Below are 56,765 nucleotides of genomic sequence, written 5' to 3'. Positions count from 1 at the left end.
CCCCCTGTGCCTCAAAGCTTAGTAAGCGACCCTGATCGCTCCTGCCTTGTGCTCTGCCCTCTGCAATATTCTCCACCAAGACCTCATAGACTCTCCCTAATTCGTTTTTAGCCTTTTGAACCAAAAGCTCTTGATGGGTGCGCTGTAAAACATTTAAACGCTCCTTGGCCACTGCGCTGGGTACTTGGTCGGCTAAGTGTGCGGCTGGAGTTAAGGGGCGAGGGGAATAGATAAAGCTATAGAGGGTATCAAATTGCACTTGTCGCACCATGTCTAAGGTGTCTTGAAAATCTGCCTCACTCTCTCCAGGAAAGCCTACAATAATGTCTGTACCAATGCCCACTTCAGGCACAAGCGCGCGCAATTTCTCTATGCGGTTTAAATACCACTCTCTGGTATATCCCCGCTTCATCGCTCTTAAGATTACATTTGAACCACTCTGTAAGGGGATATGAATACCCTTACACACCTTAGAGTGGTGTGCAAAGCACTCTAAAAAGGCATCGTCCATGTGCAGGGGGTGTGGGGAGGTGAAGCGGATTCGCGCTAAACCATCAATTTCACACAGAGCGCGCAATAACGCACTAAAATCTACCTTAGGGTGCGTGTGCGAAAAACGCGCACCATAGTTATTGACATTTTGCCCTAAGAGAATAATCTCTTTCACACCCCGCTCCACACAACGGCGTGCTTCTTGTAAGATGAGGTCCAAGGGAATGGAAATCTCTTTACCCCGTGTATGGGGCACGATACAATAGGTGCAATGCTTATCGCACCCAATGGACACATTGATAAAGGCCTTAAGCGCACTCTGCGTGCTCTCAAAAAGGTAGTGGCTATCATCGTGATCGAGGGCTACCTCGACGGCTTTGGGTTGATGGATGATCTGGGTGATCTTGGAGATATTGCGTGCCCCTAACACAAAATCCACACTGGGGGCTTTTTGTAAAATACTAGCTCCCATGTGGCTCGCGCTACATCCACACACACCGATCTTAGCCCCCGCCTTTTTGATCTTAGCAAAATGCCCAATCTCAGAAAATAACTTCCTCTCGGGCTTCTCACGCACACTGCATGTATTGAGCAAAATCAAGTCAGCTTGCCTAGGATCATCAATCTCTTCATAGCCCACCTTCGCTAATTCACTAGAGAGATGCTCGCTGTCGCGACTATTCATCGCGCAACCCATTGTTTCAATGTAGAGTGTTCTTTGGGGGGTCATTGTGCTCCTTAGATAATGTGCAGGGAGTAGATAAAATCTTTGTCGTCTGCGCTGATCCTCACTTCAGATAAATACGCCCTGTAACCTTGTTTTTCCAATGATGCCACTGCTGCGAGCATATCCTTGTGTGCATTGCTGGGCGCAAAATAGAACATGCGTTCGCCATGACTATACTTGTGCAATAGATCCTCCAAACGCACCTTTACACTTTTGCTACTGTGTTTTTTGCTCTGTTTGGCTAAATGTAATTCCATCAAATCCCTCGTATTAGTGTTATCATGAACCTATAAACCCAATCAACACAGAACCGACATCCCTGCTCAACCATGCGGAATCGTCACGCTCAAGAAGCGCTAAACCCGCCACCACTTGACCTACTGGTCCGGCATTATAACACAAAATGCGTATTTTAGTTTGACGATCACTATTCTCTAAACGCATTGGTTATTGCAGCTTCGACTCTGTGTCAGAGCGTAGATACGGCTTGGAGTTCTAAGCAGAATAATTTGCGATCGATATGGTCGTAAGTGCCCACCACGCGCACCAAATCTCCTTCTTGCAAGCGTGGAAGTTTGTGAAACCACCATAGAACCTTGAGAACCCCGCTATCATCTTCGAGAATGAAACGCGCATGTTCCAGGGCGCGCCCCATGTAAGCACAATCCTTCAGACGCGCACACACGGCAAACCGCGGGATTTCATTGCCCACACCATAGGGCTCTCCCTTTTTAAGCAATTCCAAAAATTCTTGGGAATGCAAAGTAGCGATGCGATCGACTTCAAAGAGCATGGTATCTTCCCAAGTGAAACAGGGCGTTTTGAAAATCGCTTTGGGTGTTAAACACCACGCCACAAGCGCACTTGTGCCCGCCTCCTACCACACTCACCCCACAGCTTTGCCAATACCCCAAAAGAGCGATCAAATCTAGGTCTTTAGCGCGCAAGGAAGCCTCAATGCTTTCCCCTTCATAGCGCCAACATAAGCTCATACCAGTGGCATGTTGTTCTAATAATTGGTTAGCGATTAAGCCCATCAATCCACGCGCGATGACTCCGCCTACATGCACAAGTGTGCCCTGTTGCACGGGTTTTAAACTCTCTTTGATTGCCTGGATATATTCCTTACGCTGTTGGTTGGCTTGCACTAAGAGCGCAGCATAAAGGGGGTTAGCCTCTTTAGTAGCGAGCAAGTCCACGACCAAATTGCAATGGCAAAAGCCCTCAATGCCATCGAGTCGCCCCACGGCGTTGATGAGCGGGATAATATCCCATGCCAGTGTGCTGAGTTTATAGGGAGTGGGGTATTTTTTGGCAAGGTAAAGGGCTTTTAGGGAGTGGGGCATTTGGGTCTTTAGGGTGCAATCCATGCGCTGGACAAGTTGGCGGTTATAGGGTTGGCTTAAATCCATCATGTCCCCAATCGTGCTAAGACCGGCTAACACCTGCATGTAATGCAATTGATCTAGGCGCATTTTCACCCCATAGTGTTTGGCATAAGCTAGCAGAAGCAAATAGCCCACACATGCCCCGCTAATGCCCTTAAAAGGGTGAGAGTCGCTCAAAAGGGGGTGCACACAAGCATCGCAGGCAGGGATACGCCCCTCTAAAAATTCGTGGTGATCGCTTAAGATCAAGGGCGTATTATGGGCGTGCAAAAAAGCACACACATCATCGGGGATGGTTGCGCCATTGTCAATAGTGATAAATAGGCTATCTTTAAACTCTAGGGCGTGCCCGCCCATTTCTTGTCCCTGTGCGTTGTAATGCGTGCCTACAAGGCGTTTTTGGGTGGCGTAGCTCTCCAAGAGTTCCACACTCATCCCGTAGCTGTCGGTGTTGCGACGAGGGATGATAGAGTGAATGTGTGGGTAATCTAGCACTTCTTTGAAGAAGTAAAGGACAAGCGCGCTCCCGCACATTCCATCACAATCATAGTCCCCTCCGATGATGATCTGCCTTTGTGCTGTAATGGCTTGGTGCAACAGCTCTAAAGCGCGCACCCCATCGCCCATCTCTAGCACACTATCTAGGCTAAATTGATGTTTACCATCCTCTTTACTGATCGCCTCAATGTGCGCCCTAAATACCTCTAACATCAACGCCCTGCCTCATTACCCCAAAGTTGGATGTGTAGCCTCTGCCCCAAAGAGTAACCATGCTCCAAACACACACTCGCCAAGTTCTCTAAACCCTCTTGGAGAGTTTGCATGTCTGTGGCTAAAGGCATGAGATAGACCAAGGGAGGGGTTTTAAAGCACAAATTCTTTAATAAGGCTTGCACCTCATCTATATCTGTGGGGCAATGCAGCACAAATTTAAACACCACTTCTAAGGCGTGATCGATGATGTTCTGTAAGGGTTTTAGGGGGGTTGTTTCACCACTAAAGGAGAGTTTAGGACTTAGGGTAAAGTGCAACGAATCTAAGGGTGGGTTAAAGTCAAAAAACATGCTTCCATTGCTCTCTACCCAAATTTCATGCCCACGCTCGCCTAACACCTCCAAGGCTTCAAGTAAAATAGGGTTTTTAAAATGTAAACTGGGCTCACCCCCTGTAAGCACAATTAAGGGCAAGCGATCGGGGTTGAAGGGGGGGAGTTTGGCTAATAATTCTTGGGGGTTGTTTAAATACTGCCATTGAGCATTAGGGCGCACGGCATACGCGCTATCACAGCCTAGGACTTCCTTACCCTCAATGCGACTCTGCACTCCAAAGCCTACGCATTTAAAATTACACCCTCCCAAGCGGATAAACACGCTGGGTTGTCCTACACAAGAGCCTTCCCCCTGGAGACTATAAAAGACCTCTACAAGCGGGAGTGTTTTCATCAGTGTATTTGGGAGAGGGGTGGGGGAGCTAAAAAAGGTTTTTTGGGAGGGATCAACGCGCAAGCGCGCAGATTATAATAGAGTTTGAGTTTATCTAAGAGGGTCGGATCGCGCATCTCTTCTAGGATGCCCGCAGAGAAATGCACGCTCTCCAAAGAGATATGGCGCATTAAATGCGGATTTTGTAAGTCTGCTTTGAAACTCTGGGCGTAGCCGTAATTGGTTTCATGCACGCGCACAGAACTCACACTCAAGGGAGCTTCGCCATTATGAAACTCCGTGGCGCATACAATGGCGTCCAAGAACAAATGGAACATCAGGGCATACCCTTCTGCGCTGGGGTTGAAACCTAGCTTGACATAGCGCGTACATGTAGAGGTGATACACTTTTGAAATTCTGCAGACTCGCGATCCCAGAAATGATGGGCGTGGTCAAAAGCATCAATAAAACCTGCAATCTCGTTTTTGAATAAGCCAAAATCTAGGACCATCCCGGCATGATCTAGGCGATGCGCCTCTATAAAAACCTCGACTTGGTAGTTGTGGCCGTGGATGCTAGTTGCGCACCGCCTAGAGGTGCAGTTGCGCACAATGTGGCTGGCACAAAAGTGGAAAGTTCTTCTAATTTGCATGGGTTAGCGCTTATAACATGGCATGTAGATGGGGAGGCGATCGTAGTAGCGGTAATGTTCCGAGCGCGTGAAGTCAATGCGTCGGATAGTGTTGCCAATGAGGTCTTCATAAAGTCGATTGTAGCCGCAAGTTTTACCACTCACACTGCCATCGATGTAGAGCACGCGTTTGTTCAAGGTATTGTCCCACCAGTCCAAAATAAAATGCGAGCCCGCTAACATTGCACTAGAGGCAGAAAACCCAGTGATAGCATAGTAATTGGTAGGTACCCTAGCGCAATAAAACTGCCCCTCATGCCAGTAACAGCGATGCCGTTTGGCGCGCTCAATTAATGTGTAGTCATAATTATAAACCGGCTGGGCCATGATATTGCGCACAACCTGAATATAAATGGTATTTTTAGCCTGAGAGATGGGGTAATCTTGCGGTTTAAAAACATTATAAAAACCCAGTTGTTGTAACTCATAGATAATGAATTGTAGGTAGTAAGAGCTGACCATATCTTCTTTATCATGCACCACCACAATGGGCGCATTGTAGTTGAAGGCATAGTCTCCGCGCACTTCAGAGAAATAGCCCATATTCAAGCGATGACACCCTGTGAGCACAAAGATCAAGGGAACCAATAAAACCAAAAAAGCCCGACGCATCCACACGATCATTTTCATCTCCCCATTCTACTACAAAGTTTGGGCATTACATCCACTCTTGGAGAATTTGCAAATCTGTGTAACTAGTCATGTTGAGGGTGATGGGGGTGATGGAAACATAGCCATGGGCGATGGCTTCAAAATCACTTAAAACCCCCTCCCGCTCTTCCCACTTGAGAGGATTTAAACCCAACCAGCAATATTGTCTGCCTTTGGGATCTGTTTTAAGATGGACATTGTTGCTATAAAGGCGCACGCCTTTTTGGGTAATCTTGATCCCCTTAGGCACGCTTTGAGGAATATTGACATTGAGAAATTTACGCGCATGCGGGGCAAAGGGAAAACCATGTTTGAGATATTGCTGCACTAAACGCAAGGCAATCTGAGTCGCTGCACTAAAATCATGTTGGGCGAACTTTGCGCGATCTTGAATGCTTTGGGAAATGGCAATAGAGGGAATTTTATGCAAAGTACCTTCAATCGCGCCTGCTACTGTGCCCGAATAGAGCACATCTTCACCCATGTTAGAACCATGATTAATGCCCGAGATCATCAAATCAAAGGGGCGTTGATTCATCGAAACGGCTAAACAGACACAATCACTGGGCGTGCCATCATCTACACGGAAATAGCCTTTGTCGATTTCTTCAATGCGCAGAGGCACGCTGATAGTAATCCCATGTCCACAGGCTGATTTTTCATTCTTGGGGGCAACCACCATTACATCAGCAATGCTGCTGAGCGCATCTCTGAGAGCGAGTAGTCCTCTAGCTTCGTAGCCATCATCATTGGTGAGCAAGATATGAGGTTTCATGCGAGTTCCTTGAGCAGAGTCTGCAGATAAAGTGGTAGATGATGTGGAAAACCTGCAAGCATTTGCAATAAATTTGCCTGAAGTTCTTGCAAATATTCTTGGGCTTTGGACAAGCCAAGTAGGTTGACATAATTATTCTTAAAAGTGTCCAAATGAGTGCTCTTACCTGATTCTTGAGGGCTTTGTGTGGCATCGATAATGTCATCACGCACTTGAAAAAATAACCCCAAGGTGAGTCCAAAATCAAAGAGTTGTTGTGGTAAATGGGAGTCCGTGCGATCGCACACCACCAACGCGCCCATTTTCAGACTAGCGGCAATCAACTTACCCGTTTTTAGTGTGTGTAGCGTTTCTAATTGAGCGCGATCAAGTTGTTGGTGCTCAAAATGGCAGTCCAGGGCTTGACCCAGGACCATACCCGCTATGCCGCCACATTGTGCCAAAGTGGCGATGAGGGAGATTTTTAGGCAATCTGAGAGGGGTGCACTAGCCAAAAGCTCGAAAGCATAAGTGTTGAGGCCATCGCCCACTAAAGTTGCCATAGCTTCGCCATAGGTTTTGTGTAAAGTGGGGTGATGACGACGCTCATCGGCATTATCCATACAGGGCAGATCATCGTGGATGAGAGAATAAGTATGCAGCACTTCTAAGGCCAGAGCGATGGGGAAACACGCGTGCACCGCTTTTATGTCTGTTTCAAAGGCGCAGATCACTGCTAGAAAGAGTTTGGGCCTAAAGCGCTTGCCCCCGTTTAAAAGCATTTCCCAAAAAGCTTTTTCGAAAAAGGGATGAAAAGTTTTTATAGGAGGGTTAGCACGGGACACATATAGCTTAAAATCTGCACAGACCTGTGCATAAAAGTCTAGGGCACTCTCAGAGGCGCACATAGAATTCAAAACCATTCCTTAAGATCAACATTTCAATCCGCCCCTGCATGAACGCTGCACTCAATGCTCTTTGCAAGGCAACACGCGGGGATTGCCCCCCACTCACAATGGGCCTTTTATTGATCCAGAGCAAGCGATCGCCCACTTGGAGTGTGTCTAAAGGGGGGGTAAGACGCGTAGCCTTGGTGATCACCAGATTATGATCGAGGGTTATCCCAAAGCGTTCCAAAAAAGTGTCGGGCAATAAAAACCCTCCATAGAGCTTACCTACCTTGACCACGACCTCTTTAGTGAGATTGCGTCTTTTGAGAGTAATGCGCGCGTGGCTTTGATAGGCTAGATTGCTCACCACCCACTCTATATCGCGGGCATTATGCACAGGCTGGTTATTGACTTTCAAAATCACATCGCCCTCTAAAAAGGGATTATGTGGAAAGAAAGGATCTACGCTTTGCACCACAGCACTCCCTGAGCGCATCCGCACCCCAATATCGCCATAGTAAGCACTTTTTTGGGCCAAGAAGCGTTTGAGGTATTTTGTTTCGACAAATTCATACTTGCCCACTCCTACACCATAAATTTGGTAGCAAATATTGCTCACCACGCCACCTACCCCCAAAGGGGCAGAGAAACGCGCAAAGTCCAAAAAACCCCCTTGGCGTTCCACAATAGAACCCGTCTGCGCACGCGCGTGAATTCCTGCTAAGGCACGCTTATAGGCCTGAGCATCAATGTCTAGGAGATTATAGGCAAAGCGAGTTTTAGGGGCTTGGATCAGATAAAAACCAATGAAAGGATCGCGTTTGAGGATTTTAACCCCCTTAGGCGGAGTGGCAGAGCGCAAAAAGGCAACTTGTTTATCATGCCAAAGAAGCGACACACTCATGCCATGGGTGGCCAAGCGGTGGTATTGGACACATTGAGAAAAATCATAGGCATTCAAGGGTATACAACATAGCAGAACCGCCAAAGAACGCCCGCTCAATTTCAAAACAGTGCCTATTTTCCAAAGGGATTCAAACCGCCCAGCATGCCAAAGGCGGAGTTCTTGCGTCCTTCCTCTACTTGTTTGTATGCCTCGTTGAGCGCACTCATTAGGTAGATTTGCAAGGCTTCCTTGTCTTCTAAAAGGCTATCGTCAATCTGAATATCCAAGAGTTCACCCGCACCATTGATACAGACCTTGACAAGTCCCCCACCACTTTTGGCACTAAACTGCGCCGTCTTTTGCTTGGCTTCTACTTCCTTGAACTGCTCTTGAAGCTGGGATAAGAGTCCGCCCAACTGGCCTAAATCTAGCATGGCTTTCCTTTCTCTAAGATCGTATTATCATCTCCGAGCAAAACAACATGAGGTTGGTGGGTGCTAACATGTTCCAAACTGAGTTGCATATAAGCTAAAATGATAACCTGATCTCCAATTTGCACCAAACGGCTTGCTGCTCCATTGACGCAAATTTCGCGTCCATCTTCACCCACAATGGCATAGGTGCTAAAACGCGCGCCATTGTTGATATTAACCACATCTACTTTCATCCACGGATACAACTTAGCTGCTTGCATCAAATCCTTGCCAATGGTAATGGAGCCCTGGTAGTGCAGATTGGCATCTGTCACCACTGCACGGTGAATTTTTGTATATAGCACTTCAACAGAGGGAGACATCTATATTCCTTAAGTATTTCTCATCTTTTTAGGGGGCTTGGTGTGGCTTTTTTGTTTACACAGCACCTTGAGTTCCTGATTTTTGAGCACCACTCTCACACTCCCCCCTTCCTTAAGCCCACCAAAGAGAATCGCATCGCTGAGTTTGACTTTAATATGGTCATGCACCAGCTTAGCCATCACGCGCGCACCTAGCGGATCTTTGAAGCACAAAGAAGCCAAATGCGTACTCGCATTCTTTTCCAAACTTAGAGTGATGTTTCTAGGCGCCAGAAGTTCTTCGAGTTTTTGACACTCTTTGTAAGCGATACGCTCCAAATTTTCCAAAGTGAGGGGATTGAAACTCAAGATCGCGTCCAATCTGGAGCGCAGTTCAGTGCTCAATAAATCTTTAAGAGCCTGGTGGTATTTATGTGCGTGATCGTCCAAAAAGCCTACGCGTCCTAGCGCATTGCTCCCCGCATTGGAGGTTAGAATGAGGATGGTATGCTTAAAGTCGCTTTTGCGTCCATTATTATCTGTGAGCGTGGCATTATCCGTGATTTGCAAAAGCAAGTCGTAGACATTGGGATGAGCTTTTTCAATTTCATCGAGCAAAAGCACGCAGTGGGGATGTTTGCGAACCGCATTGACCAAAAGTCCACCCTGTTCAAAGCCCACATAGCCAGAAGGCGCACCAATGAGCTTAGAAATACTGTGGGGTTCTTTGTATTCGCTCATGTCAAAGCGTTCCAGGTGTAAATGCATGTGTTTAGCCAAAACCTTAGCTAACTCCGTCTTGCCTACCCCACTAGGACCTACAAAAAGAAAGCTGCCAATGGGCTTCTGCTCTCCAACCAGACCAGAAGCGTGGATTTTAATCGCTTCGACTAAGCGTTCAATCGCCTGATCTTGGGCAACTATCTCTTTTTTCAGCTTCTCTTCAAGTCCCTTGAGCTGATTTCTTTTCTCTAAACTAATATGCGCTTTGGGAATATCGATCTTAGAGGAGAGCACATTTTCAATGTCGTGTTTGGAGATCGTAGGGGGATGTGTTCCAGGGGCATAAATTTTTTTGAACGAACCAGCCATATCCATCAGATCGATTGCTTTATCAGGAAGAAAATTCTCATGAAGATAGTGCACCGATAGATCTACGCAGGCCTTGAGCGCCTCCTTGCTATAGTGTACATGGTGGTGGCGTTCGTAGTGGCTAGATAAACTATCCAAAATTGCATAGCAATCCTGCTTGGAAGGTTCTAAAATGTCGATTTTGCTAAAACGACGGCAGAAAGCCTTGTCTTTCTCCAGGACAGATCTAAATTCTTCAAAAGTTGTCGCGCCGATGCAACTTAAACTTCCATCAGCCAGCATAGGCTTGAGAATATTGGCCCCATCCAACGCACCTGTACTCGACGCTCCCGCTCCTAACACGGTGTGAATCTCATCAATGAAGAGAATACTTCCCTTGTCTTTTTGTAACTCCTTAAGGGTCTTTTTCAGCCGTTTTTCAAATTCACCCCTGTATTTGCTCCCAGCTACCATTGCGCTCAAGTCTAAAGCATAAATTGTGCGCGCCAATAAAAATGAAGGCACCTCTTTTTGGACGATCTTAAGGGCCAACCCCTCGGCGATGGCAGTCTTACCCACACCTGGCTCACCCACCAAAAGGGGATTATTTTTCTTGCGCCGTCCTAACACCTCGATGACTTTTTGGAGTTCCGCATCGCGGTGTGAGATCGGATCGATGGAGTTTTGGCGGGCCAACTCGTTGAGATTGCGCGCAAACTTCTGTAGAGCAGAAACCTTCTCCTTAGAAAAAGAAAGAGGAGGATGCTCAAGGATTTTGAGACTATCAACTTGGAAAGAATGTAGCACGCGCGCGCTATAGCTTTTATTCTCTTGCAGCATAATGAAGAGAAAATCCTGCACATCGATAATTTTATAATGCGTGTCCTGGACATAATCTTCCAATGCGTGGAATAAATCTAGCAATTCCTGATCATGCTTGGGGCGTTTGCGCTCTTCCATACTGCCATAGATAGGCACATTTTCGACAAGATAGTTTTGGATCATCTGCCTGGCATCTAAAATATCCACATCTAGTTGTCGTAAAAACCCCTGAATCTCCTTATCATTGAGCATTACCAAGAAGACATGCTCGATGGTAGTAAAACGATGGGATAATTTAGATGCCAATGCCACGGAGGCATTGAGGACACGGTGCAATCTGATAGTGATAGAGGGCATTACCTACCTTTGGAGATTCATTTCGCGACTAAGACGGGGACTGGCGAATTGTCGATAAAACTATTTTGATGTGAGCCGAAAATTTTATAAAAGGCTGAGGATTCACTCGCCCCAATCACCAAGAGATCGAAGCTTGGAGCCATTTCTAAAATCACATCTACAGGATTGCCCACCTTGAGCAACCCTTCGCATGCAATACCCTCCTGTGCAAATAACTCCGTGAACTCTTCTAAGAGATGGTTGGACTGCTCATGGGCAATGACTTCAGTTTGGCTGTAATTCATAATTCCGCTCTCTGGGTAAATGAGCACCTCTGGACTCACATGCACAAGGGTAAAATGCACATCCCTAAGTTTCTTGAAAAGTTTGAGAGCTGCGTCCAACCCAGCCCTACACTCATGCGTGTCGCTGATCCCAAAAAGCACCCTTAACATACGCCACCTTTTTGACATAATCCCCATCACTAAAGCCAGGGGATCCCAGGATCATCAAAGCCTGCCCACTAGCGGACACTGCGACTTCTCCTCCAAGAGCTGATGCCCCAACTCTGCGAAGGCTATTATAGCATAAAATGCCAACAAAGCACCTTATGCATCCATGACTAAACCCAGAGGTTTACGGCACGCGTGTTGACATACTCTCCCATAACTAAAGTTAGGGGATTCTAACTTTAGTGGAGATCGCGGCTTCAAGCAGGACAGCTCCATTTGGAGTCTTACATTCCCTATTCCAAAGGTTGATGCCCCAACCCCAAGGGTATTACCCCTTGATTGCACGAATATTAGCACAGCTATGTTGGTGCTAGCCTTATGGCGCGAGTGGTAACTTCTGTAGCATTTTTAAAGCCAATATAAGAGAAATGAGCCTAAGCTACCGCCAAAATATTTGAAGGAATTTTCAATGTATGCTCCCATTTTTGTGAGTGCTACTAACACGGGTGTGGGCAAGACCACGCTTTCCTTGGAAATTGCCCGTTTATGTAAGGCGCGCGGAATCAAAACCTTACTAGCCAAACCCATTGAAACTGGCATCAATACAACAGAGCAGACGAGCGATGCAGAATTGTTTTTCCAAGAGAACCTACAAGTTGAAGCGCATCTAAACTTGGAAGATATCAGTTTTTATCGGTATGTTTTGGGAGCAAGCCCCTTTGTGGCCATGCGTTTTGAACCCCACATCACTATAGATTTCAAAGAGATTAAAAGGAAGCTCGATGCGCTGCAAGAACGATGCGATTTGCTCATTGTAGAGGGGGTTGGAGGGTTACTAACCCCTTTGGATCATAAAAACAAAATTGTCGATCTCTGTACATTCCTCAAAATGAGGCCTTTGATTATTAATGCCGATCGTCTAGGCATGCTCAACGATCTCCTCTTGAATCAAGAGTATCTCAATACACACAAAATTTCCCATCACATGCTCATTAATGTGCGTGATAAGCGCGCCTATACCCAAATCTGCAAACCCTATATTGACTACCTCAACACCGCTTTAAAAACCCCTATCTTGGAGTTTCCCGAACAAAGTGCGCGTCTCTTAGACGCGATATTAGTCCCTTGTTGAGAATCTAGTGTTATAATGGGCTCCTAATTTAATTTGAAGGAGACACTATGTTCACTTTACGTCAGCTGCCTTATAGCAAAGACAGCATGGGGGATTTCTTAAGCCCTACCGCTTTTGACTTCCACCATGGCAAACACCACCAAGCCTATGTCAACAATCTGAATAACTTGATCCAAGATAGCGAGTTTAAGGATAGTTGTTTGTTTACTATTCTAACCAAATCCAGCGGAGGGGTTTTTAACAACGCCGCCCAGATTTACAACCATGATTTCTATTGGGACTGCCTAAGCCCCAAAGCCACTCAAATGAGTGAGGAGCTCAAAAGCGCACTCGAGCACGATTACGGCTCTCTTGATGGTTTTAAAGAAGCTTTTCTAAAAAGCGCAACAACCCTTTTTGGTTCGGGCTGGAACTGGGCGGTCTACAATCCCAAAACCCAAAAAATCGAGATCGTGCAAACCAGTAATGCCCAAACTCCAGTTACCGATCACAAAATCCCCATTTTGACTGTGGATGTATGGGAACACGCCTACTATATTGATCACAAAAATGCTCGTCCTGCGTATTTGGAGAAATTCTACCCTCATATCAACTGGGAATTCGTGTCTAAATGCTACGAATGGGCAAAGAAAGAGGGTCTAGGCTCTGTAGATCACTACATTAACGAGATTGTGCATAAGAAAGCCTAATGACAGATACCCTGACTATTGGCACAAAGGTCTTTCACTCTCGCCTCATCGTGGGTAGTGGCAAGTATAGGGACTTTGTCACCACTAAAGAGGCGACACTCGCCAGCGGAGCAGAGATGATCACCGTGGCGGTGCGTCGCGTGAATATCACCGATCCTAGTAGCGAAAACCTGCTAGACACCTTTAAAGGCACGGACATTAGTTTCCTACCCAACTCAGCAGGGTGTCGCACCGCACAGGAAGCGATTGCTCTTTTTAGGCTTGTCAAGGAGGCTACAGGGATTGATTTTATCAAGCTGGAAATCATCGGGGATGATAGAACGCTTTATCCGGATGTACTGGAAACTCTGCAAGCCTGTGAAGTCTTGGCTAAGGAAGGTTTCTGCGTACTGGCTTACACCAATGATGATCCCATCATGGCTAAAAAACTAGAAGATGCGGGTGCAAGCGCAGTGATGCCCTTAGCTTCCCCTATTGGGAGCGGGCTAGGCATTCAAAACCGCTATAATATCGGTTTCATCAAAGAGGCCGTCGGTGTGCCCGTGATCGTAGATGCAGGTGTAGGCTGTGCTTCGGATGCAAGCATTGCAATGGAGTTAGGAGCGGATGGGGTGCTTACTAACTCCGCTATTGCACTTGCCAAAGACCCCGTCTTGATGGCGACGAGCATGAAATTTGCCGTAATGGCTGGGCGGCAGAGTTATTTAGCCGGACGCATTCCTAAAAAAGCCTATGCGAGCCCCAGTTCGCCCGTTTTTGGGCTAGCCCAACTTTGAAAGATACTCTCTTTTGCACTCCCCTGCCCAAGCGTTTTGAATTTGACAACCAAGTGGCGGGCATGTTTGATGACATGCTTGCTCGCTCTATTCCCTACTACCATGAAACCCTAAAACTTGCTAGCCACTTTATAGCTCAAGATTTGGAGGGTGTGGTTTATGATTTGGGTTGCTCTACGGGCAACTTTCTAACTAATTTAAGCGCTCTGCTCTCCTCTGATGCTCCCCTAGTGGGTGTGGATAACGCTCCGAGCATGCTCGCCAAGGCGCAGGAAAAACTGAAGCTTGCCAATGTTTCCTGGCGCTGCGAGGACATTTTACACACCTCTTTGGAAAATGCAGGAGCTATTGCCCTGCTCTATACCTTGCAATTTATCCGCCCCCTGCAACGCCAAGCCTTGATAGGGCGTATTTTCCACGCCCTAAAGCCCGGGGGGGTTTTGGTAGTGGCAGAGAAAATGATGAGCTTGGATCGAATCTTAGATAAACAAATGATCGAGCTTTATTATCTCTACAAGCAGGCTCAGGGATACACGCTCAACGAAATTAGTTTCAAACGCGAAGCCCTAGAAAATGTGCTAGTGCCCTATAGTTTGCAAGAAAACACCGCCCTTTTGGAGCAAGCCGGCTTTAAGCATGTAGAAGTGCTCTTCAAATGGGTAAATTTTGGACTCTTAATCGCGCGCAAGGCTTAGATTATCCTAAAAAAGAGAGAGATGACACGCACCGCTAAACACATCCTTAAAATAGCCTTCATTAGTCTGTGTTGTGTAGCAAGTCTTTTTGCCCATGACACCCATACAAAAGCCCAACAAATTAAACAATACCTCGCTATAGCTAACAAGGCTTACGATAACTATGAGCGTGCCGTAGTGTCAGATTATGCAAAAGCCCTGCAATATTTCAAAAAGGCAGGGGATATGGGGTATGCAGGGGGTTATTTCTATGCAGGAGCGATGTATGAAAATGGCAGCCTCGAAGGCATCCCCAAAGATTACGCTAAAGCCATGCAATACTACCAAAAGGCAGCAGACATGGGGGAGCCTGCAGCTTACAATAATTTGGGGATTATGTATGCACATGGCAAAGGTGTCAAGCGCGACAAAGAAAAAGCGCGCCAATACTACCAAAAGGCTTGCAATATGGGTTTTGACACTTCTTGTCAGCTCCTAAAGGAGCTAAAACACAAGAACTAAAGGGCTTGTAAAGGCTAAGGTTGCAAAGTCTCTAGCAGATTCAAACCAAAGCCCTTCAAAGCCGTGTATTCGGGATTATCCTGAGTGGTGATGAGTTTAAAATCTCCAATCCCCAAACTTTTTAAAATCAACGCCCCCACTCCAAAGCTTTTCATGGTGTCCGTCTTAGCCTGTGGATCAATGAAGACGAGGTAACCCCCTTGGGCGTGTAGTATCTGTAGGGCCTTTAGGAAAAAATTATACTGCTCGGGCTGACTCAAGAGAGCGTGATCGTTTTGCACCACATGGAAGCGCACCAAAGGCACAACCGGGTTGCCAAATTGATAGACATGGTGTTCGCGTTGGAGATGATCCAAGAGTTTAATGTAAGTGCAATGGTAATCCATAAAACACGCCGGCGCGTTGTAGACCAAGCGCACGAGATTTTCGGTTTGGAGGCGATAACTCACTAAATCCGACACATATAAAATTTTAAGCTTGTGCTCTTGAGCAAAATCAAGCAAAAACTTGTCCCCCCTTTGTGCCATCGAGCCATCTTCTTTCATGATCTCACAAATCACGCTCACCGGCTTTAGTCCGGCTAACTTGCATAAATCCACGCTCGCCTCTGTGTGTCCTGTGCGCACCAATACCCCCTCATCTTTAGCCACGAGAGGGAAAATATGCCCGGGGCGCACGAAATCCTGTGCGCTAGTCTTTTCATCGCATAGCAATTCAATCGTCAAAGATCGCTCATAGGCAGAAATCCCCGTCTTAGCTTGGCGCGCATCTATAGAAACCGTGAAAGCTGTTTCGTGTTTGGAGTCATTGTGAGACACCATAGGTTGCAAATCAAAGCGGTGCGCAAGCTCCTTAGTGAGCGAAACACAGATGAGTCCGCGCGCGTGTTTAGCCATGAAATTGATCTTATCTGGGTTGCTAAATTCCCCCGCCATCACCAAATCCCCCTCATTTTCGCGATCTTCATCGTCCATTAGAATAATCAAACATCCCTGTTTAATGGCATCAATCGCCTCTTGCACTCTTGTTAAAACGCCTTGCATAATACCCCTTTTGCATTGATCACGCCATTGTAGCACAAAATGAAAACAACACTCAGAATTTTAAAAACCATGTTAGAATACGCACTTATCAAAGGATCGTCATGGAAAAAATCATTGGTGTAATGGGTGCAATGCCAGAGGAGATTGCTCCTTTTTTAGCCCTCTTTGGTGCACACACGCAAGAAAATATAGGGGGCAATGTCTTTTATTTGATCCCTTTTAAGGGCATGCGCATTGTTCTAGCCTATAGCAAGATTGGTAAAGTGCATGCAGCCACCACGGCGAGCACAATGTTATTGCGCTATGGGGTGCAAGCTTTGATCTTTAGTGGAGTAGCTGGTGGTCTTGCCCCTCATTTGCAAATCAATGATCTTTTATTAGCAACCAAACTCTGTCAAGCGGATGTGAATCTATGTGCCTTTGGACATCCTATAGGCTTTATCCCTGAAAGTGCGCTCTTTGTAGAGAGCGATGCTAAATTAAATGCCCTAGCTCAAAGCGTGGCGCAGGATTTAAATATCTCTCTTAAAAATGGAGTGGTGGCCACCTGCGATCAATTTGTGAGTTCTAAAGAGCGTAAAGTAGAACTTGTGCGCGATTTTGGGGCAGATGTGGTGGAGATGGAGGGGGCAAGTGTGGGTTTTGTCTGTGCGAATTTTGGCGTGCCCTTTTGTATATTACGTAGTGTGAGCGATAGCGCCAATGGAGAAGCCCCACAGGACTTTGATCGCTTTTTAGAACAGGCGGCCCAAATTAGTGCTCGGTTCGTCTTTTCCATGCTAGAAAAGCTCGCTTGTTCTTGACAAGTTGGTTGAGAAAATGTTATAATTGAAACTTGTGTTAGTGCTGGCTTAGCTCAATTGGTAGAGCAGCTGCCTTGTAAGCAGCAGGTTGGGGGTTCAAGTCCCTTAGCCAGCTCCAGAGTAGGTGAGATACTCAAGTGGCCAACGAGGGCAGACTGTAAATCTGCTGACTTTCGTCTTCCGTGGTTCGAATCCACGTCTCACCACCAGCGCGGGAATAGCTCAGTTGGCTAGAGCATCAGCCTTCCAAGCTGAGGGTCGCGGGTTCGAGTCCCGTTTCCCGCTCCAGGGTGCCCATATAGCTCAGGGGCAGAGCACTTCCTTGGTAAGGAAGAGGTCGGCGGTTCAATTCCGCTTATGGGCTCCAGTGTAGCTATCCCTAATAGGTTTTAAAAATTTAAATATCAGGAGCGCAAATGGCAAAAGCAAAGTTTGAAAGAAACAAACCCCATGTCAATGTGGGCACTATCGGACATGTTGACCATGGCAAGACTACTTTGAGTGCAGCGATTTCCGCCGTGCTATCTCTGAAGGGCTTAGCCGAGCTCAAAGATTACGACAATATTGACAACGCCCCCGAGGAAAAAGAAAGAGGCATTACCATTGCCACTTCCCACATCGAATATTCCACAGAAAATCGCCACTACGCGCATGTCGACTGCCCTGGCCACGCCGACTATGTGAAAAACATGATCACCGGTGCAGCCCAAATGGATGGTGCAATTCTAGTTGTGTCTGCCGCTGATGGTCCCATGCCCCAAACCCGAGAACACATTCTACTCGCGCGCCAAGTGGGTGTGCCCCATATCGTAGTGTTCTTGAATAAGCAAGATATGGTGGATGATCAAGAATTATTGGAATTGGTAGAAATGGAAGTGCGTGAGCTTTTGAGCGCCTACGACTTCCCTGGAGATGACACTCCCATCATTGCTGGTTCTGCTCTTAAGGCCCTCGAAGAGGCTAAATCTGGTAATATCGGGGAATGGGGCCAAAAAGTCCTGGATTTGATGGCGCAGGTGGATGGCTATGTACCCACTCCTGAGCGCGACACCGAAAAAGCCTTCTTAATGCCCGTAGAAGATGTGTTCTCCATTGCTGGCCGTGGCACTGTTGTAACTGGTAGGATTGAACGCGGTGTAGTGAAAATCGGGGATGAAGTGGAAATCGTAGGGATTAAAGACACCCAAAAAACCACAGTTACCGGTGTAGAAATGTTCCGCAAAGAGCTCGATAAGGGTGAAGCGGGGGATAATGTGGGTGTGCTCTTGCGAGGCACAAAGAAAGAGGAAGTCTTCCGTGGTATGGTTCTCTGCAAACCCGGTTCCATCACACCTCATAAAAAGTTTGAAGGTGAAGTGTATGTGCTCTCTAAAGAAGAAGGTGGGCGTCATACTCCCTTTTTCAATGGCTATCGCCCCCAATTCTATGTGCGCACCACCGATGTGACCGGTTCGATTACTTTGCCTGAAGGCACTGAAATGATCATGCCTGGGGATAATACAAAAATTATGGTAGAACTCATTAGCTCCATTGCTTTGGAAGTGGGCACAAAATTTGCCATTCGTGAGGGCGGTAAGACCGTGGGTGCGGGTGTGGTGACTAAAATCCTTGAATAGGATATTGGCATGAAAGTTAAGGTTGGTTTGAAATGCGCAGATTGTGCGGAGATTAATTACAGCACGACCAAAAATGCCAAGACAAACACAGAGAAACTGGAGCTCAAGAAGTTTTGTCCTAGGGAAAATAGGCGCACCACACATAAAGAGGTAAAACTCAAGAGTTAAGGGCGCTAGGAGAGGGGGACAGAGGTCAGTAGCTCCAATGGTAGAGCGCCGGTCTCCAAAACCGATTGTTGGGGGTTCGAGTCCCTCCTGGCCTGCCATGGTGGCAAGAGAAAGTTGGTAGAATGAAGAAGTGGTTATCCCATTATAGATTGACAAAAGAAGAGCTATCAAAGGTGATCTTCCCACTCAAGGAGCAGATCCGCAATGCCCTTGTATCTGTGGTGATTGTGGTGAGTATTATCACTTTGTTTTTGGCTTTGATAGATTTTGTTTTGTCGTCCTTTGTCGCTAGCATTCTATAGGGGGACTTGTGAGTATGGAATGGTATGCAATTCAGACCTATTCGGGTAGTGAACAGGCGGTTAAGAAAGCCATTGAGAACATGGTGCGCGAGAATAACATCGGGGATCGGGTGCAGGAAGTCATCGTGCCCACCGAGGATGTGATCGAACTCTCCAAAAAGAGTAAGAATAAGGTTACAGAGCGTAGCTTATATCCGGGTTATGTATTTATCAAGGTGGATTTGGACACGGTGCTATGGCATAAAATCCAATCCCTGCCTAGAGTGAGTCGTTTCATTGGAGAGAGTAAGAAACCCACCCCCTTAAGCGATGCGGACATTGGAAATATTCTGGAAAAAATGACCCACCGAGCAGCTCCTAAACCCAAGATTTACTACGAGAAGGGTGAAGTGGTACGCATCATTGAAGGGCCTTTTGCTAACTTTACCGCTACGGTGGAGGAATACGATGTACAACATCGTAAGTTAAAACTCAATGTATCCATTTTTGGGCGCAATACTCTCATTGAGATTCTCTATTCTCAAGTGGAAAAAATTATTTAAGGAGAACGCATGGCAAAGAAGGTTGTCGGTGAAATTAAATTACAGATCCCCGCAGGAAAGGCGAATCCTTCCCCTCCTGTAGGTCCTGCTTTGGGCCAGCGAGGTGTGAATATTATGGAGTTTTGCAAGGCTTTTAACGAGAAGACCAAGGACATGGGGAATTTTAATATCCCTGTGATCATTACGGTTTATCAGGACAAGAGTTTTACTTTTATCACCAAAAAGCCTCCAATGACCGATCTCATCAAAAAGGCTAGCGGGGTGGCCAAGGGAGCGGATAACCCTCTGAAAAATAAGGTAGGTAAGCTCTCTTTAGCGCAGGTTGAGGAGATCGCTAAGAACAAAATGGAGGATCTCAACACTACGGACCTAGAAGCTGCTAAGCGCATTGTCATGGGCAGTGCGAAGAGCATGGGTATTGAAGTAGAAGGATAGGCATGGCAAAACTAGCAAAGCGTTTAGAAAAATTAGCGGATAAGTTTGACAGAGAAAAGGTCTATGATTTAGATGAGGGTGTGGGTGTAGTGAAATCTTTGGCATCTGCAAAGTTTGATGAAACTGTGGAGGTGGCCCTGCGCCTAGGTGTAGACCCTAGGCATGCCGATCAAATGGTGCGTGGCGCGGTGGTCTTGCCTCATGGCACGGGTAAAAAGGTGCGTGTAGCCGTCTTTGCAAAGGATATTAAACTAGATGAAGCTAGAGAAGCAGGTGCAGATGTGGTGGGGGGCGAGGATTTAGCTGAAGAGATCAAAAATGGCAATACCAATTTTGACATGGTCATTGCCACCCCAGACATGATGGCCGTTGTGGGCAAGGTAGGGCGTATTTTGGGTCCTAAGGGTCTGATGCCTAATCCTAAAACTGGCACCGTAACTATGGATGTGAAAAAGGCCGTGAGCAATGCTAAAAGCGGACAGGTGAATTTTCGCGTGGACAAAAAGGGCAATCTGCATGCCCCCGTAGGCAAGGTGAGCTTTTCGGTAGAACAGATTAAAGAGAATATGCTGGAATTGGTGCGTGCGGTCAATAAACTCAAGCCCAGCACCTCTAAGGGGAAATACATCCGCAATAGTGTGGTATCTCTGAGCATGTCTCCAGGCGTGCGACTCAATTCTCAGGAATTGATGGATATCAAGTAGTTGATCTTAGACTAGAGAAACAAGGACTTTAAGTTTAAATTACTTCTTGGGTAGCCTTGTGGAAGTTAAGTCGGAAAGGAGGAAGCATGCATAGAGAACAGAAGAAAGAGTTGGTTGCCACCCTGAAAAATGCCTTCAGCGACATGGAAGCGTTAGCAGTGTGCGATTATAAGGGTTTGAGTGTAAAACATTTAGAGCAGTTACGCTCCCAAGCGCGCACGCAGGGCATTAAAGTGCAGGTAATCAAGAACACCTTAGCCGCTCTTGCACTCAAAGGGGCTCAACTGGAGCCCTTAGAGCTCAAAGAAACCAATCTGTTTGTGTGGGGCACAGATCAAATCGCGCTCTCCAAATTGGTCATGGGTTTTGCTAAAGAGCATAAGGAGCATTTCCGCGTCAAAGCTGGATTGTATGAAAAACGGGCTGTGGATAGCGCACACATCGAAGCGATTTCTAAACTGCCCAGTAAGCAAGAGCTCATTGGAATGTTGTTATCGGTTTGGAGCGCGCCTGCGCGTTATTTTGTTACAGGTTTGGACAATTTGAAAAAATCAAAAGAAGAGGCATAAAGGATTAATATGGCGATCAGCAAAGAGGAACTTTTAGAGCATATCGGCAATATGAGTGTGCTAGAGCTCTCTGAACTTGTGAAAGCGTTTGAAGAGAAGTTCGGCGTGAGTGCGGCACCCACTGTGGTGGCTGGAGCTGGAGGGGGAGCTGTAGCTGAAGCGGTGGAAGAAAAAACAGAGTTTAGCGTGGTGCTAGCTGACACTGGAGCGGAAAAAATTAAAGTCATTAAGGTAGTGCGCGAGATCACTGGATTAGGCTTGAAAGAAGCTAAAGAAGCCACCGAAAAAACTCCTCATGTGCTCAAAGAAGGCGTGAATAAAGAGGAAGCCGAAACCATCAAAAAGAAACTAGAAGAAGTCGGAGCAAAGGCTGAAATTAAGTAAATTGCCTTTTCAAAGGATGGGGGAAATGCTATTTCAAGGGATTTCCATGCGTATTTGCTAAAGCAGACATTTTAGGTAAATGCGTGTGACTATTTATCTACAATGCCAACTTTACACATCCCACAAAGGTTCAACATGCAATATTCAGCCTTAGCGCACCGCTTGCGTGCGGATTTCACTAAATTGACTCAGGAGTTGGAAGTTCCCAATTTGCTATTGTTGCAAAAAGACAGCTACGAGGCGTTTCTCTACCCCAAAGAGGGGCGTGAAAGTGGGATTGAGCGGGTTTTCAAAACCGTCTTCCCTATTCACGATACCCAAAACCGTGTCAGTCTGGAATATGTAGATTGTGAATACGGCAAAGGTAAGTATACTGTGCGCGAAGCCATGGAGCGGGGCATCACCTATTCCGTGCCCTTGAAAATTAAAATTCGTCTGATTTTATGGGAAAAGGATGCTAAAACCGGGGAGAAGTTGGGGGCTAAGGATATTAAAGAACAAAGTATCTTTATCCGTGAAATCCCCTTGATGACCGATCGCACTTCTTTCATTATCAATGGGGTAGAGCGGGTGGTTGTCAATCAACTACACCGAAGTCCGGGCGTGATTTTCAAAGAAGAAAAATCGACCACCAGCGCTAACAAGCTCATTTACACAGGCCAAATTATCCCCGATCGCGGGTCATGGCTCTATTTTGAATACGACGCTAAAGATATTTTGCATGTGCGCATCAACAAGCGCCGTAAGGTTTCTGCTACCATCCTTTTCCGTGCACTGGGCTATAGTAAACAGGATATTATCCGTATTTTCTACCCGCTTTTGAAAGTACGCTATGAACAAGGCAAATACTTTATCCCCTTTGAGAGCATTAACCTCAGTGAAAGAATTGAATTTGACATCAAGGATGCCCAGGGAAATCTCTTGGTCGCTGCAAACAAAAAGGTTAGCAGCAAAAAGACTAAGGAGCTCAAAGAGAGTGGGATCGAATGGGTGGAATATCCCAACGATATTTTGCGCAACCGCTACTTGGCTGAGCCCATTGTAGATGCACAGGGAGAAATGCTGCTCGATAGCCTTACTCTGCTAGAAAATTCTAAATTAGAAAAACTCAATGAAGCGGGGGTGTGCGAATTTGTGATTGCTAACGATTTGGCGCTAGGCCATGATGTTGCGTTGATTCATTCTTTTTTAGGCGATGCAGATGCCCTGCGCTTGCTCAAACAAAGTGAAAAGATCGACGATGAGAGTGCTTTGGCCGCGGTGCGCATTTACAAGGTTATGCGTCCGGGTGATCCAGTGACTCCTGATGTAGCTAAGGCTTATGTGCAACAACTCTTCTTTGACCCTGAGCGCTACGATTTGACGCGTGTAGGGCGCATGAAGATGAATCACAAATTACATGTGAAGGTGCCCGATTATGTTACCGTGCTCACCCATGAGGACATCATCGCCACCATGAAATACCTAATTAAAATCAAGAATGGACAGGGGCAAATTGACGATCGCGATCACTTAGGCAATCGCCGTATCCGTGCGGTGGGCGAGCTCTTAGCTAACGAGTTGCATGAAGGTTTGATGAAAATGCAAAAAACCATCAAGGATAAACTCACCACCATGAATAGCGCATTAGACGCACTCATGCCTCATGATCTTGTCAATTCCAAGATGATCACAAGCACCATTTTAGAGTTTTTTATGAGTGGACAGCTCTCGCAGTTTATGGATCAGACCAACCCGCTCTCTGAGGTTACACATAAACGCCGTCTCTCTGCTTTGGGTGAAGGGGGACTAGTCAAGGATCGTGTAGGCTTTGAAGCCAGAGATGTGCACCCTACACACTATGGACGCATTTGTCCCATCGAAACTCCTGAGGGGCAGAATATCGGATTGATCAACACGCTTTCTACTTTCACACGCGTAAATGAACTTGGCTTCATCGAAGCCCCTTACAAGAAGGTAGTGGATGGTAGAGTGAGTGATGAAGTGGTGTATCTCACGGCTATACAAGAAGAAGGCCAGGTGATTGCCCCAGCAAGTACGCGCATAGACGCGCAGGGCAATATTTTAGATGATTTTATTGAAACACGCGTGGGTGGGGAAATTGTCATGCGCGAAAAACACAAAGTAACTTTGATGGATTTGAGTTCGCGCATGCTCGTGGGGGTAGCGGCGTCCTTGATTCCTTTCTTAGAACATGACGATGCCAACCGCGCGCTCATGGGCACTAACATGCAACGCCAAGCTGTCCCCCTTTTAAAAGCCCAAGCCCCTATTGTGGGAACTGGGATTGAGAGCATTGTGGCACGCGATTCGTGGGGGAGTGTCAAAGCAGCGCGCAGCGGGGTGGTGGAAAAGGTCGATTCGAAAAATATTTACATTTTAGGAGAAGGGGAACAAACCTACATTGATGCCTACTTGTTGCAGAAGAATCTACGCACCAACCAAAACACTTGTTTTAACCAAAATCCCATTGTGAAGGTAGGCGATCGTGTGGAGGCGGGGCAAATTATCGCCGATGGTCCTAGCATGGACAGAGGCGAGTTGGCTTTAGGCAAGAATATCCGTGTGGCTTTCATGCCTTGGAATGGGTACAACTTTGAAGATGCTATTGTGGTGAGCGAAAAAATTACTAAGGATGATGTGTTCACCTCAGTGCATGTCTACGAAAAAGAGATCGAGGCACGCGAACTCAAACACGGCATTGAGGAATTTACTCCAGACATTCCTGATGTTAAGGAAGAAGAGGTGGCTCATTTAGACAGTGGCGGGATTGTCAAAATAGGCACCTATGTCAGTGCGGGCATGATTTTAGTGGGTAAGGTCTCCCCGAAGGGAGAGATGAAAAGCACGCCTGAAGAGCGTTTGTTGCGCGCTATCTTTGGGGATAAGGCCGGGCATGTAGTGAATAAATCGCTCTACTGCCCTCCTTCTTTAGAAGGCATTGTGATTGGAGTGCATATTCTGACTAAGAAAGGATATGAGAAAGACGCGCGCGCAATCAGTGCTTATGAAGATGAAAAAGCCGCGCTGGACATCGAGCATTACGATCGTCTTACTATGCTCAATCGCGAAGAGCTCTTGCAAATTAGCGCCTTGTTTTCTAAGGAACCTCTGCAAGAAAGCACCACACTCAACGATACCACTTACCCTAAAGACGGTAAAATCCCCAAAGAGGTGGTGATGGAAATCAATCGCTTTGGATTAGCTTCTCTAGCCAAAAAATACAAAAAAGACATTCAAGATCAATTTGAACATATCAAAGCCAACTTCTTGGAGCAAAAGAAAATTTTGGGAGAGGAGCATGAGGAAAAACTATCCATCTTGGAAAAAGACGATATTCTACCCAATGGCGTAATCAAAAAGGTAAAGGTTTATATCGCTACTAAGCGTAAGCTCAAGGTGGGGGATAAAATGGCTGGACGACACGGCAACAAGGGAATTGTTTCTAACATCGTGCCCATTGCTGACATGCCCTACACTGCCGATGGAGAACCTGTAGATATTGTGCTCAACCCTCTAGGTGTGCCAAGCCGTATGAATATTGGGCAAATCTTGGAGGTGCATTTAGGGTTGGTGGGAAAACAACTGGGTGCGCAAATTGACATGCTTTTAAAAGACCACACTCAGGATATGCTAACTAAGTTGCGTGCCAAGATGCTCGAAATTGCCCATGCAGTCAATATCAAAAATGACACTCTGGCTAAAATGCTAGAAAGTTGCTCGGATGAGACCTTACTTGCCTACGCGCGTGATTGGAGCTCGGGTGTAAAATTTGCTATCCCCGTTTTTGAGGGCATTAGCGAAGAGCAATTCAAACGCCTCTTTGAACTAGCCCAGATCGATCCTGATGGCAAAGTGGAGCTCTATGATGGGCGCACGGGCGAAAAGATGAAAGAGCGGGTCAATGTAGGCTATATGTATATGCTCAAGCTTCATCACCTAGTAGATGAGAAAGTGCATGCTAGAAGCACGGGACCTTATTCTTTAGTCACCCAACAACCCGTAGGAGGTAAAGCACTCTTTGGAGGCCAACGCTTTGGGGAAATGGAGGTATGGGCACTCGAATCCTATGGCGCAGCACACACGCTCAAAGAAATGCTCACGGTGAAGTCTGATGATATCAAGGGGCGCGAGAACGCTTATAAAGCCGTGGCACGGGGCGAACATGTGGGTGAGTCTGAAATTCCCGAAACCTTTTATGTGTTGACCAAAGAGCTGCAGTCTTTAGGGCTGGATGTGAATATTTTTGGAGATGATGTGGATGAGCTTGGTGCGCCCAAACCCATCGCCATTAAAGAAGACGAACGCCCCAGAGATTTTAGCTCTTTTCAACTCACTTTGGCTAGCCCAGATAAAATTCGCGAGTGGAGCTATGGGGAGGTGAAAAAACCCGAAACCATCAATTACCGCACTCTCAAACCTGAACGCGATGGTCTCTTTTGTATGAAAATCTTTGGGCCTACCAAGGATTATGAATGTCTGTGTGGGAAATACAAAAAACCCCGTTATAAGACCATTGGGAGTTGTGAGAAATGTGGCGTGGCAATCACCAGCTCTAAGGTGCGATCTTTTCGCATGGGACATATCGAGCTGGCCACCCCAGTAGCGCATATCTGGTATGTCAATTCCTTACCCAGTCGTATTGGCACACTTTTGGGCATTAAAATGAAGGATTTAGAGCGCGTACTCTACTACGAGGCCTATATCGTGCAAGAACCCGGGGAAGCCTTTTACGATAGTGAAAACACCAGACCGGTTTGTAAATACGATATCTTGAATGAAGAACAATTCCAGAGCATCGCGCGCCATTATGAGGGCAGTAGTTTTGTAGCGCACATGGGGGGTGAAGTGATCAAGGAACTCTTAGAGGAGTTAGACCTAGTTTCTTTACTCAAAAGCCTCAAAGATGAGATCAAAGAAACCAATTCAGATGCCAAGAAAAAGAAACTCATTAAACGGCTTAAAGTGGTGGAAAGCTTTTTAAATTCAGGCAATCGCCCCGAGTGGATGGTGCTCACTGCTCTACCCGTATTGCCTCCAGATTTAAGACCTTTGGTCGCTTTGGACGGGGGTAAATTTGCTGTGAGCGATGTCAATGAGCTTTACCGCCGCGTGATCAATCGTAACCAGCGCTTGAAACGCTTGATGGAGCTGGGTGCACCTGAAATCATCGTGCGCAATGAAAAACGCATGTTGCAAGAAAGTGTGGATGCGCTTTTTGATAATGGGCGCAATGCCAATGCGGTTAAAGGGGCGAACAAACGCCCCCTTAAATCCCTCTCTGAGATCATCAAGGGCAAGCAGGGGCGTTTCCGCCAAAACTTGCTGGGCAAGAGAGTGGATTTTTCAGGCCGTAGTGTGATCGTGGTGGGACCCAATTTGCAGATGGATCAATGTGGCTTACCCAAGACAATGGCTTTAGAGCTCTTTAAACCCCATTTGCTCTCTAAGCTCGAGGAGAAAGGCTTTGCTACAACCCTCAAACAAGCCAAGCGCATGATCGAGCAAAAAACCAATGAGGTGTGGGAATGCCTAGAAGAAATTGTGCACAACTATCCCGTCTTACTCAACCGCGCTCCCACTTTGCATAAGCAATCTATTCAGGCTTTTCACCCAAAACTCATCGATGGTAAAGCCATTCAGCTACATCCTTTGGTGTGCTCGGCTTTTAACGCCGATTTTGATGGCGACCAGATGGCCGTGCATGTGCCCCTTAGTCAAGAGGCGATCACGGAGTGCAAAGTCTTGATGTTGAGCTCCATGAATATTCTCTTGCCTGCAAGCGGAAAAGCGGTGGCAGTGCCCAGCCAGGATATGGTGTTAGGGCTCTATTATCTCTCGTTGGAAAAAAGCGGTGTGCTAGGAGAGCATAAGCTCTTCTCGAGTGTGCATGAAGTCCTCACGGCCATTGATGCTAAGGAGTTGGATATCCATGCCAAAGTACGCGTGCTACAAGGCCATCATGTTCTGCACACAAGTGCTGGGCGCTTGGTGCTCAAGTCCATTTTACCAGACTTCGTGCCCCCTCACTTGTGGAACAGGGTGATGAAAAAGAAAGACATTGGGGTTCTAGTGGATTTTGTCCATAAAGAGAGCGGGATTGGTAAGACGGCACGCTTTTTGGACGATCTGAAAATGTTGGGCTTTAGATATGCTACCAAAGCAGGCATCTCCATTTCCATGGACGATATTATCACTCCAACTCATAAGATACGCATGGTTGAAGAGGCCAAAGAGAGAGTCAAGTCTATCCAGGGGCAATTTGAAGCGGGAAATCTAAGCGACCAAGAACGATCAAATAAGATCATTGACATTTGGGGTGAAATCAATGAATTGATGGGTAAAGAGATGATGGGAGCCATCGCTCAGGACAAAGAGGGCTTTAACTCCATCTACATGATGGCTGATTCGGGCGCACGGGGTTCAGCCGCTCAAATCCGACAACTCGCCAGCATGCGTGGTCTGATGACTAAGCCAGATGGTTCTATCATTGAAACTCCTATTATTTCCAACTTTAAAGAGGGCCTAAATGTGTTAGAGTATTTTAACTCGACGCACGGAGCACGCAAAGGGTTAGCCGATACCGCACTTAAAACTGCCACAGCCGGTTATCTCACCCGTAAACTCATTGATGTGGCCCAAAATGTTAAGGTGGTGCAAGAGGATTGTGGCACGCATGAGGGTATTGAAATCACGGATATTACAGTGGGGAGTGAACTCATTGAGCCCTTGGAGGAGCGCATCTTTGGGCGTATTCTGGTAGAGGACATCATCGATCCGCTGACCAATGAAATTTTGCTTAACACCGATACCCTGATTGATGAAGAAAAGGCAAAAAAAATCATCGAAGCGGGGATCAAATCCGTTACCATTCGCACTCCTGTTACCTGCAAAGCCCATAAGGGGGTGTGTGCGAAATGCTATGGTCTGAATTTGGGTGAGGGCAAAATGGTCAAACCTGGAGAAGCTGTTGGGGTGGTGGCCGCCCAATCTATTGGGGAGCCGGGCACGCAATTGACCTTGAGAACTTTCCATGTGGGTGGAACAGCTTCTAGGAGTCAAGAAGAGCGTGAGATCGTGGCGAATAACGAGGGCTTTGTGCGTTTCTTCAATGTGAAAACCTATCGCAATAAAGAGGGGAAAAATATCATCATCAACCGCCGCAATGCGGCAATTTTAGTGGTGGAGCCCAAGATCAAAGCTCCTTTTGATGGAATCTTAAAAATTGATCATAGCCATGAAGAAGTGATGATGCGTGTGGTGGGCGAATCGCAAGAGGTGCGCTTTGTATTACGCAAAAGCGATGTTGCTAAACCCAATGAGTTAGCCGGCGTGAGCGGTAAAATTGAAGGCAAGATTTATTTGCCTTATGATAATGACCATGTGGTACGCCAGGGGGGTAGTATCGCAGATATTATCAAAGATGGCTGGAATGTGCCTAACCGCATCCCTTATGCCAGTGAGATCGCCATTAACGACAACGATCCGATTACACAGAATATTACCGCTAAAGAAAAAGGTGTTGTGAGATACTACAACTTGGTGGGCGATCATCTGGAGCGTGCTCGAGAGATCAAAGTAGGCGATGTGGTAGAGGAAAAGGGGCTTTTTGCCGTTGTGGCCGATGAAAACGATCAGGAGGCAATTCGTCACTACATCGCGCGCGGTTCAATTGTGAGAACCCAAGACAATAGTGCCGTGGAAGCGAGCACTTTGTTAGTTGAAGCTAATCAAGAAGCGAAAAACCTCATTGCCACATGGGACCCTTATAACACACCTGTTATTGCAGATGTAAAGGGTGTGGTGCGCTTTGTAGATTTGATTGTAGGTGTGAGCATTAGCACCAAAGAGGACGAAAACACAGGGGCTATTTCCACGACAGTCAATGAACATGTCCCCAGCGATCTCAAACCCCGTCTTTATATCGAACGGGAGGAAGGAGAGGGAGTTTTCTATTCTTTAGAACCTAAGACCTCTATTGTGGTTGCTGAGGGCACGGAAGTGGAAGTGGCTGATGTCTTGGCCAAAATTCCTAAAGCCACCGCTAAATCTAAAGACATTACGGGGGGTTTGCCGCGCGTTTCGGATATCTTCGAGGCGCGCAAATCCAAACCCAAAGACACCGCCATTCTTTCAGAAATAGATGGTGTGGTGAGTTTTGGTAAGGCTGTCCGCAATAAGGAACGCGTGTTGGTTACTTCCCATGATGGGCGGAGCGTAGAATATTTCGTGGACAAGGGCAAGCAGATTTTGGTGCATCCCAACGAATTTGTACACGCAGGGGAAGCGATCACAGAGGGGGTGGTGAGTAGCCATGACATTCTGCGCATTAGTGGCGAAAAAGAGTTACATAAGTATATCGTGAGTGAAGTGCAACAGGTTTATCGCCGTCAGGGGGTGAGTATTGCTGATAAACATATCGAGATCATTGTGTCACAGATGTTACGGCAGGTACGTATCTTGGATAGTGGCGACACAAAATTCATCGAGGGGGATTTGGTGAGCAAGAAGCACTTCAAGGAAGAAAATCAGCGCATTTTAACTCTCAAAGGAGAACCCGCCATTGCTGAACCTGTCCTGCTGGGAATCACCCGTGCGGCTATTGGAAGCGATAGCATTATTTCAGCAGCCTCTTTCCAAGAAACCACCAAGGTGCTCACAGAAGCCAGTATCGCGATGAAAAAAGATTTCTTAGAGGACTTGAAAGAAAATGTTGTCTTGGGACGCATGATTCCTGTGGGAACAGGACTTTACAAGGATAAGCGTGTTTGTGTCAGAGTCGAGGAACACGACTAAGATAGAACAAAGATTGTTTAAGCTACAATGGCGGTTTTGGAAAGAAATTTAGAAAAAGGACGAGTGTGCCCACTATCAACCAGTTGATTAGAAAGGAAAGGAAGAAAATCCTTAAGAAAACCAAATCTCCGGCTTTGGTGGAATGCCCCCAAAGAAGAGGGGTTTGCACGAGGGTTTATACCACAACCCCTAAAAAACCTAACTCTGCCCTTAGGAAAGTTGCCAAGGTGCGCTTGACAAGTAAATTTGAAGTCATTAGCTATATTCCCGGAGAGGGGCATAATTTGCAAGAACACTCCATCGTGCTCGTGCGCGGAGGTAGGGTTAAGGACTTGCCCGGGGTGAAATACCACATCGTGCGCGGGGCGCTAGACACCGCTGGGGTGAATAAACGCTCGGTTTCTCGCAGTAAGTATGGGGCTAAAAAAGCCAAAGCCGGGGCTGAGAAGAAAAAATAAAGGGAATAGATGAGAAGAAAACGAGCACCCATTCGAGAAGTTTTGGGCGACCCAGTTTACAACAGCAAGGTGATCACCAAGTTTGTTAACAAGATGATGTATGATGGTAAGCGGAGTGTAGCAGAGAAGATTATCTACGCAGCGCTCAATAAGATTGAGGAAAAAAGCGGAGAGAAGGGCATTGAGGTTTTTGAAAAGGCCTTGGAAAATGTGAAACCCTTATTGGAAGTGCGCTCTAGGCGTGTGGGCGGGGCAACTTATCAGGTGCCCGTAGAAGTGCGCCCGGCCCGCCAACAATCCTTGTCTATTCGCTGGATTTTAGAAGCTACTCGCAAGCGCAATGAACGCATGATGATTGATAAATTGGCTAATGAATTGCTCGATGCAGCCAGTGATAAAGGGGCAGCTTTTAGAAAAAAAGAAGAGATTCACAAAATGGCAGAGGCCAATAAAGCCTTTGCTCACTATCGTTGGTAGGCGGAATACATGGCACGTAAAACTCCTTTAGAAAAAATTAGAAATATTGGGATTGCCGCCCATATTGATGCGGGCAAGACCACTACCTCTGAGCGTATTTTGTTTTACACTGGGGTCAGTCATAAGATTGGCGAGGTGCATGATGGTGCAGCCACAATGGACTGGATGGAACAAGAAAAAGAAAGAGGAATTACCATCACTTCAGCTGCCACCACTTGCTTTTGGCAGGATCACCAAATTAATTTGATCGACACCCCCGGGCATGTGGATTTCACCATTGAAGTAGAGCGCTCTATGCGTGTGCTCGATGGTGCAGTGGCGGTGTTTTGTTCAGTAGGAGGGGTGCAGCCCCAGAGTGAAACCGTGTGGAGGCAAGCCAATAAATACGGCGTGCCCCGCATTGTGTTTGTCAACAAGATGGATCGCATTGGGGCTAATTTTTACAATGTGGAAAACCAAATCAAAGAGCGCTTGAAAGCTAACCCCATACCCATCAATATCCCCATTGGCGCAGAAGACACTTTTCAGGGCGTGATCGATCTGGTTGCCATGAAAGCCATTATATGGAACAACGAGGCAATGGGGGCTAAATACGATGTGCAGGACATCCCTAGCGATCTGCAAGTCAAAGCTCAAGAATACCGCGATAAACTCCTAGAGGCCGTAGCTGAACAAGATGAAGCTTTGATGGAGAAGTATTTGGGTGGAGAGGCCCTAAGCGTGGAAGAGATCAAGCATGGGATTAAAGTCGGGTGCTTGAACATGGCGCTCATTCCTATGCTCTGTGGCTCCTCTTTTAAAAATAAAGGCGTGCAAACCTTGCTAGATGCCGTCATCGACTACCTACCTGCTCCCACAGAAGTAGCGGATATCAAGGGAGTAGACCCCAAGAGTGAAGAAGAGATCAAGGTGCAATCTGGGGACGAAGGCGATTTTGCTGGGTTGGCTTTTAAAATCATGACCGACCCCTTTGTAGGGCAACTCACCTTTGTGCGGGTGTATCGTGGGAAACTCGAATCAGGAAGCTATATTTATAATTCCACTAAGGATAAAAAAGAACGGGTGGGTCGTTTACTCAAAATGCACTCTAATAAACGCGAGGATATTAAGGAAGTCTACGCAGGCGAAATTTGCGCCTTTGTAGGACTCAAAGATACCTTGACAGGGGACACGCTCTGTAATGAAAAGAGCCCCGTGGTGCTAGAGCGCATGGAATTTCCCGAACCTGTGATCCACATCGCTGTTGAGCCTAAAACTAAGGCTGATCAAGAGAAAATGGGCGTGGCTTTGGGCAAACTTGCCGAAGAAGACCCCAGCTTTAGAGTGATGACCCAAGAGGAAACCGGGCAGACCTTGATTGGAGGCATGGGCGAATTGCACTTAGAGATCATCGTAGATCGCCTCAAAAGAGAATTCAAAGTCGAGGCGGAAGTGGGTCAGCCTCAAGTGGCTTTCAGGGAAACCATTAGGAGCGAGGTACAAAAAGAGCATAAATACGCCAAGCAGTCTGGCGGGCGCGGGCAATATGGGCATGTCTTTATCAAGCTTGAGCCCCAAGAGCCTGGAAGTGGCTATGAATTTGTGAACCAAATCAGCGGGGGCGTGATCCCCAAAGAGTATATCCCTGCGGTGGATAAGGGAATCCAAGAAGCGATGCAGAGTGGGGTTTTGGCGGGTTACCCGGTGGTGGATTTCAAGGTTACCCTGTATGATGGAAGTTATCACGAAGTAGACTCTTCAGAAATGGCCTTTAAGATTGCTGGTTCTATGGCTTTTAAGGAGGCTTGCAGAGCGGCTAACCCTGTGCTTTTAGAGCCGATGATGAAGGTCGAGGTTGAAGTGCCTGAAGAATATATGGGCGATGTGATCGGGGATTTGAATCGCCGCAGGGGGCAGATCAACGCGATGGAGGATCGCTTAGGGCTTAAGATCGTGAATGCTTTTGTGCCTTTGGTAGAAATGTTTGGTTATTCCACCGATCTGCGCTCTGCCACCCAAGGTCGGGGTACCTATTCGATGGAATTTGACCACTATGGTGAAGTCCCTGCTAACATCGCTAAGGAAATTGTAGAAAAACGCAAGGGCTGAGTAGTGGTTCATCTCTTGGTGGAAAAGCCAGGAGTCTAAGCAGGGCACTTGGCACAGGCTAGCTAGCTGGTGTTGAGTAGGTGTAGGGTTTTTTGGGGGGATTGTTCAGCTAGGTTTATTATCACGGATACATGGATATAATAACAGCTGGAATGTGCTTTTATGCTTGAGATTTTAACACGACTAAGTATCGCGCTCACCGCGATGCTGTGGGTTGTATGTGGGTGTTTTTTAGAAGCGGGCACGCCATCTAGCGCGCAAATCCGCTATATGCAAACCAACTTCAGGCAGTATCTCTTAGATTTTACGGAACAAGACATTAAGCAGGGTAAGCGGGCTATGCGCTCCCTTGCCCTAAATTCTACTGTGATTTTTAGTCAATACCCTGACCTCACGCAAGTCAAGCAGCTGTATGGCAGTTTAAAAGGACTTGCGGATTTAGCCAAACTCTACGCCAACCCTCAGAGTCCACATTACAGAGATATCAGTCTTAAAACGAGTATCCTAGAGGGCTTGAAAATTTTTGCTAGGTATTATGCTGTGGAGGGGATGGAGGTGGGTAATTGGTGGCCCTGGGAAATTGGCATTCCTAAAACTCTCAATGAAATTTTAGTCATCATGGGCGATTCCATTCCTCCCCCTTTACAAACGACCTTATTGCAAGCCCAAGCCTATTATCAACCAGACCCTAGATATTCTGGTTTGAGCGTGGGTGCGCGTAGTAGCACCAATCCTAGGGCCAGAGAGAGTCAGGGGGCTAATCGGGTGGACACCGCTTTCATTGGACTTATTAGGGGGGTAGTACAACAGGACCCAAACCAGATTTTAGCGGCCATAAAGGCGGTGAAAAGCGCGTCTACAATCGTGCATGCAGGCAATGGCTTTTATGCAGATGGGTCGTTTATTCAGCACGAACATGTCCCCTCAAATGGGTCGTATGGGATAGTGCTTTTAAAAGGTTTAGCCCAGTTTATGGTCGTGCTCGAACACACTCCCTTTAGCCAAAACCTCATCGATCCCGGGCTTTATGCGAGTGTGCTTAAATCCTATCCCTACTTTCTCATTCAGGGGGGCTTAAACGCTTCGGTGTGTGGCAGGAGTATTAGCCGCGATCGTGAAAATGATTTCAGTAGGGCCAAGGGTTTGATAGAGGCTCTAGCCATCCTCTCAGAACACGCCCCTAGTCCTTATAAAAACCTCTTGCAGAATTTAATCGCTCAAAATCTTAAATCTCAACCTAATCTAATCAACACTAGCCACACCATCTCTCAAAAAATCCTAGCACGCATTGCCGCAATAAACTTCCCTCCCCTATCCTTAAAACCTGTGCAAATCTTTGGAGCGATGGATCGAGCCGCCCAAAGGGGCACGCGTGGGGGGCAAATCGTGCTTGCCCTGCATTCAAATCGCATCTTAAACTACGAAACCATGAATGGTGAAAATCTCAAGGGTTTTGATAGCAGCGATGGAATGAGTTATATTTATGGGGATGCCAATGCATTTATAGACTTTTGGCCCCTTGTCAATCCCACCAAATTGCCCGGCACTACCGAGTTAAAAGGTCAGGAAGAAGTTCTTCAAAGACGGGGTAATTTGGGGTTGCAGTCTTGGGCGGGTGGAGCCTCTAATGGGATATACGGCTTTGTGGGTATGGATCTGCAAAAGACGGGCTTTAGGGCGCAAAAGTCCTATTTACTTATGGGCAATGCCATGATAGCACTGGGGAATGTGCAAAGCCCTAAACCCACAATCACAGCCATGGATAATCGCAAAATCAGTCCCCAAAATGCAATCTATACCAATGCGCAAATTCTCCAACAGAGTGCTAGCTTGACAAAAAAAGGAGATACTCTCAACTTTAGCAATCCAATTAAGCACAACAACATCGGTTATGTTTTACTACAAGACATGCAGGTTTCTGTTGACAAGGTGTCAAGACAGGGAAGTTATGCAGACATTGGAGGCAGGAGTACGCGCACCCTAGAAGCCCCCTTTTTAGAGGCAATTATTCATCATCCACCCAAACAAGCTTCTTACGCTTACTTAGTCTTGCCTCAATTTAGTCCTCAAGAAGTGCAAAACTACCCATTGGAAGATATTGAGATCATCGCTCAAAATCCTAAAGTCCACGCCTTGCGTCTCATTTCCAAAAACCTGCTGGCCATTAATAAATACCAATCTGGCTGGCTTAAAATAGGCGATTTACAATTCAAAGAACCTCTCTCCATTTTAGAAATCAAAACCCAGCACCACCTACAACTCAGCATTGCTGACCCCACTCAACAACTCACCAATCCCATCACTCTGATCTTAGAGGGCCGCTACAGCCTAGCCAACTCAAAATCAAGCGCGCAGCTCACCTACAAGGGCAAACACACTTATTTAAGCTTGCAAACCCTCCCCCTCGGTGCCTCGCTAGTGGTTGAGTTGGTGAAAACCCCCTAAATACTAGACTCGTAGCCCTGCTTGTATCTGGCACACATAGTCGCAGATGCTTTGTAAATGCTGGGCTTGAATCTGTAATTTCAGCTCTAAAATGCTCAAAGGCAAAGAGCAATCTTGGAGTTTAACCGCGTCTTTGGTGGTAACCAGTAGAGAAGTCGCCTTGTGCGCCCTAAATGCCTTTTGCAGGGTTTGTTGGTCAAAATAGGCGTGATCTTTAAAATAGAGTTTGCCCACCACTTCGGGCAAGTAAGAATCTAAACGGCTGGGGTTAGCAATGGCAGTTACTAGGAGCATTCTAGGACTGGGGCTACTCACCCACACTTGACGGGTGTAATCTTTTCCTTCTTGTAAAAGCAAATCCGCCTGTTTATAGCCACGCAAAAACTCCCGATATGCCCCAGCAGGCAATACAAAATCAAAGTAAGGCGCACGCTCTGGTTTGAGCACAATATTTAATTTCTTAAAGTTAAAGCGAAACCCATCATCTAATAGGATCACCTGCGCGCCCAACTCTTTAGCCCTTAAAATGCCTGCCCTGCGATCAGCACTCACCACCACACTAGCCTTTAGGCGACTGGCGCACAAAAACGCTTCATCCCCAGCTTCTCTCTGCTCTACTAAGAGGTGTCCGCGCTCACTCACCACCACTAAGCCCTTAGAAGTGCGTCCATAACCCCGACTAACTACACCCACATGCAAGGGTTCTAAAATCTTGCCCAATTCTAAAATAAAGGGAGTTTTGCCACTCCCTCCCACTACTAGGTTACCTATACTAATAATAGGAATCTCCAAATCCTCATAGGGGGCTAGGGCGCGCTTGAGGGTGGCAATGCCCCCATAAATGAGCGAAACGGGCAAGAGCATGTAGGCTAAGAGTTTCTGCCCCCTGGTAGGGGTGTAAAAATAGCGTTCAATCCAAGTCATAGAAAACTAGGAGGTTGGCTCTTAAAGGCGTTTTTTTGCACTCTATTTACAATGCTTGCCACCAAGTGGGGCGCATACCCTAAAGCACATAGCGCGTTGGTGTCAATGTGTGCTGGGTTTTCCCAGCGCGCACTGATTTCTTGCAAGAGTGGGTCAATTTGGGTGTAACTAAAACCCAAATCTGCCTCATCACTCTGTCCGCTATAGAGGTCTGCGCTGGGGGGTTTGTTTAAAATCTCTTGGGGGATTTCTAGGGCTTGGGCTAGGCTATATACTTGGCTTTTAAAAAGGTGGGCAATGGGGTTAATTAGCCATGCCAAATCCCCAAAAAGCGTTCCATACCCTAGCATGATTTCGCTCTTATTGCTCGTGCCCACCACCAACGCGTTAATTTCCATAGAAAAATCATAGAGCAAAGCCATGCGCATGCGTGCACAGAAATTGCCCACACGCCCCAAACTCACATCAAGGTTATTGGCTTTAAATAACGCTTCATAGGGCGCGATGGGGCGCTGCGTGTAAGGGATATTAAAGTGATTGCACAGAGCGATCGCATCTTCTGTAGCACTGGAAGTGTGGGTAGCAGGCATTAAAAGCGCGTGCGTAGGCAAGACTCTTTGGCATAACACACCCACCAACGCGCTATCTAACCCCCCGCTCATCCCCACTACAAAACGCTCAAAGCCCCTTTGTGCACCCTGAGTTTGCAAAAACAAGAGAAGTTGATCCAGGATATTTTTCATTTACAAATCCGGCAAAAATTTGGCACACTTAGGATTGAGGGTGTTATCTTGATCGCGGATAGAAAGATAGGGGTTACAGCCTAAGTAATAAACCTCGCCCTTGCGATTTTGGATGGTAAAACTCCCGTCCCCATTAATCTCAAAGGTGTATTTTTGTCTCTCTAGCATCCAGCTCCTACTCCAAGAGTCGATCCCTCAAAAATATGGAAGGCATTATAGCGCAACATGGTGGCAAACAAGGTGATTGCCATGTATCTGTGTAAGAGAAAAACCTCTCTTCACTAATGTCAAATCGGCGTATTTAAATGCTGAAATTACTCAAACACTTAAGCAAAAATTAGTTACAATGGCGCAAAAAGCTTGTGGAGAAGTGAGCATGAAGAAGGGAATTCATCCAGAGTATGTGCCTTGCAAGGTAACTTGCGTTACAAGTGGGAAGCAAATTGAAGTGTTGAGCACCAAGAGTGAGTTGCGCATCGATATTTCGAGCTTTTGCCACCCCTTTTACACAGGGAGTGATAAAATCGCCGATACCGCAGGGCGTGTGGAGAAATTCAGACAAAAATACAAAATGCAGTAAGTTTTGTTGAGTTTATTGCCCACCCCCATTGGCAATTTGAAGGACATGACATTGCGCGCTTTGGAGGTTTTAGCGCGTTGTGATGTGCTCCTGTGCGAGGATGTGCGCGTAACCAAGAGGTTGTTATTCCTACTCGCTCAGGAAGGGGTTTTGAAAACCCCTGAGCAGTCGTTTTACTCTTTCCACTCCCATAATCAGGAAACATTTTTGAGTCAGATGGGGAGTTCTTTTTTTCGGGGTCGGCATGTGGGATTTGTCAGCGACGCAGGTATGCCCTGTGTGAGTGATCCAGGAGCTAGACTGGTAGACTTTGCTCAAGAACATGGCATTGAGTATGAGGTTTTGCCCGGTGCGAGCGCATGCGTGAACGCTTATAGCGCGAGTGGTTTTACTGCAAAGTCGTTCCATTTTGTGGGCTTTTTGCCTTCCAAGAATGTGGAACGGCGTGCTAAGATTGCTAAACTTGTTGCCAGTTGTACTGCATTGCAGGAGGAAGTCGCATGTGTGATTTATGAGAGTCCTAGACGTCTGCTGGAAACCTTGGATGATCTAGCTTCCATCCTGCCTGAGTACCCCCTATTTGCTATTAAGGAGATGACCAAGCTCCACGAACGGCGTCATAAGGGTAGTGTGCTAGAGGTCTATCAGAAGCTCAAGGCTCTTCCACCCAAGGCTTTACTTGGAGAGTGGGTGTTGGTGTGCGCCATGCGTCCACGCGCGGAGCCTAGCCTCTCTTACCAAGAGATTGCGGACATGGACCTCCCTCCTAAAATCAAGGCGAAGCTACTGGCTAAACTTAAAGGAATTTCGACCAAAGCGCTTTACGCATTAGGCTTGGATGCATGATTATCTTTGGCAAGCAGGTGATCTTGTACATTCTGACGCATTATCCAGATGTGGTTTTAGAATGGTATTTGGCTAAAGAGGTGGATAAAAAAATTTTTGCGCGCCTGCGTGCCCATGCTAGAGAGTATCAAAGTACCATTACACGCATAGATTCTCAAAAAGCCCAAGCTATGGTAAGGGGTGGCAATCATCAAGGGTTTTTGGCTAAGGTGCGTCCTCCCCAAAGCACTACACTGGCTACACTCAAAACATTGGACCGAATCCTCGTGCTATGTGGTTTGAGTGATGTGGGAAATGTAGGTGCATTATTCCGTAGCGTTGCATGTCTGGGCTTTGAGGGGGTGATCATGGACACACATCTGCCCTACGAAGGGTTGGTACGCACGAGTATGGGCGCGCTCTATGAAGTGCCATTTTGCATATACCCGCATTTATTAGATGCTCTACAAGAACTCAAAGATGCTGGCGTGCATCTCTATGGCGCACACATGCAAGGGCAAGATGTACGCCAGATGGTATTTGAACACCCCTTAGCAATTTTTCTGGGCAGTGAGGGAGCTGGCTTATCTCCCAAAATCCTGCGTAAAATGGATCAAATTGTGCGCATTAGCATGCAGGGTAGGATAGAGTCGCTCAATGTGAGTGTGGCGGGAGCAATTATTATGGACAGGACACGATAATGGAAGACCAAGCAAAACTAGCAGAATTGGACAAAAATCTTGCCTCTCTCAAAGAAAGGGGTATCCAAGAAATTGCCCAAACAACCAAGATCGCTCATCCCAAGATCACGGCAATTTTAGAGAAGCGTTTTGAAGATTTGCAACGCGTGCACGCAGTGGGTTTTATTCAAATTTTAGAGAAAGAGTATGATCTGAACTTGGGTCAATGGCTTATAGAATACGATAAAAGCTTTTTCTTCAAACCTCCTATAGAGGATAAGCTTGATGCATCAGAGAAGTCGCCCTTTGTGAATACTCCTCGCTCGGACCCAGAAGCACTTGCTTCTTTCCAACCTAAAAAAACTTCGAAGCTGACGTGGGTTTTGCCCTTGGTTTTGCTGGTAGGAGTTGGGGCCTACATTTATTACAATCGCTACACTCCATCACAAGAACCAAACCAAAAACAAGATACATCTACACCATCTCCTACCCAGGATAACGCAGAGTCTAGCGTGGCTGAACCGACTTCAACCATTCCAGAATCTGCCCAAAAAACTCCAGAACCCAGTGTATCTCAAGCCCCACAAGCAGAAACACCACCTCCAACAACTCCTGCTTCCAATCAAGAGGAAAAACAAATTACCCAAGCAAATCAACAGGTCCAGGAGGGTTCGCCATCTCAGGAGGCACCCATTGATAAGTCTAAGGTAATCGTTATCACACCCAAGGAAGAAGTGTGGATGGAGCGCATCGATTTAGATACTAGGAAAAAGACTCAAGTTACCATAAAAGATCCCCTTATTTTAGAAACCAAGGGGCATAAATGGCTCCTAGCTTTTGGGCGAGGCAATATATCTTTAGAGGCCAATGGCCAAGTTTCTGATTTCCGTCAGGATAAGCCTTTAAGACTTCTCTATACACCCAAAAATGGTTTACGCCGCATCAGCTATACCCACTATCAAGAACGGAGTAAATAAGTCTTGAGATTTCTAGCATGCCTGGCAATTCTCGCAACTTGGCATGGGTTTCTCCTGGGCGATGCCTTGGAAGACAAAATCAAGAATCTGGTGGGTGAAAAGTTTTATCAGGTCAATAAAAACTTCATCTGGCGTGTGTTTAACAAACGCGAGACATTTTACCAGCAAGGGCAACTACAAGTCAAAAAAGTGGTGGACGCTTTGAAGGACAATGGTCTCTTACCTTTGAAATTTGGCAAACCCAGCACATTGCAGGTGAGTTTTCAAGCGAAAACTTCTCCTCTATTGCTTTTGAAAACCATCCAAAGTGTGCTTGCGTCCATGGGCTATGCGTATTTTACGGTCTTGGAGGTGGATTACAAAGACGCATGGAGCAAAGCAGTCTTTACACTTAAGACAGAATACGCCCTAGACCCAAACTTGATCGCTGTGCTTTTCGCTAGGAAAGGTTTCATCTTAGCGGATTTAAAACGCAATAATTTGCGGGACTGGGTGTATTATTTTGGAGTGCGCACTCCAAAGTTAGCTAATGCAACTACGATCATTCCCTCAGGCAATTACTTGGCGCTTAAAGAAATTAGCGGAGAGTATTGGTTGGACATGGGCTATAGCGGCAGGTTACACATCATTGCCAACACGCCCGAATGGTATCCTCAAATTAGTTTTTTTGATTCTTCATTACACATGCTAGATTTTACACATAGTGTCAAGGCCACCCCGCAGGTGAATTTAGATATACCCGATCGCGTGCGCTTTATCAGGATAAGCGACATGAAGAATCCTCTTGTGCTTAAAGCGGGTATTAGAGTGCTCCTAGAACCTCTACAGCCTTAAACGAGTCTTAGTTTTGGCTATTCTGTTATAGGGATAGTAGCATGTGGGCACTTCACGATGGAAGTGCAAGCACTTAGTTTAGTTATGCTACAATCCCTACGATCGTCCTCTGGAAGTGGTCTTGTGAGAGGCGTTCGATGTGGAGTTTTGTTAGTTAGTGTCCTTTGGGACACTTTAGTTAGGAAATTCTTCCCTCGGGGGAGGGGGGGTGTTTCGCGCCAAGATGCATCCATGGAGCAAGATTCTGATGCTATTATTTTCTCGCTACAAACATGTTTTAGCCACACTTAGCACCCTTTTTATATCTCTCAATGCGGAGGGCAATGGAGCATTTTTGGGAGGTGGATTCGTGTATTCCCACTTCATGCGCGATTGGAACTTCAAGATGGTCATGGAAAACCTATTTGAGCCTTTTGCGCCCATACCTCGTGTGGGTAGTGAAATTTTGGGAGGTGATAAATATTCTGGGGCCCTCTTTGGGGGCGATTTACAAGTGGGCTATAAACAATTTTTTGGCAAGGAAAAACGCTTTGGTTTGCGTTACTATGCCTTTGGAAGCGCGCAGGGAGGATATTATTCCTACCTTGCCTTTGGTCGGCAAACCCAACAGAGAATCAATGCCACCCAGAGTGTTGCGGTGTTTTTTTACGGCGCAGGAATCGATCTTCTCTCCAATTTTTATGATAGAAAAGAAGTTAGTCTAGGGATTTTCGTGGGAACAATTATAGGGGGGGAGAGCTGGTTACTGGGAAAGAGTTATGCCAGCAACAAGAGCTGTCAAACCCAAATTCCTAGCGAACCGCACCGCTGTGTGAGCGCTGACGCTTACTGGAAAAATCAGGCAAGCTTGATGGAGTCCTTTGGACAGGAGGCCAAGTTTTACAACATGCCCAGTTTTCAGATTGCGCTTCAAGGGGGTTTTAGAGTGCATTTGACCAAGCACCAAGGGTTTGAGATGGGGGTGCGATTCCCCTTCATGGCACATAATTATTACACAGAAAAAGATCGCAACGACTGGGGCAATTATGGCAAAAATGGTTCAGCTAGCATTGTCTTCAGGCGCAAACTCGCCCTCTTTGCTAACTATATCTACAATTTTTAAGCCATTCATATTTTGATAATCTGCGCACCTGAACCGCCCAGATTATAGGGTGCGTCCTCAAAAGAAATCACCTTAGGATGGGTTTTGAGCCACCCCTTAAGGGCTTGGCGTAAAATCCCCTTACCCTTGCCATGTACAATCAACACTTCTTCAAAACCGGCTAAAAGCGCGTTGGCTAAGAAGTCTTGGGCTTGCTCTAGGGCTTCTTGCACCTCTAAAGCGCGTACATCTAGGCGCATGCGTGCGTGGGCTTGGGGCTTGCACTCTAATTTAACTTGGGGCTTGGGGGCTTGGGGGCGTGTGTGAGACACTTTGAGGGCATGGGCGCGAGTCTTGATCTTGAGTCCATTCTCTAAGAGCACGACAAATAATTCCCCACTCAAACCCACAATCTGCCCTTTTTGTTTTCCATAGACAACCCCCATGCCAATGGTAAGGGAAGTTTCTAAAGACTTAGACTCTGGGGGCTTGGTTAGCTTTAAACCCTCTCTGATGGCTTGGATTTGCTGGTGGGCGTGGCTTTTATTATGGGTGCGTTCAAACTCTTTAAGCGCATCTTGTAGCGCTCTTAATGCCTGCTGGTAGCTTTTTTCTAGGGTGCGCTGTTTGACTTCTTGTTGCTCTTGAGCATCTTGCATTTGCGCCAAGTGCGCTTGCACGCTCTGCGCATGGGCTTGTTTAGCATATTCTAACTGGGCACGCTCGTTAAGGAGCTCTTGCTCTAGCGCGCTGGTGCGCTCAATTAAAGCATTTAAGTGGGTTTGCTCTGCGCCATAGAGGGCGCGCGCTTGCTCTATCAAATCCAAAGGCACACCATAACGCAGGGCACTCTCAAAGGCGTAACTCTTGCCAATGAGTCCCGGGGTGAAGGTGTAGGTAGGCATTTGAGCTTGCAGATCATAATTAGCTGCGAGCAGTTGCACGGCAGGATTTTTAGCCAACAACATCGCTAAATGCTTGTGGTGCGTGGTTACCACCACCTTAGCCCCCTTAGCTAACAATGTTTCTAGCAACACTTTATACAAACAACTTGCCTCTGATGCGTCCGTGCCTAGTTCGATCTCATCCACTCCTAGCAAGAGATGAGGGGTAGTTAGAGCATGGCTAAAATCGAGCATGCGCCCGGCGAAGGTAGAGATGTCATTTTGGCTATTCTGTGGGTCGTTGATGATGGCTTGGATATTTTCTATATGGGGGATTTGGGAGTGGTGCGCGTTGATCTTAAAGGGCAAAAAGTGTTTAGCCAGCCACGTCGCGCTCAAAATGGATTTGAGCAACATCGTTTTACCCCCCGTATTAACCCCCGTAACCAACAGCAGGGCTTGGTTGAAGTCTAAACAAAGGGGTTTAGGGTTGTTGAGATTGGGGTGTTCAAAATCTTTGAGCACAAAATGCCCGTGTGCGTTGGGCTTGATAAAGCTTAGATTCGCGCTTTTAGCAAAACATATACGAGCCTGCAGATGGTCTATATAGTCAAATTCGTGATTAATAAAGCGCAAAAATAAAAAATAGGGACGTAATTTTTGACTCCATTGTGCGCAGATGTACGCGACACTCTCTTCTATTTTATTGCGCGTTTCTTGGATTTTGCGCGCTAAACTCTTCACTTCTAAGGGTTCTATGTAAAATTGCCCACTATGGGAGCGCGCCACCACCGCGCCCTTAAGCACGGCAGAAAAGCCCGGCTTGAGTAGCAAAGTTTCGATCCCCTGCACAAAATGCACTTGGCGATCGGCTAGATAGAGTTGCAGAGTCGAGCGGCTTAAGATTTGATTGAAGACTTGTTTTTGTTGGACTTGCAAACGCCCTAAACTCTCTAACAACGCGTCTAATTCGGGGTAAAAACCCTCTTTGAGAGCGGGGACATCTTGCATGCACGCCTCTAGCTCTAACAGAGGAGCGGGGAAGTGAATATTTTCTAAATAGGCGCATACATGGGGATGTTCTTTGGGGCGCGCGCGCGCTTTTAGATAGGCAAAATAGCGCGTGATCTTCACAAATTCAAATAAAATTTCTAAACGCCATACCCCTCCCTTTTTAAAGGCTTTGAGAGCTTCTTTTAGGCAGATGATCGCGCTAGGGGGGGCAAAATCTAGACTTTCAAATTCTTGCAAATGCTCCCAAGTGCTGGGGCGCAGGGTTAGGGTTGTTACTTCTTTGGGGCGGGCTAAAAAGTTGGCAAAGTTAGCTAAAAAGCGTTCTAAATCTAATTGGTTAGCTAGCGTGTTCAAGAGGCTTTTTCTGGCAAGATTGTAAATCGATCAAGGTATCTTTCATGGGGCTATTGGGTTTGCCTAAAAAACTCAGAGTGCCGGTTACCAAATTGAAGTTTTTATTATTGACCTCTACATGGTTACAGAGTAGAGTTTCGCCCCGCAAAAAGGCGCGTTGCAAATCTATTTGGGTACGATTGGCGCGATCTTGCTCATAAGTGTAAAACCCTACCACACCCCCTAAGAGCGCGAGCGCAAATACACCCATTAGCTTTTGTTTCAAGCGCGTCAACCCAAAATCCTTGAGTAGTAGCCATAGTAAGAGCAACACTAGAGCTAAAACAATCCACGCCCCCATTAAACCTCCCCTCTAAGTTGGCTGGTAATATCGCCTGCTCCAAAGCCTATTACCAGCCCGCTATGCAAAGTGCGTATCTTAACTCCCTGCACAAAGAGCTCTAAGCCTTTTGGGGTGCGCCACACAGAATCGATAAATGTGGGTTGCAAATGCCCAAAAAGAGTATGCATGTCTACCTCGCGGGGCTGCTCGCCTGCGCGCCATACGGGCAAAATGTAAAGTTGACTCACAATAGGGTGCTTAAAGCACGCTTGAAAATCCTCCAAATTATCCAACAGACGCGAGAATTTATGGGGTTGCCAAATGACAATGCTCTCTTGCAAGCCTTTGAGTTGCGCGTAGGTTTGCAGTGCCTGCAGGGTAGCACTAATTTCGGTAGGGTGGTGGGCGTAGTCGTCAATGAGCAAGAGTGAGTCTTTTTGAAGAATGTCAAAGCGCTTTTTAATACCCTTAAAATTTAGCAGATTGGCGCGCAAACTCTCTAAGGGCAACTCTTCCAGGGCAGCTAGAATAGCCAAAGCCGCATTGCTCGCCGTGTGCTCCCCCAAACCCCACACCTCAAAAAAGCCATAATCTCTGAGCTTAAAGCGAGTATAAGGTTCATCCTCCCTTAAAAAATAGCTAATTTGACTAATGTCTTTGGCGGGGTCTAGGCGTGTCGACTCTAGGCCGCACTCTTTTAAAAAGGGGTCCCCCACATTGATCACGCGCTTTTGGGCTAACTTTAAAAAGTCTGTATAGGCTTGATAAAAGGCATCTAAATTATAATCATAACCCTCTAAATGCTCCACCTCAGCATTAGTGACCAGCGAACAATAGGGATTAGAGTGCAAAAAGCTTTGATCGGATTCATCGGCTTCAAACACCAAACTAGAGCTATCGCTCCCGCGCACATTTGAACCAAAGTCTTTACTAGTCGCCCCGATAATCGCCCCAAAATGAGGCAACAATGCGCTTAATATTGCGCTAGTGGTGCTTTTACCATGCGCCCCACACACACTAAAGACCCGCTTACCTCCCAAAATGTATTCTAGCGCCCGCTTACGCGAGAGAATAACGCAATTTTTCTCCATCGCCGCGACAATCTCCACATTGTCCACCTTGATAATGGCGGAGTGGATCACCACTTCTTGATCGGTGAGCGCGCTTGGGTTATGCGGGATAGTGATGGGAATACCTAAGTTGGCTAAATAGTCTGTAATGGAGCTTTGCACCAAGTCCGAGCCACTCACTACTGCCCCCTGTGCTTTTAAATATTTTGCTAAGCCAGAAATACCAATTCCTCCAATGCCAATGAAATGGATTTTATAGGTGTGGATGGGGCGATCTAGCATGCCACACCCTTTAAATAATTTTGATGGGCGTTTTTTAAATCTTCTAAGATAGGGCGCATATTTTTATAAACCAACGCCACGCGCACAAAGGGCACGCTATGGGGGCTATTACTAGGGCTTAAAAACGCGCCGGGCAAAACTTTAATCCCCGTGTGGGCGAACAGATAGCGCGCAAAATCCTTCCCATTACGCGCCTCTAGCCACACATAAAAGCTTGTGGGCGCGATAGGTACGCTTAAGACTTCTTGGGCTAGTTGTAAGTTGGTGGCATAGAGCTGGCGGATTTGCTCCTGTTGCTCAAAATCTAACCACCCCACCGCACCAGCATGTTGCAAGGGCAGAGGAGTTGCACATCCACTATAACCTCTAAAAATCTTGTATTGTTTTAAAATGCTGGCATCTCCAGCGATATACGCACTACGCACGCCCGGCGCGCTCAAGGCTTTAGAAAGCGAGTTGATCGCTAAAACATTTTTGAACTCAGTATTGCCTATCTCAGTGCAGGCTTGCAAGATAGAGGGGGGAGGTGTGGTGGCGTAGATATTGCTATAGCATTCATCATTGAGAAGCACAAAATTCTCTTCTAGGGCGCGTAACACCCAAACTTTCAATTCCTCTAAACTCAAGGTGCGCCCGGTGGGGTTGTTGGGGGAGTTTAAAATGACTAGGTGGGGTTTTAGTGCAGGGTCTAGCTCAGGGGTGAAGTGATTAGCTGGGCTCAGGGGCATAAAAAGGGGTTGTGCCTTAGCCACCTGCGCGCTCCCCAGGTAGACTTGGTAGAGCGGATCAGGCATGGCGATCTTGGGCTGAGATTTGTCATGCAGATAAAAAATAGGAAAGCTGAAGAGAGCTTCTTTAGAGCCCAAAGTGGGTAAAATCTGATCATCTCTTAAGCACACCTTGAAATGGTGTTCTATAAAGCACCTCTGTGCCTCTTTTAAAAAATCTTCTCCCCCGCTTTTGGGGTAAAACCTCAGTGTGTCCGTGTGGACCTGCAAAGTTTGTTGGATAGATAGAGGTGTGGGAAATTGGGGTTCACCAATGCTTAAATCGGTGATCTTGGAGGGGGTGATACCTTGTAAAAGGGTATTGAGACGTTCAAAGGGGTAGGGGGTGAATTGCATTCAGGGGTTACTCTCTTGGATGGAATGATCGGCATTTGGCATTTGAGCATGAGGATAGGGCGAAGATTGTTTTGTCTTGTAAAAAGGGGGGGCTTTATAACCACAACCGGCTAGCAAACATGCTAATATGCTAAAATGAAAGATTCGCGAAGTATTTTGTCCGATCTGCAAAACAAGCCCTTTCTCAAACCCCTAGATATGCGTCTCAAGCTCAACCGGCTCAAGCTTTTTTTGCCCCTCCCAATCAGGGAGGCGATTAGCTCCATTATAATCAAAAACTCTAAACTCTGGCTTGCTTTTGGCCACCCTAGCGCGTACAGCTATTTTCGCAAACATGCCCAGGAATTTAGCCAAATTTTACTCAGAGAGGTCAAACGCTTAGATTTAGAAATTCCCGATCAACTTGAAGTAAAAGCCTATGTGCCCCAAGCGATCAGGGCAAAGTTCAAGCCCAAGCCCTCTAAACTTTATTATGACGAATGCGCACAGGGCACTTTCACCAACCACGCCCAAGACCCTGAACTAAGGGCTGCATTTGAGCGCATCCGCTTGTATATCCAAAAGCATGCAAATCAGTCAGCTTGAAAATCTGCCCGAGAGTTGTGGGGTATATCTCTACTTTGATAAAAACCACAATTTGCTCTACATTGGCAAGGCCAAAAACCTTAAAAAACGCATTCTAAGTTATTTTAGTCTACAGGAGGGGCACGCTTTGCCCAGCCCTAGAAATAACGCCCGTGTGCGCGATATGGTATCTAAAATTATGCATTTGGAATGGCATTTAACCTCCAATGAGCACGAAGCGTTGCTCTTAGAAGATCGTTTAATCAAAAAACACCAGCCTCGCTACAATATTTTGCTTAAAGACTCCAAAACCTATCCCTATGTTTGCTTTGACCCTGCTTTGCCCTATCCTGTGCTACACCTACAAAGACATCCTAGCGATTCTCTGCGTTGTTTTGGCCCCTTTAGCTCTGCAGCCAAGGAGATTTTAGAAAGTGTGTTAGATTTTATCCCCCTAGTGCAGAGCCCAAGTTGTGTACGGGGTAAGCACACTTGTATTTTTTATGAGATCAGGCGCTGCAAAGCGCCTTGCGAGGGCAAGATCAGTCCCCAAGATTACGCGCTTTTAATTCAAGATGGGGTGGAGCTTTTAGAAAATCTGCCCAAGTTGTGTGCGCGTTTAGAGGCGCGCATGCGCGCTTTAGCTTCTCAAGAGCGCTTTGAAGAAGCGACAATTCAGCGCGAGCGCTGGGCTAAAATTCAAACCCTCTTAGAACGCTTGCAGCACCCTTTGGAGGGACACACACGCGCCCTGCAAATTCTCTTAGGACTTAAAGCCCCTATAGAACGCGTTGAGGTCTTTGATGTGAGCCACCACGCCCAAAGCCATTGTGTGGGGGGTATGGTGGCGTTTGAAAAAGGAGAGTGGGTTAAAAAAGCCTATCGGCGTTATCTGTTACAGAGCAAGGACGAATACAGCCAAATGCAAGAGCTTTTAGAGCGGCGCATTAAGAGATTACAGCACCCTCCCGATCTATGGCTCTTAGATGGAGGTAGGGCGCAGGTGAGCTTGGCTGTGCAGATTTTGGAGCGCGCCCACATTAAGGTAGAAGTGATGGGCATTGCTAAGGCAAAGGTGGCAAGTAAAACCCGGCGGTCTCTGGGCGATGTGCCCGATATTCTCTACACGCGCGATCGCGTGTTGCGCTTGAAAGCTAACGACCCCTGTTTGCAATTTTTACAGCGCTTGAGAGATGAGGCACATCGCTACGCTCTAGCTTTCCACCGCCGCAGATCCCTCGCCCAAATTAGGGCACAATAAGCCAAATTAGGCTAGAATGTGGCGGAATTTTTCCAACAAGGGCATTTATGGATCATAAGGACGACATTATCAGGTTTTCCGTATCTTTGCAACAAAATCTCTTAGATGAATTGGATAATCGCATTATTAAAAATGGTTACTCTTCGCGCTCAGAGCTGGTGCGTGATATGATTCGTGAAAAGTTAGTTGAAGATAATTGGTCCACTGATGGGAATTCTAACGACGCCAAGGAAGGAGTTACTGTGGCGGTGTTGGTGATTATCTACGATCATCACCAACGCGAGCTTAACCAAAAGATTATCGATATTCAGCACGAAAGTCATATTACTATTATGTGCACTACCCATGTACACTTAAACTCCAATAATTGCCTAGAAACCATTATTTTAAAGGGTAAGCCTTCAGAAATTATGCATTTGCACCTAGAAATTGGAGGGCTTAAAGGGGTAAAATTTTCCAAACTCACGAAGGCTTCCAGCTTTGAGCAAAACACCTAGCGGATTAAGAATTGCCCTATATGGGGGGAGCTTTGATCCACCCCACATCGCCCATTTAGAAGTGATCTATCAAGTGTTAAAGCATTTGGATATCGATCAACTCATTGTATTGGTGGCCTACCAAAACCCCTTTAAGGACGCGCCTTGTTTTAGTGCTACTCAGCGCTATACATGGATGCAAGAGCTTTTAAGAGGCTTGGCTAAGGTAGAAGTGAGCGATTTTGAAATCCGCGCGCAACGCCCTGTGCCCAGTGTGGAGAGCGTATTACATTTTTACCGCACCTTGCAACCCAGCGAGCTCTATTTTGTGATCGGCGCAGACAATTTGGCGCATTTAGACCAGTGGGAAGGTTATACGATCATGCAAGAGTACGCGCAATTTGTAGTGGTGCAAAGAGAGGGCTACATGCTTAAACCCTGTGCTTCCTCCCTTTACATGCCCCTTCCTCAAATCCGAGAATGCATCTCATCAAGCCAAATTAAAGCCCTTTTAGCCCAACACAAAATCCCTCCCCACATCCCTGCTGCCCTGCAAGGAGGTGTGATTCAAGCTTTCAAGGAGACCCATGTCCGATCCTAGAATTAGTAGAATTATAGACTTGCTAGAAGATAAAAAAGCAGCTGATATTGTGGTCTTTGACTTGAGCGATCGCGCTTATGTGACTCAAAAGGTGATCATTGCCACCACTCTAGCTCCCAAACATGCTCTAGCCTTGCTCGATCATCTCAAAAGCACGCTCAAGCCCTTAGGCGAGCAATTTTATGCGGTGGATGCCCAAAATGAAGAGTGGATCATTATCGACCTAGGAGACATGATGGTGCACTTATTCACCCATGATCAACGCGTGCGCTTCGACTTAGAAGGATTTTTAGCCACTTATAAAGCTCCCTAGTGACTAGCCCCACTCTAATTGCCATTTTAGGGGCGAGTGGAAGCGGCAAGAGTGCTTTAGCTCTTGAGCTCGCCCAAGATTTAGACGCGGAAATTTTCTCTCTGGACTCTTTGAGCATTTATAAAGATTTTAACATTGCCGCAGCCAAACCCAGCGCACGGGATTTGCAACGCGTGAAGCATTATGCGATTAATGTCCTAGACATCCACCAGCCCAACAATGCCCCCATCTTTGCCCAAGAATTACAAAAGGCTCTAGCCCTTACACAAAAGGGCGTGTTATTGCTCGTAGGAGGGAGTGGGTTCTATCTCAAGGCGATTTTAGAGGGTTTGAGTCCCATGCCTCCCGTAAATGAGGCAGTGCGCGCCCAGATCGCTCACTTATCCGATTCTCATACTTTTTTAACACAGGTAGACCCCGCTTATGCGTCCAAAATCCACCCTAAGGATACCTACCGCATTCAAAAGGGTTTAGAAATTTACCTAGCTACCAAAACCCCTCCTAGTGCGTATTTTAAAACCCACCCCAAAACCCCCTTTAACCTGCCCATTAAGCTCTATGCCCTCACTCTGCCTAAGGAAGTCTTGCGCGCTCAAATTGCTCGACGCACCCAGAACATGCTCGATCAGGGCATTATTGAGGAGGTAGAGGGCCTCGCGCGCACACACGGAACGCACCACCAACCCTTTAAAGCAATTGGACCTAAGGAGTGTTTAGCGTACTTGGAGGGTAAACTCAACTTAGAGGGGCTTAAAGAAGCGATCTATATCCACACCTGCCAGCTGGCTAAACGGCAGATCACTTTCAACAAGACACAATTTAAAAATGTCACCTTCCTAGAGTCCAGGGCACTTTGTGAGAACATTATTGCACATGCTCAGGCTCACGCAACACCGCAGAGCTCTTAACAATCACGCTATTGTAATCTTTTTGGGGTGGTCGCCTATTTTCAACATAATGCATGATCTTTTTAAGAGCTTCTAGTTGTTCTTCTGACACGCTTAAGGTTTCTTCAATAATGAACCACGCCACCCCCTCTGTACAGGGGGGAGTGGTGAGCGAGCCATTGAAATGGTAATAGTTAATCGTAGAGGGGAGCAAGTTTTCCAAATCCAAAGCTTGAGGGATTTTTTTGCGTGCATAAGCCTCTAAGAGGTGGGCGATCATCTCATTGGGTTCGCCGATCTCAAAGCCAATTCCTAAAACCAGTAACGAACCATTTGCATCCTGATGAACCATGTGCATGCTCAAGGGTTGGCGCTCTTTGTGGATACTGAATTCCATTGGGGCATGGAAATGCAAGTTCACTAGCTTGTAGACATGGTCGCGGTAAGAAACATGATTTTTAGATGTATTGAATTTAGCAACAAAAGTATGGTGAGAATACTCCAAAGAAATAGGCCTAGCATTGTTCTGATAAAAAACCCCAAAATTCTCCTTGTCTGGAGCGTTGTAGTAGTGCTCGATATCGATGGGAGATTGATTCTTCCCACTTTTACACATTTCAAAATCTTTGTGCAGATCCCCCCACTGGCGAGGGGCTGTGGGATGTTCGTAGCTCCATTTATGAGCCTCAGCAGCCCACAAACTCAAGCTTAAAGGCAGGGACAAAAGACAATAACGCCACATTCAAACTCCTTTAATCAATTTTTAAGATTGCCAAAAACGCTTCTTGGGGAAGGTGCACTTTTCCAATGGCCTTCATGCGTTTTTTACCTTCTTTTTGCTTTTCTAGCAGTTTGCGCTTGCGGGTGATATCCCCACCATAACACTTTGCTGTAACATTCTTACCCACAGATTTGATGGTTTCACGGGCAATAATCTTATTGCCAATGCTGGCTTGTAGGGCAACTTCAAAGAGTTGGCGAGGGATCAAGTTCTTCATGCTCTCTACCAATGCCTTACCCTTCTCATAGGCTTTAGAGCGATCGACAATGATGGAGAGTGCATCCACTACTTCGGAGGCGACCCGAATATCCAACTTCACTAATTGCCCCTCTTGGTAGCCAATTGGTTCGTAATCAAAACTTGCATACCCCTTGGTGCAGGATTTAAGCTTGTCGTAAAAATCCATCACAATCTCATTACTAGGAATAGAATAGGTTAAGAGCACGCGACTTTGGTTTAAATACTCCATTTTTTCCTGCACCCCGCGCCGCTTATTGAGCAAGTTAATGAGATTACCTAAATATTCACTAGGTGTAATGATATTAGCCCGCACAAAGGGCTCTTTAATGCAGACAATGTTCCCTTCGGCAGGCAATTCGCTGGGATTTTGCACCATCACAACCTGCCCATTTTGCAAATGCACTTCATACACCACAGTGGGGGCTGTGGCAATGAGATCGAGTTTAAACTCCCTCTCTAGGCGCTCTTTAATGACTTCCATGTGCAAGAGTCCCAAAAATCCCGCTCGAAATCCAAACCCTAGCGCCACACTGCTTTCAGGCTCAAACTGCAAAGCAGCATCGTTGAGTTGGAGTTTATAGAGCGCATCTCTAAGAGTTTCAAATTGATCGCTCTCAATAGGGTAAAGTCCGGCAAAGACAAAGGGTTTAGCAGGGATGAAGCCTTCAATGGGAGTAGGAGTAGGGGCTTTGGCATCGGTGATCGTGTCACCCACCGCGATGTCTGTGAGATTCTTAGAACCCAAAGCCACAATGCCAATTTCTCCACACTCAATACGAGGGCTTTGCACTCTATGTAGAGGGTGAGGGTAGTAAAGCCCTAGTACTTGGTGTGTTTTTTGGTTGCCCATTACTAGCACCTCTTGTCCCACCTTTAAACACCCCTCTTTGAGCCGTACTAGCGCCAATGCTCCCAGATAATTGTCAAACCAAGAATCATAAATCAACGCCTTAGTGGGCGCATCAGGATCGCCTATGGGTGGGGGAATTTGAGTAATAATTTTCTCAAGTAATTCTGTAATACCAAGCGCATTTTTAGCGCTCACACAGGAGGCTTCAGAGCAATCTAGTGCGATAGTGTCTTCAATATCTTGTTTTACGGCTTGCACATCAGCATTGGGGAGGTCAATTTTATTGAGCACGGGTAAAATTTCTAGGTGATTGTCTAGGGCAATATAGACATTGGCGATGGTTTGTGCCTCCACACCCTGCGTGGCATCTACCACTAAGAGAGCGCCCTCACAAGCGTGCAAGGATCGCGAGACTTCATAGCTAAAATCGACATGACCTGGGGTGTCGATGAGGTTTAGAATGTAATCCACCCCTTCAAAGCGGTAGCCCAAACGCACTGATTGGGCTTTAATAGTGATGCCTCTTTCCTTTTCAATATCCATGGTGTCTAAAACCTGGCTGGTCATCTCACGCGTGTCCAAGGCCTTGCAAGCCTGAATCAGGCAATCGGCTAAAGTGCTCTTGCCATGGTCAATATGGGCGATAATAGAAAAGTTGCGGATGTGTTTTTGCACAAATTCCCCTAGGTAAGCATTTTCAAACTCAAGATGTGTAATAATAGCACAGAATGCGCTTTAAAAAGAGGAGAGATGAAAATAGCCCTGGATTGCCATTCTTTACTCTTAAGCCATGTGCTCGAGTCCTATTTGCAAGATTTTTTGTGCTCACCTGAGAGCTGTGATTTTATTCTGAGTGATCACTTCATCGAGAAGCCCATCAAGACGACTTACTTCATTGGTTCAGCGGAAGGGATGCATGTGAGCGTGCCCTTTACGCGTACAAGTCTTTTAGAATCTCTACAGGAACTCTACACTCAAAAGCTCCAGGCAGAAAGCTTAGAGAGCAGGGTGCAGACTTTATTAAGTGAATACACCCGTAAGCTTTTAGATTTAATACAAGAGTATCGTCCTTAATGTCCAAATCCCCTTACGCTTTAAAGATTTTGAGCGGGGTGTGCAAGGGGCTTAGTTTGCGCATACCCCCCAAAGAGATTACCCGCCCCACGAAGGCTATTGTGCGCACTTCGCTTTTTAATGTTCTGCGACCCCAAATTGCTTCTAGAGTTTTTATAGAGGTCTTTGGGGGGAGTGGAAGTGTGGGGCTGGAGGCTTTAAGTTGTGGAGCATGTGAAGCCTTATTTTTTGAAAAAGACCCGTTAGTTTTTGAGGTATTGCAAACCAACATTGATACCTACCAGCGAAGGGATAGTGCGCGTGCCCGTGCCATTCAGGGTGATGGGCTCATTTTGCTGCAAAATTATTTAATAGGGCTAAGCATGCCTTACATTCTCTATTTTGATCCCCCCTTTGGAGGGCTTTTAGAGGCAAGCTTGCAGTGTTTGGAATGTTTAGATGTTTTGAAAGATACCTTGGCAATTTTTGAGCACGCGAGCTCCATTCCTATGCCCAGAAATCTAGCAAGCTTTAGTATAATCAAGCAAACTAGATTTGGGCGCACCAGTCTAAGCTATTATTCTAAATCATAAAAAGGACTTTGAATGCCAGAAGAAGCAAAGGCTCCTAAGAAGAGCAAGGCGATGTTGTTTGTGGTGATGGGAGCGGTGTTGGTCATGCTGATTTTAGTCGGCGTGATTGTGATCTTGTTTATGGGAAAAAGCGCGGAACCTAGCAGCACACCTAGTGCAAGTGGGGGCAAACAGATGCGTAGCGCTCCTATGAATGAAAGTCCAGATGCAGGTTCCGTGATGGTGCGCTCCTCAGATTATCTCTCTTTAGGGCCACTCTATCCCTTGAGCAGTGCTTTCATTGTAAATTTGATCAGTCAGAACGGGCGTCGTTATCTTAAGACTAATATTTCATTAGAGCTAAACGATCCTAAGTTATTAGAAGAAGTGAAGGTTAAAGAGACGGCGATTAAGGATACCATTATCGAGATCCTTTCCTCTAAATCCGTTGAGGAGATTTCTACTCTTAAAGGGAAGAACAAACTCAAGGAAGAAATTCGGAGCAATATCAATAGTTTTTTGATCGATGGGTTTGTAAAAAATGTCTTTTTTACGGATTTTGTAATTCAGTGATTGGGGTCGATCTGATTGCAGTTGATCGCATCGCTAAGGTTCTAGCCCGCCACCAGCAACATTTTCTCGATCGTTTTCTTTCCCCTTACGAACAAACCTTTTTTGCAAAGCCTGCTAGTTTGGCTGGGGCATGGGCGGCTAAAGAAGCCTGCTCTAAGGCTTTAGGAGTGGGTATTGGAGCACGATTGGGTTTTTTAGATATTTGTCTGCACAAGAATGCTAGAGGGGCTCCACAAATCACACTATTACCTGAAAAAATGCGTGCTTTTCATTTGCAAAGCCTGCATGTGAGCATTAGCCATGATAGAGGATTTGCTATCGCGGTGGTTGTGTGTCAGTTCCAAAGTTTGCAAAAAATCTTAGATAAATAGATTTTAGTCATAGTAGTAGGGTGTGTGAAAATGTGAAAAGAGCTTTGGAAGTACATCGTGTAGGTACTTATGCAGGTAGGAAAAAACTTTTATTCGTTCACACAAAGGCACAAAAAAATAAGTTTTAGGTGATTTTTAAAGGGCTTTTTACGCACTTGTGAATACATGTCGCTAAACTCATGTGAATAACATGTGAATAACATGTGAATAAATAACAATCTCCATCAGGTGAAATATCCAAATGCCAAGGACATGTAGGTCCCCTGGGTCGATGCTTCTAAGTAGAGAGAGTGCAGTTCTCGCTCTGTGTTCTTATGGTAGAGACCTTCCCCCCCACCCCAAACCCCTAGCTTTGACTAGGCGGATAGTTAGTGCCTGCTCTTTGAGCATACTCATACTCTATATCTTCCGCAGAAGGCGCGCCTTTGGAAGTGATTAAACAATACATCGCCAATCAACAAAACTCTGAAAGACCCAAATAAAAGAACAAGTGGAAAGATTATGTCAATCGTCTACAAGCAGAAACTCTACAATCAAGTAAAAATGAGC

At 46.4% G+C, this 56,765-nt stretch carries 59 protein-coding genes, 5 tRNA genes and 1 pseudogene (1 of these 65 running past the window's edge); 41 read left to right on the top strand and 24 right to left on the bottom strand.

The window, feature by feature from the left end:
- The 14 genes from miaB to C6H04_RS01760 all read right to left on the bottom strand — a co-directional run.
- A protein-coding gene (gene miaB, locus C6H04_RS01825) for a tRNA (N6-isopentenyl adenosine(37)-C2)-methylthiotransferase MiaB (protein ID WP_104732159.1) crosses the window boundary here: on the bottom strand, positions 1–1,222 show its 5' portion. 80 nt of this gene lie to the left of the window's left edge; the window shows 1,222 of its 1,302 coding nt (coding positions 1–1,222); the start codon lies at positions 1,220–1,222; the stop codon falls past the left edge of the window.
- 8 nt (positions 1,223–1,230) lie between these two features.
- Complete coding sequence (locus C6H04_RS01820) at positions 1,231–1,476, bottom strand: HP0268 family nuclease (RefSeq protein ID WP_104696002.1); 246 nt, start codon at positions 1,474–1,476, stop codon at positions 1,231–1,233.
- Positions 1,477–1,688: 212 nt separating this feature from the next.
- A complete protein-coding gene (locus tag C6H04_RS01815; protein WP_104696003.1) occupies positions 1,689–2,012 on the bottom strand; it encodes a hypothetical protein in 324 nt (107 codons plus the stop codon).
- The gene (locus tag C6H04_RS01810; RefSeq protein WP_199766084.1) at positions 2,002–3,318 is read right to left on the bottom strand and encodes a DHH family phosphoesterase; all 1,317 of its coding nucleotides are present in this window, start codon (positions 3,316–3,318) and stop codon (positions 2,002–2,004) included. The genes C6H04_RS01815 and C6H04_RS01810 overlap by 11 nt, the downstream gene beginning before the upstream one ends.
- The gene (locus tag C6H04_RS01805; protein WP_104732158.1) at positions 3,318–4,049 is read right to left on the bottom strand and encodes a 7-carboxy-7-deazaguanine synthase QueE; all 732 of its coding nucleotides are present in this window, start codon (positions 4,047–4,049) and stop codon (positions 3,318–3,320) included. Before C6H04_RS01805 ends, C6H04_RS01810 begins: the two co-directional genes overlap by 1 nt.
- The gene (locus C6H04_RS01800) at positions 4,049–4,681 is read right to left on the bottom strand and encodes a 6-pyruvoyl trahydropterin synthase family protein (RefSeq protein WP_104732157.1); all 633 of its coding nucleotides are present in this window, start codon (positions 4,679–4,681) and stop codon (positions 4,049–4,051) included. The genes C6H04_RS01805 and C6H04_RS01800 overlap by 1 nt, the downstream gene beginning before the upstream one ends.
- 3 nt (positions 4,682–4,684) lie before the next feature.
- On the bottom strand, positions 4,685–5,344 hold the full coding sequence (locus C6H04_RS01795) for a hypothetical protein (protein WP_104696055.1): 660 nt from the start codon (positions 5,342–5,344) through the stop codon (positions 4,685–4,687).
- A gap of 34 nt (positions 5,345–5,378) precedes the next feature.
- A complete protein-coding gene (surE, locus tag C6H04_RS01790) occupies positions 5,379–6,146 on the bottom strand; it encodes a 5'/3'-nucleotidase SurE (protein WP_104732156.1) in 768 nt (255 codons plus the stop codon).
- Positions 6,143–7,033, bottom strand: a complete 891-nt coding sequence (locus tag C6H04_RS01785) for a polyprenyl synthetase family protein (protein ID WP_104732169.1) — start codon at positions 7,031–7,033, stop codon at positions 6,143–6,145. The genes surE and C6H04_RS01785 overlap by 4 nt, the downstream gene beginning before the upstream one ends.
- On the bottom strand, positions 7,020–8,024 hold the full coding sequence (locus C6H04_RS01780) for a PDZ domain-containing protein (RefSeq protein WP_233709773.1): 1,005 nt from the start codon (positions 8,022–8,024) through the stop codon (positions 7,020–7,022). The genes C6H04_RS01785 and C6H04_RS01780 overlap by 14 nt, the downstream gene beginning before the upstream one ends.
- Before the next feature lie 8 nt (positions 8,025–8,032).
- The gene (locus tag C6H04_RS01775) at positions 8,033–8,335 is read right to left on the bottom strand and encodes a YbaB/EbfC family nucleoid-associated protein (protein ID WP_104696007.1); all 303 of its coding nucleotides are present in this window, start codon (positions 8,333–8,335) and stop codon (positions 8,033–8,035) included.
- The gene (gene panD, locus C6H04_RS01770; protein ID WP_104696008.1) at positions 8,329–8,697 is read right to left on the bottom strand and encodes an aspartate 1-decarboxylase; all 369 of its coding nucleotides are present in this window, start codon (positions 8,695–8,697) and stop codon (positions 8,329–8,331) included. The genes C6H04_RS01775 and panD overlap by 7 nt, the downstream gene beginning before the upstream one ends.
- 9 nt (positions 8,698–8,706) lie before the next feature.
- Positions 8,707–10,926: an AAA family ATPase gene (locus tag C6H04_RS01765; RefSeq protein WP_104696009.1), complete on the bottom strand. Its 2,220-nt coding sequence runs from the start codon at positions 10,924–10,926 to the stop codon at positions 8,707–8,709.
- A gap of 17 nt (positions 10,927–10,943) precedes the next feature.
- A complete protein-coding gene (locus C6H04_RS01760; RefSeq protein ID WP_104696010.1) occupies positions 10,944–11,360 on the bottom strand; it encodes a universal stress protein in 417 nt (138 codons plus the stop codon).
- Between the two features lie 466 nt (positions 11,361–11,826).
- On the opposite strand from C6H04_RS01760, the gene bioD reads away from it, so the two are divergent.
- From bioD to C6H04_RS01735, 5 genes are read left to right on the top strand one after another with little or no spacing between them, the layout of a single operon-like run.
- Positions 11,827–12,489 (top strand): dethiobiotin synthase, encoded by a 663-nt coding sequence (bioD, locus tag C6H04_RS01755; protein ID WP_104696011.1) that lies wholly within the window; start codon positions 11,827–11,829, stop codon positions 12,487–12,489.
- Between the two features lie 47 nt (positions 12,490–12,536).
- Positions 12,537–13,178, top strand: a complete 642-nt coding sequence (gene sodB / locus C6H04_RS01750) for a superoxide dismutase [Fe] (protein ID WP_104696012.1) — start codon at positions 12,537–12,539, stop codon at positions 13,176–13,178.
- Positions 13,178–13,954 carry a thiazole synthase gene (locus C6H04_RS01745; protein ID WP_104696013.1) on the top strand — a complete coding sequence of 259 codons (777 nt, stop codon included), beginning with the start codon at positions 13,178–13,180 and terminating at the stop codon, positions 13,952–13,954. The genes sodB and C6H04_RS01745 overlap by 1 nt, the downstream gene beginning before the upstream one ends.
- Positions 13,951–14,649, top strand: coding sequence for a carboxy-S-adenosyl-L-methionine synthase CmoA (cmoA, locus tag C6H04_RS01740; protein WP_104696014.1), 699 nt, complete (start codon positions 13,951–13,953; stop codon positions 14,647–14,649). Before C6H04_RS01745 ends, cmoA begins: the two co-directional genes overlap by 4 nt.
- 21 nt (positions 14,650–14,670) lie before the next feature.
- Positions 14,671–15,150, top strand: coding sequence for a tetratricopeptide repeat protein (locus C6H04_RS01735; protein WP_104732155.1), 480 nt, complete (start codon positions 14,671–14,673; stop codon positions 15,148–15,150).
- Positions 15,151–15,164: 14 nt separating this feature from the next.
- On the opposite strand, the gene C6H04_RS01730 is transcribed toward C6H04_RS01735, so the two are convergent.
- Entirely contained in the window at positions 15,165–16,193 is a 1,029-nt protein-coding gene (locus tag C6H04_RS01730) for a bifunctional 3,4-dihydroxy-2-butanone 4-phosphate synthase/GTP cyclohydrolase II (protein ID WP_104732154.1), read from the bottom strand.
- Positions 16,194–16,294: 101 nt separating this feature from the next.
- On the opposite strand from C6H04_RS01730, the gene C6H04_RS01725 reads away from it, so the two are divergent.
- From C6H04_RS01725 to C6H04_RS01635, 19 genes are all read left to right on the top strand, one after another.
- Positions 16,295–16,996, top strand: coding sequence for a 5'-methylthioadenosine/adenosylhomocysteine nucleosidase (locus tag C6H04_RS01725; protein WP_104696017.1), 702 nt, complete (start codon positions 16,295–16,297; stop codon positions 16,994–16,996).
- 42 nt (positions 16,997–17,038) lie between these two features.
- Positions 17,039–17,114: transfer RNA gene (locus C6H04_RS01720), tRNA-Thr, on the top strand.
- A gap of 5 nt (positions 17,115–17,119) precedes the next feature.
- Positions 17,120–17,205: transfer RNA gene (locus tag C6H04_RS01715), tRNA-Tyr, on the top strand.
- A gap of 2 nt (positions 17,206–17,207) precedes the next feature.
- A tRNA-Gly gene (locus tag C6H04_RS01710) sits at positions 17,208–17,284 on the top strand.
- 4 nt (positions 17,285–17,288) lie between these two features.
- A tRNA-Thr gene (locus C6H04_RS01705) sits at positions 17,289–17,363 on the top strand.
- Positions 17,364–17,412: 49 nt separating this feature from the next.
- A complete protein-coding gene (tuf, locus tag C6H04_RS01700) occupies positions 17,413–18,612 on the top strand; it encodes an elongation factor Tu (RefSeq protein ID WP_104696018.1) in 1,200 nt (399 codons plus the stop codon).
- A gap of 9 nt (positions 18,613–18,621) precedes the next feature.
- Entirely contained in the window at positions 18,622–18,780 is a 159-nt protein-coding gene (rpmG, locus tag C6H04_RS01695) for a 50S ribosomal protein L33 (RefSeq protein WP_104732153.1), read from the top strand.
- Positions 18,781–18,802: 22 nt separating this feature from the next.
- A tRNA-Trp gene (locus C6H04_RS01690) sits at positions 18,803–18,878 on the top strand.
- Between the two features lie 24 nt (positions 18,879–18,902).
- Complete coding sequence (gene secE, locus C6H04_RS01685) at positions 18,903–19,082, top strand: preprotein translocase subunit SecE (RefSeq protein ID WP_104696020.1); 180 nt, start codon at positions 18,903–18,905, stop codon at positions 19,080–19,082.
- A gap of 14 nt (positions 19,083–19,096) precedes the next feature.
- Positions 19,097–19,624, top strand: a complete 528-nt coding sequence (gene nusG, locus C6H04_RS01680) for a transcription termination/antitermination protein NusG (RefSeq protein WP_104696058.1) — start codon at positions 19,097–19,099, stop codon at positions 19,622–19,624.
- Positions 19,625–19,633: 9 nt separating this feature from the next.
- The gene (gene rplK / locus C6H04_RS01675; RefSeq protein ID WP_104696021.1) at positions 19,634–20,059 is read left to right on the top strand and encodes a 50S ribosomal protein L11; all 426 of its coding nucleotides are present in this window, start codon (positions 19,634–19,636) and stop codon (positions 20,057–20,059) included.
- A gap of 2 nt (positions 20,060–20,061) precedes the next feature.
- Complete coding sequence (gene rplA, locus C6H04_RS01670) at positions 20,062–20,763, top strand: 50S ribosomal protein L1 (protein ID WP_104732152.1); 702 nt, start codon at positions 20,062–20,064, stop codon at positions 20,761–20,763.
- An 86-nt stretch (positions 20,764–20,849) separates the two neighbouring features.
- Complete coding sequence (gene rplJ / locus C6H04_RS01665) at positions 20,850–21,332, top strand: 50S ribosomal protein L10 (protein WP_104696023.1); 483 nt, start codon at positions 20,850–20,852, stop codon at positions 21,330–21,332.
- A gap of 9 nt (positions 21,333–21,341) precedes the next feature.
- The gene (rplL, locus tag C6H04_RS01660; protein ID WP_104696024.1) at positions 21,342–21,716 is read left to right on the top strand and encodes a 50S ribosomal protein L7/L12; all 375 of its coding nucleotides are present in this window, start codon (positions 21,342–21,344) and stop codon (positions 21,714–21,716) included.
- A gap of 135 nt (positions 21,717–21,851) precedes the next feature.
- The gene (locus C6H04_RS01655) at positions 21,852–30,512 is read left to right on the top strand and encodes a DNA-directed RNA polymerase subunit beta/beta' (protein ID WP_104732151.1); all 8,661 of its coding nucleotides are present in this window, start codon (positions 21,852–21,854) and stop codon (positions 30,510–30,512) included.
- 65 nt (positions 30,513–30,577) lie between these two features.
- Positions 30,578–30,970 carry a 30S ribosomal protein S12 gene (gene rpsL / locus C6H04_RS01650; RefSeq protein ID WP_013468810.1) on the top strand — a complete coding sequence of 131 codons (393 nt, stop codon included), beginning with the start codon at positions 30,578–30,580 and terminating at the stop codon, positions 30,968–30,970.
- A gap of 9 nt (positions 30,971–30,979) precedes the next feature.
- Complete coding sequence (gene rpsG, locus C6H04_RS01645) at positions 30,980–31,447, top strand: 30S ribosomal protein S7 (protein ID WP_104696026.1); 468 nt, start codon at positions 30,980–30,982, stop codon at positions 31,445–31,447.
- A 9-nt stretch (positions 31,448–31,456) separates the two neighbouring features.
- Positions 31,457–33,535, top strand: coding sequence for an elongation factor G (fusA, locus tag C6H04_RS01640; protein ID WP_104696027.1), 2,079 nt, complete (start codon positions 31,457–31,459; stop codon positions 33,533–33,535).
- Between the two features lie 162 nt (positions 33,536–33,697).
- On the top strand, positions 33,698–35,980 hold the full coding sequence (locus tag C6H04_RS01635; protein ID WP_233711814.1) for a polysaccharide lyase family 8 super-sandwich domain-containing protein: 2,283 nt from the start codon (positions 33,698–33,700) through the stop codon (positions 35,978–35,980).
- A 3-nt stretch (positions 35,981–35,983) separates the two neighbouring features.
- On the opposite strand, the gene C6H04_RS01630 is transcribed toward C6H04_RS01635, so the two are convergent.
- The 3 genes from C6H04_RS01630 to C6H04_RS07880 are packed head-to-tail and all read right to left on the bottom strand — an operon-like array spanning position 35,984 to position 37,815.
- A complete protein-coding gene (locus tag C6H04_RS01630) occupies positions 35,984–36,904 on the bottom strand; it encodes a tetraacyldisaccharide 4'-kinase (protein WP_104732150.1) in 921 nt (306 codons plus the stop codon).
- A complete protein-coding gene (gene nadE / locus C6H04_RS01625) occupies positions 36,901–37,647 on the bottom strand; it encodes an NAD(+) synthase (protein WP_104732149.1) in 747 nt (248 codons plus the stop codon). The genes C6H04_RS01630 and nadE overlap by 4 nt, the downstream gene beginning before the upstream one ends.
- Complete coding sequence (locus C6H04_RS07880; RefSeq protein WP_158653021.1) at positions 37,648–37,815, bottom strand: hypothetical protein; 168 nt, start codon at positions 37,813–37,815, stop codon at positions 37,648–37,650.
- Positions 37,816–38,023: 208 nt separating this feature from the next.
- Here C6H04_RS07880 and rpmE point away from each other — a divergent pair, with 208 nt between their 5' ends.
- The 6 genes from rpmE to C6H04_RS01595 all read left to right on the top strand — a co-directional run bounded on the left by rpmE (position 38,024) and on the right by C6H04_RS01595 (position 42,645).
- On the top strand, positions 38,024–38,227 hold the full coding sequence (gene rpmE / locus C6H04_RS01620) for a 50S ribosomal protein L31 (RefSeq protein ID WP_104696060.1): 204 nt from the start codon (positions 38,024–38,026) through the stop codon (positions 38,225–38,227).
- A gap of 3 nt (positions 38,228–38,230) precedes the next feature.
- Positions 38,231–39,073 carry a 16S rRNA (cytidine(1402)-2'-O)-methyltransferase gene (gene rsmI / locus C6H04_RS01615; protein ID WP_104732148.1) on the top strand — a complete coding sequence of 281 codons (843 nt, stop codon included), beginning with the start codon at positions 38,231–38,233 and terminating at the stop codon, positions 39,071–39,073.
- Positions 39,070–39,753 carry a TrmH family RNA methyltransferase gene (locus tag C6H04_RS01610; protein ID WP_104696031.1) on the top strand — a complete coding sequence of 228 codons (684 nt, stop codon included), beginning with the start codon at positions 39,070–39,072 and terminating at the stop codon, positions 39,751–39,753. The genes rsmI and C6H04_RS01610 overlap by 4 nt, the downstream gene beginning before the upstream one ends.
- Positions 39,753–40,709, top strand: coding sequence for a hypothetical protein (locus C6H04_RS01605; protein ID WP_104732147.1), 957 nt, complete (start codon positions 39,753–39,755; stop codon positions 40,707–40,709). The genes C6H04_RS01610 and C6H04_RS01605 overlap by 1 nt, the downstream gene beginning before the upstream one ends.
- A 66-nt stretch (positions 40,710–40,775) precedes the next feature.
- The gene (locus C6H04_RS01600; protein ID WP_233709709.1) at positions 40,776–41,543 is read left to right on the top strand and encodes a hypothetical protein; all 768 of its coding nucleotides are present in this window, start codon (positions 40,776–40,778) and stop codon (positions 41,541–41,543) included.
- A gap of 247 nt (positions 41,544–41,790) precedes the next feature.
- Entirely contained in the window at positions 41,791–42,645 is an 855-nt protein-coding gene (locus C6H04_RS01595; protein WP_158653022.1) for an outer membrane protein, read from the top strand.
- 5 nt (positions 42,646–42,650) lie between these two features.
- Here C6H04_RS01595 and C6H04_RS01590 read toward each other — a convergent pair whose 3' ends face one another.
- From C6H04_RS01590 to C6H04_RS01575, 4 genes are read right to left on the bottom strand one after another with little or no spacing between them, the layout of a single operon-like run.
- Positions 42,651–44,876 carry an endonuclease MutS2 gene (locus tag C6H04_RS01590; protein ID WP_104696035.1) on the bottom strand — a complete coding sequence of 742 codons (2,226 nt, stop codon included), beginning with the start codon at positions 44,874–44,876 and terminating at the stop codon, positions 42,651–42,653.
- Positions 44,860–45,216, bottom strand: a complete 357-nt coding sequence (locus C6H04_RS01585; RefSeq protein WP_104696036.1) for a hypothetical protein — start codon at positions 45,214–45,216, stop codon at positions 44,860–44,862. Before C6H04_RS01585 ends, C6H04_RS01590 begins: the two co-directional genes overlap by 17 nt.
- Positions 45,216–46,550: a UDP-N-acetylmuramate--L-alanine ligase gene (murC, locus tag C6H04_RS01580; protein WP_104696037.1), complete on the bottom strand. Its 1,335-nt coding sequence runs from the start codon at positions 46,548–46,550 to the stop codon at positions 45,216–45,218. Before murC ends, C6H04_RS01585 begins: the two co-directional genes overlap by 1 nt.
- On the bottom strand, positions 46,544–47,674 hold the full coding sequence (locus C6H04_RS01575; protein ID WP_104696038.1) for an aminotransferase class I/II-fold pyridoxal phosphate-dependent enzyme: 1,131 nt from the start codon (positions 47,672–47,674) through the stop codon (positions 46,544–46,546). Before C6H04_RS01575 ends, murC begins: the two co-directional genes overlap by 7 nt.
- A 135-nt stretch (positions 47,675–47,809) precedes the next feature.
- On the opposite strand from C6H04_RS01575, the gene C6H04_RS01570 reads away from it, so the two are divergent.
- Genes C6H04_RS01570 through miaA form a run of 6 tightly spaced genes read left to right on the top strand, consistent with a single transcriptional unit; the run spans position 47,810 to position 51,797 of the window.
- Entirely contained in the window at positions 47,810–48,259 is a 450-nt protein-coding gene (locus tag C6H04_RS01570; protein WP_104696039.1) for a hypothetical protein, read from the top strand.
- Complete coding sequence (locus C6H04_RS01565; protein ID WP_233711813.1) at positions 48,210–49,499, top strand: GIY-YIG nuclease family protein; 1,290 nt, start codon at positions 48,210–48,212, stop codon at positions 49,497–49,499. Before C6H04_RS01570 ends, C6H04_RS01565 begins: the two co-directional genes overlap by 50 nt.
- Before the next feature lie 47 nt (positions 49,500–49,546).
- Positions 49,547–49,996 (top strand): nickel-responsive transcriptional regulator NikR, encoded by a 450-nt coding sequence (gene nikR / locus C6H04_RS01560; RefSeq protein ID WP_104696041.1) that lies wholly within the window; start codon positions 49,547–49,549, stop codon positions 49,994–49,996.
- Positions 49,980–50,576 (top strand): nicotinate (nicotinamide) nucleotide adenylyltransferase, encoded by a 597-nt coding sequence (gene nadD / locus C6H04_RS01555; RefSeq protein WP_104732145.1) that lies wholly within the window; start codon positions 49,980–49,982, stop codon positions 50,574–50,576. Before nikR ends, nadD begins: the two co-directional genes overlap by 17 nt.
- Entirely contained in the window at positions 50,563–50,889 is a 327-nt protein-coding gene (gene rsfS / locus C6H04_RS01550; protein WP_104696043.1) for a ribosome silencing factor, read from the top strand. The genes nadD and rsfS overlap by 14 nt, the downstream gene beginning before the upstream one ends.
- Positions 50,889–51,797 (top strand): tRNA (adenosine(37)-N6)-dimethylallyltransferase MiaA, encoded by a 909-nt coding sequence (miaA, locus tag C6H04_RS01545; RefSeq protein WP_104732144.1) that lies wholly within the window; start codon positions 50,889–50,891, stop codon positions 51,795–51,797. Before rsfS ends, miaA begins: the two co-directional genes overlap by 1 nt.
- Here miaA and C6H04_RS01540 read toward each other — a convergent pair.
- Both C6H04_RS01540 and lepA read right to left on the bottom strand, forming a co-directional pair.
- Entirely contained in the window at positions 51,754–52,518 is a 765-nt protein-coding gene (locus tag C6H04_RS01540; protein WP_104732143.1) for a carbonic anhydrase family protein, read from the bottom strand. The genes miaA and C6H04_RS01540 overlap by 44 nt on opposite strands.
- Positions 52,519–52,528: 10 nt before the next feature.
- Positions 52,529–54,322: a translation elongation factor 4 gene (gene lepA, locus C6H04_RS01535; protein ID WP_104696046.1), complete on the bottom strand. Its 1,794-nt coding sequence runs from the start codon at positions 54,320–54,322 to the stop codon at positions 52,529–52,531.
- Between the two features lie 75 nt (positions 54,323–54,397).
- On the opposite strand from lepA, the gene C6H04_RS01530 reads away from it, so the two are divergent.
- The 5 genes and pseudogenes from C6H04_RS01530 to C6H04_RS01510 all read left to right on the top strand — a co-directional run.
- The gene (locus C6H04_RS01530; protein WP_104696047.1) at positions 54,398–54,721 is read left to right on the top strand and encodes a hypothetical protein; all 324 of its coding nucleotides are present in this window, start codon (positions 54,398–54,400) and stop codon (positions 54,719–54,721) included.
- Positions 54,721–55,293, top strand: a complete 573-nt coding sequence (rsmD, locus tag C6H04_RS01525; protein WP_104732142.1) for a 16S rRNA (guanine(966)-N(2))-methyltransferase RsmD — start codon at positions 54,721–54,723, stop codon at positions 55,291–55,293. The genes C6H04_RS01530 and rsmD overlap by 1 nt, the downstream gene beginning before the upstream one ends.
- 12 nt (positions 55,294–55,305) lie before the next feature.
- Positions 55,306–55,845 carry a flagellar basal body-associated protein FliL gene (gene fliL, locus C6H04_RS01520; protein WP_104732141.1) on the top strand — a complete coding sequence of 180 codons (540 nt, stop codon included), beginning with the start codon at positions 55,306–55,308 and terminating at the stop codon, positions 55,843–55,845.
- Positions 55,842–56,216, top strand: a complete 375-nt coding sequence (acpS, locus tag C6H04_RS01515; protein WP_104696050.1) for a holo-ACP synthase — start codon at positions 55,842–55,844, stop codon at positions 56,214–56,216. Before fliL ends, acpS begins: the two co-directional genes overlap by 4 nt.
- A 401-nt stretch (positions 56,217–56,617) precedes the next feature.
- Positions 56,618–56,698, top strand: a pseudogene (locus C6H04_RS01510) (IS200/IS605 family transposase); the annotation flags it as partial.
- Positions 56,699–56,765 lie beyond the last annotated feature (67 nt).

Origin of the sequence: Helicobacter salomonis, from assembly GCF_900197775.1 — a bacterium.
Lineage (GTDB): Bacteria > Campylobacterota > Campylobacteria > Campylobacterales > Helicobacteraceae > Helicobacter > Helicobacter salomonis.
This window is presented reverse-complemented; position numbering and strand designations above follow the sequence as displayed.

Bases quoted from the DNA above. Each gene is read 5' to 3' on its own strand.
- rsfS (WP_104696043.1), top strand. From the start codon at position 50,563: ATGTCCGATCCTAGAATTAGTAGAATTATAGACTTGCTAGAAGATAAA.
- rsmD (WP_104732142.1), top strand. From the start codon at position 54,721: ATGTCCAAATCCCCTTACGCTTTAAAGATTTTGAGCGGGGTGTGCAAG.
- C6H04_RS01530 (WP_104696047.1), top strand. From the start codon at position 54,398: ATGAAAATAGCCCTGGATTGCCATTCTTTACTCTTAAGCCATGTGCTC.
- C6H04_RS01610 (WP_104696031.1), top strand. From the start codon at position 39,070: ATGATTATCTTTGGCAAGCAGGTGATCTTGTACATTCTGACGCATTAT.
- rplA (WP_104732152.1), top strand. From the start codon at position 20,062: ATGGCAAAACTAGCAAAGCGTTTAGAAAAATTAGCGGATAAGTTTGAC.
- C6H04_RS01745 (WP_104696013.1), top strand. From the start codon at position 13,178: ATGACAGATACCCTGACTATTGGCACAAAGGTCTTTCACTCTCGCCTC.
- C6H04_RS01810 (WP_199766084.1), bottom strand. From the start codon at position 3,318: ATGTTAGAGGTATTTAGGGCGCACATTGAGGCGATCAGTAAAGAGGAT.
- rplJ (WP_104696023.1), top strand. From the start codon at position 20,850: ATGCATAGAGAACAGAAGAAAGAGTTGGTTGCCACCCTGAAAAATGCC.
- C6H04_RS01820 (WP_104696002.1), bottom strand. From the start codon at position 1,476: ATGGAATTACATTTAGCCAAACAGAGCAAAAAACACAGTAGCAAAAGT.
- murC (WP_104696037.1), bottom strand. From the start codon at position 46,550: ATGCTAGATCGCCCCATCCACACCTATAAAATCCATTTCATTGGCATT.
- C6H04_RS01575 (WP_104696038.1), bottom strand. From the start codon at position 47,674: ATGCAATTCACCCCCTACCCCTTTGAACGTCTCAATACCCTTTTACAA.
- C6H04_RS01795 (WP_104696055.1), bottom strand. From the start codon at position 5,344: ATGATCGTGTGGATGCGTCGGGCTTTTTTGGTTTTATTGGTTCCCTTG.
- C6H04_RS01585 (WP_104696036.1), bottom strand. From the start codon at position 45,216: ATGGGGGCGTGGATTGTTTTAGCTCTAGTGTTGCTCTTACTATGGCTA.
- C6H04_RS01815 (WP_104696003.1), bottom strand. From the start codon at position 2,012: ATGCTCTTTGAAGTCGATCGCATCGCTACTTTGCATTCCCAAGAATTT.
- surE (WP_104732156.1), bottom strand. From the start codon at position 6,146: ATGAAACCTCATATCTTGCTCACCAATGATGATGGCTACGAAGCTAGA.
- C6H04_RS01655 (WP_104732151.1), top strand. From the start codon at position 21,852: ATGCAATATTCAGCCTTAGCGCACCGCTTGCGTGCGGATTTCACTAAA.
- tuf (WP_104696018.1), top strand. From the start codon at position 17,413: ATGGCAAAAGCAAAGTTTGAAAGAAACAAACCCCATGTCAATGTGGGC.
- C6H04_RS01595 (WP_158653022.1), top strand. From the start codon at position 41,791: ATGCTATTATTTTCTCGCTACAAACATGTTTTAGCCACACTTAGCACC.
- C6H04_RS07880 (WP_158653021.1), bottom strand. From the start codon at position 37,815: ATGCTAGAGAGACAAAAATACACCTTTGAGATTAATGGGGACGGGAGT.
- C6H04_RS01630 (WP_104732150.1), bottom strand. From the start codon at position 36,904: ATGACTTGGATTGAACGCTATTTTTACACCCCTACCAGGGGGCAGAAA.
- rpmE (WP_104696060.1), top strand. From the start codon at position 38,024: ATGAAGAAGGGAATTCATCCAGAGTATGTGCCTTGCAAGGTAACTTGC.
- C6H04_RS01735 (WP_104732155.1), top strand. From the start codon at position 14,671: ATGACACGCACCGCTAAACACATCCTTAAAATAGCCTTCATTAGTCTG.
- fusA (WP_104696027.1), top strand. From the start codon at position 31,457: ATGGCACGTAAAACTCCTTTAGAAAAAATTAGAAATATTGGGATTGCC.
- rpsG (WP_104696026.1), top strand. From the start codon at position 30,980: ATGAGAAGAAAACGAGCACCCATTCGAGAAGTTTTGGGCGACCCAGTT.
- C6H04_RS01635 (WP_233711814.1), top strand. From the start codon at position 33,698: ATGCTTGAGATTTTAACACGACTAAGTATCGCGCTCACCGCGATGCTG.
- C6H04_RS01765 (WP_104696009.1), bottom strand. From the start codon at position 10,926: ATGCCCTCTATCACTATCAGATTGCACCGTGTCCTCAATGCCTCCGTG.
- C6H04_RS01570 (WP_104696039.1), top strand. From the start codon at position 47,810: ATGAAAGATTCGCGAAGTATTTTGTCCGATCTGCAAAACAAGCCCTTT.
- C6H04_RS01775 (WP_104696007.1), bottom strand. From the start codon at position 8,335: ATGCTAGATTTAGGCCAGTTGGGCGGACTCTTATCCCAGCTTCAAGAG.
- C6H04_RS01725 (WP_104696017.1), top strand. From the start codon at position 16,295: ATGGAAAAAATCATTGGTGTAATGGGTGCAATGCCAGAGGAGATTGCT.
- C6H04_RS01800 (WP_104732157.1), bottom strand. From the start codon at position 4,681: ATGCAAATTAGAAGAACTTTCCACTTTTGTGCCAGCCACATTGTGCGC.
- C6H04_RS01540 (WP_104732143.1), bottom strand. From the start codon at position 52,518: ATGTGGCGTTATTGTCTTTTGTCCCTGCCTTTAAGCTTGAGTTTGTGG.
- rpmG (WP_104732153.1), top strand. From the start codon at position 18,622: ATGAAAGTTAAGGTTGGTTTGAAATGCGCAGATTGTGCGGAGATTAAT.
- fliL (WP_104732141.1), top strand. From the start codon at position 55,306: ATGCCAGAAGAAGCAAAGGCTCCTAAGAAGAGCAAGGCGATGTTGTTT.
- rplK (WP_104696021.1), top strand. From the start codon at position 19,634: ATGGCAAAGAAGGTTGTCGGTGAAATTAAATTACAGATCCCCGCAGGA.
- nadE (WP_104732149.1), bottom strand. From the start codon at position 37,647: ATGAAAAATATCCTGGATCAACTTCTCTTGTTTTTGCAAACTCAGGGT.
- panD (WP_104696008.1), bottom strand. From the start codon at position 8,697: ATGTCTCCCTCTGTTGAAGTGCTATATACAAAAATTCACCGTGCAGTG.
- C6H04_RS01730 (WP_104732154.1), bottom strand. From the start codon at position 16,193: ATGCAAGGCGTTTTAACAAGAGTGCAAGAGGCGATTGATGCCATTAAA.
- C6H04_RS01805 (WP_104732158.1), bottom strand. From the start codon at position 4,049: ATGAAAACACTCCCGCTTGTAGAGGTCTTTTATAGTCTCCAGGGGGAA.
- secE (WP_104696020.1), top strand. From the start codon at position 18,903: ATGAAGAAGTGGTTATCCCATTATAGATTGACAAAAGAAGAGCTATCA.
- bioD (WP_104696011.1), top strand. From the start codon at position 11,827: ATGTATGCTCCCATTTTTGTGAGTGCTACTAACACGGGTGTGGGCAAG.
- C6H04_RS01605 (WP_104732147.1), top strand. From the start codon at position 39,753: ATGGAAGACCAAGCAAAACTAGCAGAATTGGACAAAAATCTTGCCTCT.
- nusG (WP_104696058.1), top strand. From the start codon at position 19,097: ATGGAATGGTATGCAATTCAGACCTATTCGGGTAGTGAACAGGCGGTT.
- C6H04_RS01785 (WP_104732169.1), bottom strand. From the start codon at position 7,033: ATGTGCGCCTCTGAGAGTGCCCTAGACTTTTATGCACAGGTCTGTGCA.
- C6H04_RS01760 (WP_104696010.1), bottom strand. From the start codon at position 11,360: ATGTTAAGGGTGCTTTTTGGGATCAGCGACACGCATGAGTGTAGGGCT.
- rplL (WP_104696024.1), top strand. From the start codon at position 21,342: ATGGCGATCAGCAAAGAGGAACTTTTAGAGCATATCGGCAATATGAGT.
- nikR (WP_104696041.1), top strand. From the start codon at position 49,547: ATGGATCATAAGGACGACATTATCAGGTTTTCCGTATCTTTGCAACAA.
- sodB (WP_104696012.1), top strand. From the start codon at position 12,537: ATGTTCACTTTACGTCAGCTGCCTTATAGCAAAGACAGCATGGGGGAT.